The following is a 44,101-nucleotide window of genomic DNA, read 5'->3' as shown; positions in this document are numbered from 1 at the left end:
TAGGCCATATATACGGAAAGTTTTTCGTAACTTTGCATGTAATGCCGCGTGCGTGGGGTTGCTAATTGTGGCATAACGCGCATTGGCATCATTATTGCAAGGAAAAGATAAAAACGAAATATGACAATGGAAAAAGAAAACAACAAGTTTATCGCCGTGGCTTATAAGCTTTATTCGCTGGCCGACGGCAAGGAAACGCTTATCGAGGAGGCACCTGCCGACCGCCCTTTTGTGTTTATTACGGGCTTTGGCATCACCCTCGACGCTTTTGAAAACGGTGTGGAAGACTTGCCTAAGGGCGAGCAGTTTACGCTGAACATTGAATGCGAAGAGGCTTATGGCGAACGTCTTGACGAGCGTGTTCTTGACTTGAACAAGGAGATATTCACCATCAATGGCCACTTCGACCACGACAACATCTACAAAGATGCCGTTGTTCCGCTGCAAAACGAAGACGGAAACCGCTTTATGGGTCGTGTGCTTGATGTGACGGAAGACACCGTGAAGATGGACTTGAACCACCCGCTTGCAGGGCTTGACTTGCTGTTTAAGGGCGAAATAGTTGAGAACCGCGAGGCTACGAACGAGGAAGTGCAGCAAATGCTGAACCATATCAGTGGCGAAGGCGGCTGTGGAGGTTGTGGTTGCGGGCACAATCATGGAGATGAAGAAGGCGGTGGCCATGAACATGGCGGCTGTTGCGGGCACGAACATCATGGCGATGGCCACGAACATGGTCATCATGGCGGCTGTTGCAGTCATGGTAATGGCCATCATGGCGGTGGCTGTGGACACCATTAATCCTTTTGTTGTGTAGATCACACAGATATTATATATACAATGGCGAACACATCATAACTGCGTTTGGCGCGGTTGTGTGTTCGCCATTATTGCTTTAACTGTTTATCCCTCACAATTATGCGCAACACATTTGGAAACCTTTTCGCCCTTACCACCTTTGGCGAAAGTCATGGGCCAGCCATCGGAGGCGTGGTAGACGGCATGCCAGCAGGCATTGACATCGACTTAGACTTTATCCAGTCGGAGCTTAATAGGCGTAGGCCTGGCCAGAGCAAGCTTACCACGAGCCGCAACGAGGCCGACCAAGTGGAATTGCTTAGTGGTGTGTTCGAGGGAAAAAGCACTGGCACGCCCATTGGCTTTGTCGTGCGAAACGCTAATCAGCACTCGAAAGATTACGACAATATGCGTGGACTTTTCCGGCCGTCGCATGCTGACTACACCTATTATAATAAGTACGGATTGCGCGACCATCGTGGCGGTGGACGCTCGTCGGCTCGCATTACTTTGGCTCGTGTGGTGGGCGGAGCATTGGCAAAGCTGGCTCTTAGGCAGATGGGTATAACCATTTCGGCCTACGTGTCGCAGGTGGGCGACATCGTTTTGAACAAGGATTATCGCCTGTATAACCTCGCGAACACAGAAAACAACGACGTGCGATGCCCCGATGAGGAGGTGGCCAAGCGCATGGCGCAACTTATTTTGGATACGAAGAACGCGGGCGACACCATTGGCGGCGTGGTTACATGCGTGATGAAGGGTTGTCCTGTGGGGGTTGGCGAGCCCGAATTTGACAAACTTCACGCCCGATTGGGTTATGCCATGCTGAGTATTAACGCCGCAAAGGGTTTTGAAATTGGCGATGGTTTCGACTTGGTTAGGTGTAAAGGCAGTGAGGTTAACGATGTTTTCGTGGCCGAAGAAGGTCAGGTTTCTACGCTTACCAACCATAGCGGAGGCATCCAAGGGGGCATAAGCAATGGGCAAGACATCTTTTTTCGTGTGGCGTTTAAGCCTGTTGCCACCGTGCTGATGGAGCAAGACACCATTGAACTAGACGGAACGCCCACCACTTTTGCGGCTCGTGGGCGTCATGATTCGTGCGTTGTTCCGCGTGCCGTGCCCATTGTCGAGGCGATGGCTGCGATGGTGTTGATGGATAATTTGGCCATGGCAGGGGTCAAGTTTGGCGTTGATGCCGAATAAAAACGGGTTGGCAAGGCTGTATGTTACCTTGTCAACCCGTATGCTTGGGGAATGTTGGCTCGCCAACTCGTCCACTCGTTAACTTTCCACTCGTTAACTCGTAAACTTGTTCACTCGCAGCTTGTCTACTCATCAACTCGTTAACTTGTCTACTTGTTAACTCGTCAACTCATTATCACTTACGTCTTTAAGTTCGGATATTTTTCTTCTAATGCTTTAAAGAATTCCTTGCCAGCAGCATAAGCCAACACGCGTTGGAGCTTGTTGTAATTGAAGAACTGCTCTGTGGGAGTATAGACCACGGTGCAGATTTTTATTTCGCGTACCTGGTCCTCGCATGGAACTTGTAGATTATAAAACTTAGCACAGTCGACCAACAGCTTTGGAGCTTGCTCGTCGGGTAAAGGTGTTAGTGTAGCGTTCTCTAATCTTGAGTTATTGAACATCAAATGCCGTTTCACCTTTCCTTCAACGCTGAGGTCAAAGATGTGTAATCCATCAGCGGTGAGTAATAATGGTGTGGGCGTTTCCACAGTTGTATACTTCACGGTGCCAAGTGTCATTGCGCTTCTCAGCAAATCTTTGCCTGCACTCTTAAAGTATTCCTTCATGCTAGGGGTGTAGTAAACGTAGTTTACCCCTAACACCCTTTTGTCGTCAAGATGTTCGATGCACATTCCAAACTTATCGTTTATGAACGTGTTTAGTTCGTTCTCGCCAAGTCTTTGTGATTCGCTTTCTACTTCTGCAAAGTTTAACGGCTTATTGTTAGCTGAGATGAAGAATACCAAAGCGACAACTATGCCAATTGTCATAATAATGGCGAAGATGATAAATGGAGTTATTCCCATGGCATCTTAGTTATAATTCAGTAGGCTCTATCTTCTCTTCTTTTTTGCGCGAAGGAATCTGTCCCCATATCATTAAGGCCACGATAGCCAACAAAACAGCCTTTCCGCCGTAGCGTGTATAGAAACCTAGTTTCAACATACTGGCCTCATCGAGTTTCTTTTCTTTCATATACTCTTTCAGAAATGCCTGCGATTTTTCGGTTGTCATTTCGTAATAGGTTTCCGATGGGGCATCGTATAGCACAAGTTTAGGTTCTTCAGTCACCCATAGGGGCAGGATGTAGGCAATGTTGAACTCCTTGTGCATACGTGCCAAGTTCACCTGTTTGCCGTCGATAATGATACTGTCCGATGCAGGGATGTTGTAAACGATGTCGATAACATCGCGTGTCCCGACAGGAATCCTAGCTCTTGCGTGTGCAATTTGTGGCATGGTTAACAACAAAACTAAGCCTGCGATCAGTGCTTTTCCGATGGAGTTAAGTCTATTCATAGTTTATTTAATTTTATGGATGAATAATATTTCTGTGTTCAAAATTAGTAATTATATGTCATAATCTTTACAAAAATGAGTTTTTTCTTACGGTCTTTCACTTTTGTTTTCACTTGTTTTGTTAAATTAAATGAAGTGACGGGTGATAGCTTTGTTAGAGCGATAGCGCGGGTTGGTAGGTTGCTGTGGCCTAATGCTTGCGTGAGGTGAGTATGTTGCTCTGTAAAGTGGCAAATTGTAAGTTATACAGGTGATAGCTTTCCCTTTTGATATGCTTGGGTAGTTAAGGTGAAAGTGGTTGTAATATGAAATAACAAAGCCTCTCAATGATTGAAAATGCTTACTTTATCTGTGCATATTTTGTTGTTTTTTTGCAACAAAATACAAACTCTCGCTCATGCTAAAAACTCAAAATTCAATTATTCTCACAATTATTTTGCAGTTTGACAAATATTGTCTAACTTTGGAAACACAATCAATATACCACAAAGATGTTCGAATACCTCAATTCAAATCAATGGCTATTTTGGCTACTAATAAGCCTATTATGCCTAATAATAGAAATGGCCTCTGGCACGTTCTACATCCTTTGTTTCGCCATTGGCGCCCTTTCGTCGATGGTAGGCTGCTGGCTTGGTTTCCCGTTTTGGGGCCAAGTGGTTTGTTTCGCCTTCTTCTCAATCTTATCCATCTTTGCCGTTAGGCCTGTGGTGATGAAATATCTGCACCGCGATGAGGAGGAACGAAAAAGCAATGCCGACGCGCTTGAAGGGCGTGTGGGCGTGGTGATAGAAGATGTGCAGCCACAACACAGCGGCTATGTAAAGGTAGACGGCGACGAATGGCGCGCTGTTTCGGCCGACGGGTCGCTTATTAAGATAGGAGAAAGGGTGCGCATCGTTAAGATGGAAAGCATCATCGCCACGGTTGAACGTGTCTGAAAAACAATCTTTGGCCGTTATGTGTAGCTATGGGCGCATGTGTTAAGCGGGTGCTCAAATGTTTTTGCAGGCCAAGGCTGTGGCTAATTTCTTCGTTGTAATCGTGCCCAGGACGATGTCTTAGGCTTAGATTATCCGTAGTAAACACCTAATTTGAATAACACCAAAAACAATAATCAATAATGGAATATCTAGGAACTTATTTAATTATCGCCGCAATATTGCTGGCCTTTGTCTTTGTTAAGAAGTCGCTTGTAATTATTCCCCAGTCGGAAACGAAAATCATCGAACGCTTGGGTAAGTTTCGAGCAATCCTCAAACCAGGTGTCAACATCATCATACCCTTTGTGGATAAAGCGAAAAACATCGTAAGAATGACCAATCGCCGCTACTCGTATTCAAACACAATCGACCTTCGCGAGCAAGTGTACGACTTCGACAAGCAGAACGTTATCACCAAAGATAACATCCAAATGCAAATCAATGCCTTGCTCTACTTCCAGATTGTGGACCCCTTCAAGGCCGTTTACGAGATTGACAACTTGCCCAACGCCATTGAGAAACTTACTCAAACCACGCTGCGTAACATCATCGGTGAAATGGAATTGGACCAAACGCTCACCTCGCGCGACACCATCAACACCAAACTTCGCTCGGTGTTAGACGATGCAACCAACAAGTGGGGTATCAAGGTGAACCGCGTTGAGCTGCAAGACATCATCCCGCCATCGAGCGTTTTGCAGGCGATGGAGAAACAGATGCAAGCCGAACGTAACAAGCGCGCCACCATTCTTACCAGTGAGGGTGAGAAACAAGCCGTGATTTTGCAGTCGGAAGGTGAGAAGACTTCTACCATCAACCGCGCTGAGGCTGTCAAACAGCAGGCCATTCTCTATGCCGAAGGTGAGGCGCAAGCACGCATTCGCAAGGCCGAGGCCGAGGCAATAGCCATTCAAAAAATTACCGATGCTGTTGGACAGAGCACCAATCCGGCCAATTATCTGCTTGCACAAAAGTACATCGCCATGATGCAAGAGTTGGCACAAGGCGACCAAACCAAGATGGTTTACCTGCCTTACGAGGCTACAAACCTACTGGGTAGCCTAGGAGGAATAAAAGAACTCTTCAAGATACACTAAGGGTTTGAACCTTTGAATTGCTGAGTTTGTGAGGTTATAAGTTTGTGAGGTCGTAAGTTGGTGAGGTTGTAAGTTCATGAGCTAATGAGTTAATGGGTTTGTGAAATCATGAATTAGTAGGTTCATGAGTTTTTGAACTCATGCGTTTAAAAGCTTATGAGTTTATCAACTTACGACCTCACTACTTTATATCCCCACCAACTTACGGCCTCACGGCTTTACAGCCTCACAAGCTTATAACCGCATCACCTTATAAAACTTACCACCTTACAAACTCTCAAGCTTATAAACTCTCATCATCAGAAAGTTTTTTTGTCTAGTTTTCGGTTGGAATTTTAACATTATGAGTGCCCTTTTCTTCCACCAATCGCCAACCTTGCCGCAAAAAATCGATTCTCGCGAAAGTTGGTTTTGATGCAAAAAGGGGTTAGTTGTAAATGCAGACAAAATGAATTTTTATTAAAAACAAACGCCCTCTGCACTGGTTTTTGGGTCATTTGCAGCAAAATGCGGTGCAATTTGATGCTAAACGCAGTGCAATATGCCGCTAAACGCAGTGCGTTTTGGTGCAAAACGCGAGGTAAAATGGTGCTAAACGCAGTGCGTTTTGATGCTAAATGCAGTGCAAAATGCCGCTAAATGCAAGATAAAAAGCATAAATATCCACTGTAATGGTATAGACAAACCCTTTTAGATCCATGAAACACATGGCTGAAAAGGGCAAAACACCTGTTAAAAAGTGGGATTTTAGGGGCTAAAAGTGGGTAATTGGGCGTAGAAAATAATGAGCTGGCAACCAAACTAGAAAGGTAAAATGGTGCAAAATGGCGGTTTTGTTCTTAAAAATAGACAAAGCAAAAGGCGTGAAAGGCTAAAAATAGTGGCTATTTACCCACTTTTTGACCTAAATTTTCCCTAGAACGGAGGGAAAATTAGAGTGGTGTTGTAAAATAAAAAATAAGAATTTAGGTTTTAAGTAGCTGAGTTGCTTAGTTGGCGAATTAACAACTTAACGGGTTGGCAAGAGTGGTGAGTCGGCAAGGGTGGCGAGTTGGTGAGTTTGATGAGTTGGTGGCTTGATGAGATTATAAGTAGATGAGTTTTTGAGTTTGTAAGTTGATGAGCCTATAAGTTGATGAGTTGACTCGTTCGGGATTTGTTGTTTTTTCGTGAGCTTATAAGCCAGTGAATTGATTTGTCCTACACTTCGTATATGAGAAGGATGTTTATCTTGTGCTGGTATCACAAAGGTAACAGATTACTCTCAATTTATAGAAACATTAAATCAAGGCGGTTTCGGTTTCCGAAATTTGCGAATGTGTAAGTTCCACCGTTTCTTTTTTTATTGGTTTTAAACACAAATGTAGGAAAAGGGGATTACACATTTTAAGGACACTACCAGAAATAGCGTAGAGGAAATAAAAAGTAATATTATGGATACAAAGGGATTGATTCTAAATACTGCATATAACGACTTTATTCTCGATTCAGATATTTCAAATTATTTATATAAACGCCACACAAAAGCGGTTTACAATGAATCGACATTTACAAATAGTTCATATTATTTTTATGATGATGAAATAGACATTTGGTGCGATGATGATGGAAAGATCAATGTGATTCGATGTGCTTCTTCTTGCTTTTATCAGGGAGTAGAGTTAATCGGCTTGCCGTTTCAAGAATTATTATCCGCTATCCGCATCCTTCCCAATAATCATGAGCGAATATATTTATTAGTTAATGGAAAGGGACAAAATCAACATGTTTATGATTTTGAAACAATAGGATTACAAATTTGGGTATGGAGACAAAAAATCAAGACTGTGTTAATATATAAAGTGGTTGAGGAAGAGTTATGAAGAGAGAAAACTGCAAAAACTTGATAGGCTCTCTGCCGCCTATCCCAATGTCTTGCAGAATGGGAAATGCTGGTTCTATGTGGAAAAGCGGTTGGTACGTACATCATGGGGGCGTAAACTATTCCCCTGCGTAAAACATGTGGGTGACACGTTGGGGAATCGTGCATTCATGCTAATTTTCTCACGAAGAAAAGAAAGAGAGAAAAGTCATGAACTACCTATTGTATCTTGCGAGTGGCTCTTTTAATTATCCATTGGGTGTGTGGATTATCAGACGTTTTCCATCGTTCAATGAGAGGTAGAACCCCTTCTCTGTTCACTTTGAGCCAATCGGTAAGATGGTTGGCAACCGACCTCTTCACGAAAAGAATTTCGTCTTCTTTTAGAAACTCCAATATTTTGAACACAGGTGCGGGGTTTTCTATAAATGTTTCCAGCTTACTTGCCCAAGGCAATTTAGGGCGGAGCCCTTCGCTAGCCAGTCTGCGCAAGTGGAAGTTGGGCGATTTTGCCCATTGCTCGATGATTTTGAGCGAGGTTTCTGGATATTTTCTGATGTATGGCCTAACGGCATACTCGCCCGTATTCCGCTTGGTTATTTCTTCAATGGCTTTCATTGAGCGGTCGAAATGCTCGATGCCGTACTCCTGCACAAACTTCCCGATGGGCAAAATCCAATAATAGTGGGTAAACATCCCAGTTTCGTTGGGGTTTTCTTCGCCCAAGATTGCCATCAGGATAGGTAAAGCTTTCTTGTAGTCTGCTGGGAGATAGATTTTTAATAGTTCGGCAAGCGTAGCCACTCGCTGTGTGTAGCTTTGCCCGATGGTTTTGTTGGCGGTGTCTTGTATAAAGTGGACAGTGTCGAACTCATGGTAGACCTTGCAGATTTTCTCGGCTAGCAATTCGGCGAGGTTAGCGCCGAATTGTTCGGTGATGCTGTAATTGGTTCCCATCTTTTGTTGTTTTGAGAAAAAGTAATTGAAACATTCTCATTGCTGTCTGATAAAAGAAACACACTGTGTTTGGGAAATAACTTTTATCAGACAGCAATGTAAAACAGCTTATAATAGTTGGCGTGCGACCAAAGCGCCTATCGCACCAACTGCTATACCCTAGCTAACGCAACGGATGTGTTTCGTTGTATATGGACGAAAGCCTGTTGCTTGTTTATATAAGGGTGGGCGCGCGTTAAGGTGCAGGCAATTACCGTTGCTTTATAAGCAGCATTTAAAGCTGAAACGGAAACTTCAATGCGCCCATAAAACCGTTTATCCAACCGCCCCAACAATCTCTTTAATGTCTTTAACACCATGATTGTCTAGCCATTGGTTTATGCCATCGCGTACCTTAATGGTAACGGTAGGGTCGAGGAAGTTGGCGGTGCCAATCTGAATGGCCGATGCGCCAGCCATGATAAACTCGATGGCATCGGTGGCATTGCATATTCCGCCCAACCCGATGACCGGTATCTTCACCGCCTTTGCCACCTGCCACACCATGCGCAAGGCAACGGGCTTAACGGCAGGGCCACTTAAACCACCCGTGTTGATGCTTAAAACCGACTGCCGCCGTTCGATGTCGATAGCCATACCCATAAGCGTGTTGATGAGCGAAACGCTGTCGGCGCCCTCTGCCTCTACTGCTCGTGCAATCTCCGTTACGTCGGTAACGTTGGGCGAAAGTTTCACGATAAGCGTCTTGCCGTAGCGTGCACGTACCGCGCGCACCACGCTAGCAGCCCCAGCACAAGTTGTTCCGAAGGCCATTCCCCCCTCTTTCACGTTGGGACACGAAATGTTCAGCTCAATGGCAGGTATGTTTTCGAGTGCATCTATACGTGTGGCACACTCTGCATAGTCTTCGGGTGTGTTGCCACTCACGTTCACAATCATGCGTGTGTCAATGTCCTTGATTTTGGGATAGATGTGTTCGGCGAAGTAGTCAACGCCTTTGTTCTGCAATCCCACACAGTTTAGCATGCCTTGTGGCGTTTCGGCCATGCGCGGATAGTCGTTACCTTGTCGTGGATGCAAGGTTGTTCCTTTTACAATAATGCCGCCGATGCCGTCAAGCGGCACAAAGTCTTCGAACTCCAAGCCATAACCGAAGGTGCCAGAGGCAGTCATCACGGGGTTTTTCATCGACAAATTGCCGATATTCGTTTTGAGAATGGCCATTACCAAAGCAGTTTTTGAATGTTAAACACAGGTCCTTCTTTGCATGCGCAGAGATTTCCGTCTACTGTTTTCTCCACACAACAGAGGCATGCGCCAATGCCGCAAGCCATTAAGTTTTCGAGCGACACCTCGCAAGCCGTTCCTTTTTCGCGCGCATAACGTGCAACGGCCATCATCATGGGTTTGGGCCCGCAGGTGGAAATCATGTCGAACGTCTCGTTTTGCAGTACCGAGTGGTTGGTAACGAAACCTTTTTCGCCAGCCGACCCGTCTTCGGTGGTAACGAGTACGCGCCCCGTACGTTCAAAGAGGTCCATTTCCAGCAAGTCGGCTGCCGTGCGTGCGCCTAGCAAAAATGTGGGTTGTGCGCCCATTTCCTTGATTTTTTGCCCCAGGAAGAGCATCGGTGCTACGCCCACGCCGCCGCCAACGAGCAAGAAACGCTCATCGGGCGATGTGGGAAGTGTGAAAGGATTGCCCAAGGGAAACACGCAATTAAGCGTGTCGCCAGTCTTTAACAAGGCCATTTGGCGTGTGCCGTGCCCCACTGTGGCCACCAACAGCCCCATCTCGTTGCGCTGTATGTCTACGTAGTTGATGGAGATGGGACGTCGCAGAAAGGTTTGTGGCGAGTGGTCTACCCGCACTTCAACAAATTGCCCAGGTTTCATCAGGGGCAAAGGTTGGGCGCGGGAGAGCCTGATAAGCACGTAGCGGGCATTCAGCCGCTCAACGGCCACGACGTCGAGGTCGAGGCAAAACTTCTTCATTTCTTCGTTCGGCATGTTCTTTTTGTTACGCTATTTGCGCTTAGAGTTTCGATATAAGCCAGAGGCCGACACGCCTTTCGAACCCTTGTTCTTGTTGGTGGGTTGGGTGTTGGCTGGCTTTGTGCTCGTTGTTGCAGGGGCGTTGGCGTGCGCGTTGCCAGAGGCTTTGTAGTAACTCATGGCCTCGGGCAGCAGCTTTTGTATGGCGGCGATGCGTTTCGCATCCGAGGGGTGGTCGCTAAACATGTCGGAAGTGTTTCCGCCACCCGACTTTGCCGCCATGCGTTGCCAAAAGGCCACAGCCACCGAGGGGTCGTAACCGGCCATAGCCGCGAAGATAAGTCCCATGTGGTCGGCCTCCGACTCGTTGTCGCGCGAGTATTTCAAGTTTCTAAACGAGAAGTATTGCCCTGCCGCCACCTGCGCCAGTCCGCCCACAGTTTCGCCACCGATGGCGCCAAGTATGCTGCCGCCAATCTGTGTGCCGTAGGCTTGGCGTATCTTTTTGGACATTTGTTCGGCCGAATGTTTGGCAACGGCGTGTGCAATTTCGTGGCCCAGCACGATGGCCAACGAGGCTTCGTTTTGGGTTACAGGCAGCAAGCCCTCGTAAACCACGATCTTTCCGCCAGGCATACAGAAGGCATTTACATGATTGTCGGCCACGAGGTTGAACTCCCATTCAAAGTTCTTAATCTCGTCTTGGTAGCCGTTGTTCATCAGATAGGTTTCCACAGCACGTGCCAATCGTTGGCCAACACGTTTCACCATGGCCGTATTGGCGGCGTTAGACGATAGGCGGGCGCTGCTTAGAAACTTGGCATATTCTTGCTTGCTGAGGCTAAGTATTTGTGCATCGGATACGAGCAGCGAGTGTTTTCGCCCCGTAATGGGCACTTGGCTAGTAGTTCCACAGGCCAACATCATGGCGGCCAATGCACCGATAAGAAGATGGTTTAAACGCTTCATATTTCTCATTGTTTATCTTTTTCTTTCAGGCAAAGTTAGTTATTTAATTACGAAAACGTGCCGCAACATCCATATTATTCGTTAAAGGCATAAAAACGAGGAAGTAAAGTTTTGCTTTTCAGAGATATTTTTTTACTTTTGCATTAGTTGCGCGAACTTGGAAAGGGCATGGCCAAGTTATGTTTGCACATCGGAGAGTTGCACACCCTTGCGTCCGAACTTAATAAACCTCGCCTTAAAACATAACGATAGCGTATGAGAAAAGCTGTTTTATTGGCATTATCCTTATTAATAATGGTATGCCAGACTGTTTTTGCCGACAATTACGACGCATTGTGGAAACAATACAGTGTGGCAAGGAAGAAAGACTTGCCACGGACGGCTATGGACGTTTTGCAGCAGATTGAAAAGAAGGCAAAGGCCGAAAGGCAATATGGGTCGATGCTTAAAGCCGTTTTTTGCAAAGGACAGGTGATGGTGAGCATCTCCCCCGACTCGCTCGAAGGCGAGGTAAAGCGAATAGAGGCGGCTGAACTGGCCGTGCGAGATAAAATGCCTGTGTTGGCAGCTGTGTACCAGTCGGCCTTGGGGCAGCTATATAATGTGTACGACGAACTAAAAGATGGTGACGGCAGTAAGTCCAGAACCTATTTCAGTTTGTCGGTTAAACATCCCGAACTATTGGCCAAGACATCGGCCAAAGGTTACGAACCACTGCTGGTTCCTGGCATGGATAGTCATGTCTTTCATAACGACCTGCTGCATGTGCTAGGGCTTGCAGCTGGTGAGTACGACTTGTTGTATCGCTATTACGAGAAGGTTGGAAATAGGCGAGCGGCTTGCCTGTTGGCTAGGTTGATGTTGGAAGAGACGGAAACCAACTTTGCGGATAGTGTTAACGAGGAAAATGGGGAAGAGGACACATGCAAATTTGATGAGTTGCCCATCGTTCGCAAACTCGATTCGCTGATGAACGTATATGCCGACCTGCCCGAAGTTGCCGAATTGGCCATCTATCGTTACAGCTTAATGTACGGATCGGAGAAGGTGAAAAAGAGCGAGGTTCTGAAATATATTGATTATGCCTTGTCTAAGTGGGGCTCGTGGAAACGGATGAACGTGTTGCGCAACGCTCAGAAGACGGTATCTAATCCTACATTCGATGTGGCTTCTAGGCGGCTTATCTTGCCGAAAAAGCCCCTAAAGGTACATTTCTCTAATGTGCGCAACCTCTCAAGCATCACCATGAAGGTGTGGCGACTAAACATAAACGGGCGTTTTGAAGGAGATATAAACAAACCGCAAGTGTTGCAAAGGCTTAGGAAGACGATGCAGGCGGTGCCTTCGGCCACAAGAGAATGTAAGTTTGTGGGCAAGAGTGTGTACCAGTTCTCGAACGATTCGGTACAGTTGGATGGTTTGCCCGTGGGTGCATACATGTTAGAGTTTATACCCAGCAACAAGGAAGTGGCCGTGCAACGCTCGCTGTTGTTTGTAACCAATGTTACGGCCGTGATGCAGGAACAGCCCGGATATAATGTGCGCATCGCCGTATTGAATGCTACCACGGGGCATCCCATGCCCAATGCCAAAGTGGAGGTGACCATTAAAGATCGAACGGGCTACAAGACGCGGGTTGATACTCTGGCGTGTAAAGCCAATGGCGAAGTGGTGTGTAGTTTGGAATATAATGAAGATTTAGAGGATGTTTTCCCCTATACGCCAACCGACGTGTATGCTTGCAGAGAAGGTTGGTCTGGATTTTATTTTCAAGGGAACGGGCATAGTGGCCTGCCAACATTGTTTATTTATACCGATAGGAGTATCTATCGGCCAGGGCAAGTTGTGCAAGTGGCTGGCATTTCGGCTTGTGGCGGTCCCGACTTAGAACGTAAAAGCGTAGCAGGAAAGAAAGTAACGCTAAGACTTTGTGATGCCAATGGGAAAGAAATTGGGGAGCGTGAGGCCGTTACTGATGCCTTTGGCAAAATCGCCACGCAATTTACCTTGCCCAAAGATGGGCTTACGGGTAATTTCACCATAAAGTTAAAAGGAGATTATTATACCAGCACGTCGTTCAGGGTGGAAGAGTATAAACGTCCGACGTTTGACGTGAACTTTGCCGAAGTGAAAGAAAAGTATGCTTTGGGCGACACCGTGGTTGTTAAAGGGCATGCGCAGAGTTTCGCCGGTGCGCCTGTTCAGGGGGCGAAAGTGTACTATACGATAAAGCGTAGCCCTGTATTTTGGTGCTATCAAAGCTGCGACGTCGATGAAGATGCGGGTGAGTTGGACAACGATACCACAGTTACCGACAGTGAAGGGATGTTTAGCGTGAGGGTTCCTATGGAACTTCCCTACTTTAAATGGGAATGTGCCTTTTTTTCTTTCAGGGTGACAGCCACTGTTGTAGACCAAGGCGGAGAAACGCATTCGTGTGCGATAAGCCTGCCGTTGGGGTACAAGTCCGTTTCGGTGACGTGCGATCTGCCTGACAAAATAGAGAAAGACAGCATTAAAACATTGCTGTTTAACGTAAGGAACAACACTGGTGCAGAAATCCCCGGCAACGTACGTTATTATATAGATAAGGAGAGCAACACCCAAACGGTTGTGGCCAACACGCCCATTCCATTCGATGCTGCCGCCCTGTCCTCAGGCAAACATCGCTTGGTGGCCATTTGTGAAAACGACACGCTCGACCGCGAGTTTGTGCTTTTCGGCTTGAACGATCGCCGTCCTGTGGTGGAGTCGAAGATATGGTCGTATCAGTCGGCATCAAGTTTTAATCTCGACAACAAGCCCGTGTATGTGCAAGTGGGCACATCGTTGAAAGATACATACGTGCTTTACGCCATCTACTCGGGCAATAAGGTTCTTGAAGAGGGTACAACCATAATCAGCGACTCGCTCATCACCATCCCCTACACCTACAAACCCGAATACGGCGACGGCATAACGATTAGCTATGTTTGGGTGAAAGACGATGAATGCTACGACTGCAACATCTCGATAGTAAGAGCTACACCCGACAAACGGCTGATGGCCGAATGGAAGACGTTTAGAGACAGGCTTACGCCAGGGCAAACAGAAGAGTGGACCCTAAGCCTGAAACATCCCAATGGCGAGCCTGCCAACGCCCAACTGATGGCCACACTCTATGATAAGTCGCTCGAAAGAATAAAGGAACACCATTGGGGGCTTGATTTGGGATATAATTTCAATGCGCCTTCTGTTAATTGGCAATGGATTTGGAATCCCGCCTCAGTAGAACTTTCGGGTTCTCGGCCAGTGCGTCTGCTACCCACTCCCTCGTTTAGGTTCTACCGTTTTTCAAAAGCTTGTTTCCGGTATGATGACCCCTTTGACTATCTAGACGGACTAAGTTATGCTGAGGAACTGTACGAAGATGAGTCGGTGGGTAATGGAAACGTGAAATTTACTGCGCCTGTTTTGAAACGCGATGATGAAATAAAGCGCATTGCTGTTTTATCCTCTATGGCAGACGATTGTGTGGAAGACGAAAGACTTGAAGTTATGGAGGCAGGCAAGGACAAAGGTTATGCTGACAATACTGATAAGGAGGTAGTAGCGGGTAATGGCGAAAAACCTACCATTAGAGAGAACCTGAACGAGACGGCTTTCTTCTATCCTGCCCTCACTTCCGATGCCAATGGCGACGTGGCCATCAAGTTTACGCTGCCCGAAAGTGTCACCACCTGGCGCTTTATGTGCTTGGCCACCGACAAGGACATGAACAACGTGCTGGTGGAAAACGAGGCCGTGGCCACCAAGAAGATGATGGTGCAGCCCAATATGCCGCGCTTTATGCGATTGGGCGACAAGGGTTGGATAACCGCCCGCGTAATCAACACCTCCGAGAAGGCGTTGACGGGAACGGCCTTGATTGAGATTGTAGACCCCGAAACGGACAAGACGTTCTATACCGACACGAAGACCTGCACGGTGAGTGCCGGCCAAACCACGAACGTGAGCTTTCTGCTCGACCTGCAAGAAGGCTCCAAGTTCTACACTGCCGGCGTAAAAGTTTGGGTATGTCGCATATCGGTAACGGGCAAAGGGTTTAGCGACGGCGAACAACATTACCTGCCGCTGCTGGGCGATACCGAGCTTGTCACCAACTCGAAGGCCTTTACGCTGCATCGCCCGGGCAAGCTGAACATCGACCTGCGCAAGCTTTTCGCCGTGAACAGAGCCGACAACCGACTCACCATCGAATACGCCAACAACCCCGCTTGGATGATGGTACAGACTTTGCCGTATATGGGTAGTGCCAACGAAAGCGATGCCATATCCCTAGCCACCTCGTTCTACGTAAACAGCTTGGCCAACCACATGCTCAAACAAGTTCCCGCAATAAAGCGCACTATCGAACTGTGGAAACAGGAAAACAACGGTGAAGGCTCGATGGTAAGCGAACTTGAAAAGAACGAGGAGCTGAAAACGCTGGTGCTGAACGAAACGCCTTGGGTGTGGGAAGGCAATAACGAAACCCGTCAACGCCAAGAATTGGTGCATTTCTTCGACGAGAACGGCATCGCGCAACGCCTCAACACGGCCACGAACAAGCTACGCCAACTGCAAAGGTATGACGGCGGTTGGGGATGGTTTGAGGATATGAAGAGCAGTCCCTCGATAACGCTAGCCGTTGCCGAGATGATAACACGCCTGCAAACCCTAACGGGCGGGCGCACCGACATGAACCGCAGCCTGGAAAGGGCCTTCAAGTTTATGGGCACTGCGGTTAAGGAAGAAGTGACCGAGATAAAGGAACGCGAGAAGAAAGGCGAGAAAGACGTGCTCCCAAGCGAATGGGCTGTGCGCTACCTTTATGTAAGCTCGCTGGTAGACAAGGAATTTTACGAGGACGTTCAGGCCGAACGCAAGTTCCTCATCAGTCGCATGGCCAAGCAGCCTGTCGCCTTCACCATCTACGGCAAGGCCGTTGCTGCCGTTATTTTGGCCAAGAACGGCTATGCGCAGATGGGCAAAGAGTATTTGCAGAGCATTCGCGAGTACAGCGTGTTTACCGAAGAGATGGGCCGATACTACGACACCAGGAAGGCCTATTACAGCTGGTTCGACTACAAAATACCCACGCAGGTGGCCGCCATCGAGGCCATACAGGCCCTCGAACCCCACGACACGACCACCCTCGACGAGATGAAACGTTGGCTGTTGCAGCAGAAACGCACGCAGGTTTGGGACACGCCCATCAACAGCGTGAATGCCGTTTACGCCTTCCTCAACGGCAACATGCAGGTGTTGCAGGCCGTCGCCGACTCGCCCGCCAAGCTCTCTGTGGACGGCAAACGCCTCGAAACGCCCAACGCCTCGGCAGGCATGGGCTACGTAAAGACCACCATGACGGGTGCCGACCTCAACACCTTCACCGTAGACAAGACCGCCCCCGGCACCTCGTGGGGTTCTGTCTACGCCCAGTTTACGCAGCGCACCACCGACATTACCGATGCCTCGATGGGGCTAAGCGTTAAGCGCGAGCTGCTGTACGACGGCGAATTGAAGGTGGGCAGCAAGGTGAAGGTGCGCATAACTATCACTGCCGACCGCGATTACGACTTCGTTCAGGTGGTAGACAAGCGCGCCGCCTGCATGGAACCGACAAACCAACTGACGGGCTATCGCGACGGTTACTACCGTTCGCCGCGCGACAACGCCACCTATTATTATACAGACATGATGCGAAAGGGTACGCATGTGATAGAGAACACCTATTATATAGATCGCCCCGGAACATTCACAACGGGCACTTGCACCGTGCAATGCGCTTACAGCCCTGCGTATATGGCACGCACCAAGGCCCTAACCATAACGGTAAAGTAAACAACGACAATGATGTACAGTGACACATAGGTTTCTCCATGTCCCCCATTTGTGCGGTTGAGGCGTATATTTTAGCAGCAGAGTGGTTTGTTCCATTGTGATCGAACTTGATATAAACAGGTCTTAAAACAATAGAAAGACGTATGAAGAAAAATGTTTTTTGGGCATTAGCCTTATTTATAATGGTGTGTCAGTCGGCTTTTGCTGATGGATACAACGAGCTTTGGAAACAGTTTGATGTGGCAATGGTGAAAGATTTGCCTAAGACGGCCCTGGGCGTTTTACAGCAGATAGAGAGGCAAGCAAAGGCCGATAAGCAATACGGCTCGCTGCTTAAAGCCTCCGTTTGCAAGGGCGCTTTGCAGTCGGCCATCGCTCCCGACTCGCTTTTGGGCGAGGTGAAGCGGATAGAAGCGGAAGAGTTGGCGGTGAGAAACACGGAACCTGTCTTGGCTGCCGTGTACCAATCGGCTCTGGCGCAGATATATCACAACAATTACAGTTTGAGAGATAAGGACGGTAAAACGGCACAAACGTTTTTCAACTTGTCGTTGCAGCATCCCGAACTCTTGGCCAAAACGCAGGCCAAGGGTTACGAACCGATGCTGTTACCAGGCGTCGATTCCCGCATTTTCAACAACGACCTGTTGCATGTGCTGGCAATGGCCGCAGGAAACTACCGCTTATTGTACGACTTCTACGCGAAAGCGGGCAACAGACGGGCTGCTTGCATCGTTGCCAGCATGATGTTTGAAAGGGGATTTCGTTCCAATTCTGACGATGAAGGCGAAGACGAAGATGATGGGAAAGGGTTCTCGTTCTACAAGTCGCGTATCGTTCATAAGCTCGACTCTTTCATTAACATGTATGCCGACTTACCCGAAGCGGGCGAATTGGCCATCGTGCGTGCTAACATGATGCAATCGGCATCCGACGTTGGTGTTGAGAAAGAACTGGAATATATCAATTACGCCCTGTCGAAATGGGGCACTTGGCAAAACATGAACACTTTGCGCAATACTTATAATGAACGCATAAACCCCACTTTCAACATGCGCGTGCGCCACATGTTATTGCCCCAAAAGCCCCAACAGGTGTATCTTTCGAACGTACGCAACATCAAGACGATAACCATGAAGGTGTGGCGATTGAACGTGGATGGCGATTTTGAAGGGGATGTGGAAGAACCTAAGGTGTTGGCCAAGTTGCGAAGGAACATGAAAGCAGTGCCAACCGCTACCCGCGAACGCAAGTTTGTGGGCGTGCCCAACTACGTCTTCACAAACGACTCGTTGCAATTGGAGGGCTTGCCCGTAGGTATGTACATGTTGGAGATTATCCCCGACAACAAGAATGTACCCACACGCCGCGTGTTGTTGAATGTAACCAACCTCGTTCCGGTGTTGCAAGAGTTGCCGGACGACCGTGTGCGCATCGCCGTTTTGAACGCCACAACGGGGCATCCCGTACCAAATGCAAAGGTGCGACTGAGGTTTTACGATGACGAAGAAGAGAAAGAAAAGACGAAATTGTTTACTTGTGGCGTCGACGGCGAACTTGAACACGCCTTTGGTGATAACGAAATACGTGGCATTTACGTGTACACCAAAGACGATACTTATTTCAACGAAGCGGCTTATGACACCCAATACCGCTATTATGGCTCCGACAAGACAAGTCCTAGGCTGCACCTGTACACCGACCGAAGCATCTATCGCCCAGGGCAAACCGTTCATGTGGCAGGCATTTGGGTGCTTCGTGGACCCGACTTAGAACGTAAGGGCGCGGCCGGGCAAAGCTTAAAACTTAAACTTTACGATGCCAATTGGAAAGTTGTAGCCGAAAACGAGGTCGTTACAGATGCCTTTGGCAAATTGTCTACACAGTTTACGTTGCCTACCAGTGGGCTTACGGGTACATTCAGAGTTAGTGCATCGAGCAAGATAAGTGGCAACGTAACGTTCAGAGTTGAGGAATACAAACGCCCGACGTTCGAAGTTTCTTTCCCCAAGGTGAACGAGAAGTATGCCCCAGGCGACACGGTGGTGGTTATGGGGCACGCCAAGAGCTTTGCGGGCGTGCCTGTCCAGGGTGCAAAAGTTACCTATACGATTAAGCGCAACCCCGCTTTTTGGTGGTGGTGGAGTAGGGATGACGACGAGTCTCCAAACGAAATAGCCCGTGAAAGCACGGTGACCGACAACGATGGAGCTTTCCGTGTGAACATCCCCTTGACCCTTCCTAAGGGTAAGAAACGTCCAGGCTTCTACAACTTCGAGGTTACAGCCACCGTTGTAGACCAAGGCGGCGAAACCCGATTGGGTTCTATGTCGTTGCCGTTAGGTAGCAAACTCACGGTGTTGAGTTGTGATTTGCCTGAGAGAAGTGAGAAAGACAGCCTCAAAAACATTACTTTCAGTTTCAGAAACGCATCAGGTGCAGAAATTCCAGGCAATGTACGCTACTATATAGATAATGAGTTGACCACCCAAACGGTGAAAGCCAACACACCCATCGCATTCGATGTTGCGGCCTTGGCATCGGGCAAACATCGGCTGGTGGCTGTCTGCGAGAACGATACCGTTGACCAAGAGTTCGTGCTTTTCAGCATGAACGACCGCCGACCTGTGGTCGACTCGAAGATATGGGCCTACCAAACGTCCTCGAAATTCAATCTCGATGGCAGTCCCGTGTACGTGCAGGTGGGCACTTCGCTCAAAGATGCCTACGTGCTTTACGCCATATATTCGGGTGATAAGGTTCTCGAAAAAGGCACAACCGTACTCAGCGACTCGCTCATCACCATCCCCTATACCTACAAACCCGAATATGGCGAGGGCATAACCATCAGCTATGTTTGGGTGAAGGACGACCATTACTACGACCACACCCTAAGTATCAGGAGAGCGACACCCGACAAACGATTGCTGGCCGAGTGGAAAACGTTCAGAAATAAGCTCACCCCCGGACAGAAAGAAGAGTGGACTTTGACCCTGAAACATCCCGACGGCAAGCCGGCCAACGCGCAATTGATGGCTACGCTTTACGATAAGTCGCTCGACCAAATTGTAAATCATCGTTGGGGTTTCGATTTAGGCTACTCGTTCCCCGTGCCCTATGCCGTCTGGCAGTGGGCATGGAGCCTACGCTCTTACGAAGTTTATTCCCGCAATCCCTTGCGCTCGTTACCCGTAAACTCCTTAGGCTTTTATCGATTTGACACGTCATGCTTCGATTGGGCCTATTATTTCACCTCGATGTTTGGTCTCAAAGGGGATCGACTGGAAGAAGTTGTGGTTTCCGGTTACAGCAAGAAGAGCAGTCTAACAGGTTCTGTTAGGGTAAGGGGCTTATCTTCTGTTTCTGCAAAAGAAACCAGGGCATCCGCAGTTGCATACGAAGAGGTGAAGACGAAAGACGTGGAGGAAACCCCTGAGGCTAAACCAGAGTCTAGCTCTACTGATAAACCCACCATCCGCGAGAACCTGAACGAGACGGCTTTCTTCTATCCGACCCTCACTTCTGATGCCAATGGCGACGTGGCCATCAAGTTCACGCTGCCCGAAAGTGTCACCACATGGCGCTTTATGGGCTTGGCCACCGACCAGGAAATGAACAACGTGATGGTGGAAAACGAGGCTGTGGCCACCAAGAAAATGATGGTGCAGCCCAATATGCCGCGCTTTATGCGTCTGGGCGACAAGGGTTGGATAACTGCTCGCGTAATCAACACCTCCGAAAAGGCGTTGACGGGAACGGCATTGATTGAGATTGTAGACCCCGAAACGGGCAAGACCTTCCACACAGAAACGAAGACTTGCACGGTGAATGCCGGTCAAACCACCAATGTCAGCTTCCCACTCAACCTGCAAGAAGGTACTAAGTTCTATGCTGCTGGCGTACGTGTGTGGATATGTCGCATATCGGTAACGGGCAAGGGATTTAGCGACGGCGAACAACACTACCTGCCCCTGCTGGGCGATACCGAGCTTGTCACCAACTCGAAGGCCTTCACCCTGCATCGTCCGGGTACGCTCAACATCGACTTGCGTAAGCTTTTCGCCGTAAATAGGGCGGATAATCGCCTCACCGTAGAGTACACCAACAACCCCGCTTGGATGATGGTGCAGACACTTCCATATATGAGTAGTGTCGACGAAAGCGATGCCATTTCCCTAGCTACTTCGTTCTATGTAAACAGTTTGGGTAGTTATCTGCTTAAACAAGCCCCCGTAATAAAGAGTACAGTAGAACTTTGGAAACAGGAAAACAAAGGAGAAGGCTCGATGGTAAGCGAACTTGAAAAGAACGAGGAGCTGAAAACACTGGTGCTGAACGAAACGCCTTGGGTGTGGAACGGCAAGAACGAAACCCGCCAACGCCAAGAATTGGTGCGTTTCTTCGACGAGAACGGCATCACGTATCGCCTAAACCAAGCTACAAACAAGCTGCGGGCGTTGCAGCGTGGTGATGGTTCGTGGAGCTGGTTCCCTGGTATGCCAGGCAGTAGTTACGTCACTTTGACCGTGGCCGAGATGGTAACGCGCCTGCAAACCCTAACGGGCGGGCGCACCGACATGAACCGCAACCTGGAAAGGGCATTCGCTTTCATGGGTAAGCGTGTAGCAGACGAAGTCGCAGCAATGAAGAAACGCGAGCAACGAGGCGAGAAGAACGTGCGCCCTAGCGAATGGGCTGTGCGCTACCTTTATGTAAGTTCGTTGGTAGACAAGAGCTATTACGAAGATGTTAAGGCCGATCGTGCCTACCTCATCAGTCATTTGGCCAAACAACCTGCTGCGTTCACCATCTACGGCAAGGCCGTTGCAGCCGTTATCTTGGCCAAGAACGGCTACGCGCAGATGGGCAAAGAGTATTTGCAGAGCATTCGCGAATACAGCGTTTTTACCGAGGAGATGGGCCGATACTACGACACCCGAAAGGCCTATTACAGTTGGTTCGACTACAAGATACCCACGCAGGTGGCGGCAATCGAGGCCATACAAGCCCTCGAACCCCACGACACGACTACCCTCGATGAAATGAAACGCTGGCTGTTGCAGCAAAAACGCACGCAGGTTTGGGACACGCCCATCAACAGCGTTAATGCCGTGTACGCCTTCCTCAACGGCAACATGCAGGTGTTACAAGCCGCTGCCGACTCGCCTGCAAAGCTCTCAGTGGATGGCAAACGCCTCGAAACGCCCAACGCCTCGGCCGGTCTGGGCTACGTAAAGACCACCATGACGGGCATCAACCTCAACACCTTCACCGCAGAAAAGACCGCCCCTGGCACGTCGTGGGGGTCTGTCTACGCCCAGTTTACGCAACGCACCACCGACATTGCCGATGCCTCGATGGGGCTAAGCGTTAAGCGCGAACTGCTGTACGACGGCGAATTGAAGGTGGGTAGCAAGGTAAAAGTGCGCATAACCATCACTGCCGACCGCGATTACGACTTTGTTCAGGTGGTAGACAAGCGCGCCGCCTGCATGGAACCCGCAAATCAACTAACGGGCTATCGCGGCGGATTTTACTGCTCGCCACGCGACAACGCCACCTATTATTACGCCGACATGATGCCTAAGGGCACGCATGTGGTAGAGAGCACTTTTTATGTAGATCGCCCCGGAACATTCACAACGGGCACTTGTACCGTGCAATGCGCTTACAGCCCTGCGTATATGGCACGCACCAAGGCCCTAACCATAACGATAAAATAAACAATAACAATAATGAACAGTGGCATCTTGGCTAGCCTTTCGGCATCTGTGCGGCAGATGAAGGTTGCACGTGCCGTTATCGACATGGCAAAACGAATGCCCAATAAAGACAAACCATCGCAAAAAGTGAAACAATATCGTTTTTTGTAAAGAAGAACAGGTTTTGCAAAAGCAGCCATTAAGCGACCAACAACAGCATACGCAGGTCAATACAAGTAGCTTGTACTGCCGCTACAAAGATGCTTGTAGCCCCACTACAAGCAACATGGTACGGATGTGTAGCAGGCAAATTGCTTTCTAAAACCCCATTCATTTTACTATCAATAGAACATCAGCGTGGACTTAGAACATGTTTTCACATAGTTGCGCAGCTTGAATAGGGCGCGGTAGAGGTACATACCTTGATGGCAGAGCAGTGTATCTTCACCCCCGAACATCATAAACAGGTCTTAAAACAAAAGAAAGGCGTATGAGAAAAATTGCTTTTTGGGCATTAGCCTTATTCATGATGGCATGCCAGACGGCCCTCGCCGGAAATTACGACTCGCTGTGGAAACAGTACGAGGTGGCAATTAAGAAAGACTTGCCAAAGACAGCCATCGGCATATTGACCCAAATTGAGAAACGGGCAAAGGCCGATAAGCAATACGGCTCAATGCTCAAAGCCGTTATTTGCAGGGGTGCTTTGCAGTCGGCCATTGCTCCCGACTCACTGCTTGGCGAGGTAAAAGGATTGGAAGAGGCCGAGTTGGCGGTTAGAAATTCCCAACCTGTGTTGGCTGCCGTGTACCAATCGGCGTTGGCGCAGATGTATTGGGACAATCCCAATATGGGAGACAGCAAAGCCCAAAAGAGCAAGGCATATCTCGAAATGTCATTGCAGCATCCAGAATTATTGGCGAAGACATCGGCCAAAGGTTACGAACCGCTGTTGGAACCTGGCATCGACAGTCGCATTTTCAATAACGACCTGTTGCATGTTCTGGCTATGGTGTGCGAAAATTATTGCCTAATGTACGACTATTACTCGAAGGCTGGCAACCGGCGAGCGGCCTGCATCGTGGCCAGTATGATGTTTCGCAAGGGATACAACAACTTTTCGGGACGTACAATCGAGCGGGGAGGCGAAATTTCACCTTGGTCTTTCTATAAGTCGCACACCGTTCACCAACTCGATTCGCTCATTGAGATATATTCCGACCTACCCGAAGTTGCCGAATTGGCACTTGTTCGCTATAAGATGATGGAGTCGGCATACGACGTTCCTGAGAAAGACGTGATAGAGTACATTAATACAGCCTTGGCTAAGTGGGGTGGGTGGCCGCGTATGAACGTCTTGCGCAACGCATATAAAAAACGCATTAACCCCACGTTCGATGTGAAACTAAGAGAACTCACGTTGCCCAATACCCCACAGCAAGTGCATCTTACAGGCGTACGCAATATCGGGAAGGTTGCGATGAAGGTGTGGCGGTTAGATGTTGATGGGCTGTTTCAAAAGGATATAGAGAAACCTGAGGTGCTGGATAGCCTCAAACATAAGATGAGTGCCGTACCTTCGGCCAATCGCGAATGCAAGTTTGTGAGGAAGCTCCCTTACAAGTATTCAACAGATTCGGTGCTGTTGCAGGGCTTGCCCGTGGGCACGTACATGTTGGAGTTTATCTCCGACAACAAGGATGTGCCTGTTCGGCGAGTGCTCTTAGCTGTAACCAATGTTACGGCGGTGGTGCAAGCATTGCCCGCTAACCGCGTGCGCATCGTCGTGTTAAACGCCACTACGGGCTATCCCATGCCCAATGCTAAGGTAAGATTGACCCTTAAAGATAGGCGCAAGTATGAATTTAGGGTAGAACATCAAGACTGCGATGCCAACGGTGAGTTGGAATATAAAGTGCGTGCTGATGAATATCTGAGTGCCATTCATCCCTATACGCCCACTGATGTATATGCGCATGAAAATAATTATGAAAGCTATTATGGCTATTATGACAATAAAAGGCGATACGCAACGTTACATTTGTACACCGACAGGAGCATATACCGCCCAGGACAAACTGTACATTTGGCCGGCATCTGCGTTGAACGCGGAACGGACTTGGAGCGAAAGCCGATAGCGGGAGAGAAGTTGACACTGGTGCTTTACGACGCCAACTACCGAGAGGTGGCCCAAAACGATGTCGTTACAGATGCTTTCGGCAAATGTTCCACACTGTTCACCTTGCCTTCTGGCGGACTCACAGGTGCATTCGAGGTGCGTTCAAGGGGCAAGGTATATAGCAGTATACAAATTCGGGTGGAAGAATATAAGCGCCCGACATTTGAAGTTGGTTTCTCCGAAGTGAAAGAGAAGTATGCACCAGGTGACACCGTGGTGGCTAAAGGTCATGCGAAAAGCTTTGCTGGCGTACCCGTGCAAGGGGCGAAAGTGAGCTACAAGGTAAGGCGTAACCCCGCTTTTTGGTGGCACTGGCGAAATAGAAACGATGAGAGGGGCACGTTGATATCCAGCGGAACGCTCGTTACCGACGGCGATGGAACATTCAGTGTGGGCATCCCCATGATTCTACCCGATAGCAAACAAAGCTATGGATTCTATAATTTCGAGGTGATAGCCACAGTTGTAGACCAAGGTGGAGAAACCAGAGTGGGCTATATGAGCCTGCCTTTGGGTAGCAGATCCACAGTGTTAAACTGTGACCTGCCCTACAAAATAGAGAAAGACAGTCTTAAAACACTGCTCTTCAATTACAGGAATGCCTCGGGAGTGGGAATCCCCGGCACAGTTCGCTATTATATAGATAAGGAGAAAGACGTACAAACCGCCAAGGCCAATACGCCAGTGCCATTTAATGCAGCCGCCTTTTCCTCTGGCAAACACCGCTTGGTGGCCATCTGCGGGAACGACACCATTCAACAAGAGTTCATCCTTTTCAGTATGAAAGACCGTCGTCCCGTGGTTGAATCGAAGATGTGGACTTATCAAACGGCAAAGAGTTTCAACTTAGCCAACAAGCCTGTGTATGTGCAAGTGGGCACTTCGCTTAAAGACACCTATGTGCTTTACGCCATTTATTCGGGCGATAGGGTGCTCGAAAAGGGAGCAACCGTTGTAAGCGACTCGCTCATCACCATCCCCTATACCTACAAACCTGAATATGGCGATGGCATAACCATCAGTTATGTATGGGCCAAAGGCGACCATTGTTACGATACTTACATCAGCATAGCAAGGGCAATGCCCGACAAGCGCTTAGTGCCCGAATGGAAAACGTTTAGAAACAGGCTTACACCTGGGCAGAAAGAAGAGTGGACGCTGAACCTGAAATACCCCAACGGCAAGCCAGCCAACGCCCAACTGATGGCCACACTCTACGATAAGTCACTCGATCAGATATTGAACCATCGTTGGGACTTTGGTTTGGCCTATTCTTTCGGTACGCCTTCCGTTCGTTGGCAGTGGGTTTGGAACCTCCGTACCCGTTACTTAGGTGCCAGCTATCCACTAAAACTGTTGCCTGTAAACCAGTTCAACTATTATCATTTTGCCTCTGGATGTTTCCAATGGAACCACTATTTCACAAGAGCAAACGCCATGGCTGCATTAGATGTGAAGGGAAACGACATGGCTAGCCCAGAAGAAGTGATTACATCCAGAGTACAAGTAGAAAGCTATAGCGCATCTGCCAAGATCACAAGAAGTGGGGCTGCTGCCTATGCAAAAGAGGTTTCGACAGAACGCAGCAGCGATGAAGTGCTGAAAGTACGCGAAACTGGCAAAGAAGACCAAGGCCAAACGGCTGGTAAGGGCGACAAACCCACCATCCGCGAGAACCTGAACGAGACGGCTTTCTTCTATCCCGCCCTCACTTCCGATGCTAACGGTGATGTTGCCATCAAGTTTACGCTGCCCGAAAGTGTCACCACCTGGCGCTTTATGGGCTTGGCCACCGACAAGGACATGAACAACGTGCTGGTGGAAAACGAGGCCGTGGCCTCAAAAAAGATGATGGTACAGCCCAACATGCCCCGCTTTATGCGACTGGGCGACAAGGGTTGGATAACTGCCCGCGTAATCAACACCTCCGAAAAGGCGTTGACGGGAACGGCATTGCTTGAGATTGTAGACCCCGAAACAGGCAAGACCTTCCACTCAGAAACGAAGACTTGCACGGTAAATGCCGGTCAAACCACCAACGTTAGTTTCCCACTCAACTTGCAAGAAGGTACTAAGTTTTATACCGCCGGCGTACGTGTGTGGATATGTCGCATATCGGTAACGGGCAAAGGATTTAGCGATGGCGAACAGCACTACCTGCCCCTGCTGGGCGATACCGAGCTTGTCACCAACTCGAAGGCCTTCACCCAGCATCGTCCGGGTACGCTCAACATCGACCTGCGCAAGCTTTTCGCAGTAAATAGAGCGGATAATCGCCTAACGGTAGAATACACCAACAACCCTGCTTGGATGATGGTGCAGACCCTGCCCTATATGAGTAGTGTCGACGAAAGCGATGCCATTTCCCTAGCTACTTCGTTCTATGTAAACAGTTTGGGTAGTTATCTGCTTAAACAAGCCCCCGTAATAAAGAACACGGTCGAACTGTGGAAGCAGGAAAACAATGGTGAAGGCTCGATGGTAAGCGAACTTGAAAAGAACGAAGAACTGAAAACGCTGGTGCTGAACGAAACGCCTTGGGTGTGGAATGGCAAGAACGAAACCCAACAACGCCAAGAGTTAACGCGTTTCTTCGACGAGAACGGTATCACGTATCGCCTAAACCAGGCCACAAACAAGCTGCGTGCGTTGCAGCGTGGTGATGGTTCGTGGAGTTGGTTCCCAGGTATGGCAGGCAGTAGCTACGTCACTTTGACCGTAGCCGAGATGGTAACGCGCCTGCAAACCCTAACGGGCGGGCGCACCGACATGAACCGCAACCTGAAAAGGGCATTCGATTTCATGGGGAAACGGGTAACAGAAGAAGTTGCTGCAATGAAGAAACGCGAGCAACGAGGCGAGAAAAACGTGCGCCCTAGCGAATGGGCTGTGCGCTACCTTTATGTAAGTTCGCTGGTAGACAAGGAATATTACGAGGACGTTAAGGCCGATCGCGCCTACCTCATCAGGCATTTGGCCAAGCAACCTGCTGCGTTTACCATCTATGGTAAGGCCGTTGCAGCTGTTATTTTGGCCAAGAACGGCTATGCGCAGATGGGCAAAGAGTATTTGCAGAGTATTCGCGAGTACAGCGTGTTTACCGAGGAGATGGGCCGCTACTACGACACGCGGAAGGCCTATTACAGCTGGTTCGACTACAAGATACCCACGCAGGTGGCCGCCATTGAGGCCATACAGGCCCTCGAACCCCACGACACGACCACCCTCGACGAGATGAAACGTTGGCTGTTGCAGCAGAAACGCACGCAGGTTTGGGACACGCCCATCAACAGTGTCAATGCCGTTTACGCCTTCCTCAACGGCAACATGCAGGTGTTGCAGGCCGCCGCCGACTCGCCCGCCAAGCTCTCTGTGGACGGCAAACGCCTCGAAACGCCCAACGCCTCGGCTGGTTTGGGCTATGTAAAGACCACCATGACGGGTGCTAACCTCAACACCTTCACCGTAGACAAGACCGCCCCCGGCACGTCGTGGGGTTCTGTCTACGCCCAGTTTACGCAGCGCACAACCGACATTGCCGATGCCTCGATGGGCCTGAGCATTAAGCGCGAGCTGCTGTACGACGGCGAATTGAAGGTGGGCAGCAAGGTGAAGGTGCGCATAACCATCACTGCCGACCGCGACTACGACTTCGTTCAGGTGGTAGACAAGCGCGCCGCCTGCATGGAACCCGTAAATCAACTTACGGGCTATCGCGGCGGATTTTACTGCTCGCCACGAGACAATGCTACCTATTATTATGCCGACATGATGCCAAAGGGCACGCATGTAGTAGAGAGTACCTTTTATATAGATCGCCCCGGAACATTCACAACGGGCACTTGCACCGTGCAATGCGCTTACAGCCCTGCGTATATGGCACGCACCAAGGCCCTAACCATAACGATTAAATAAACAATAACAATAATGAACAACAGTATTTTGGCGGCCATGTTCCTCTCTATGGCCAGCCTTTCGGCCTCGGCACAGCGTATGGAAGCTGTACGCGCGGCCATTGATTGTGGGCAAGTGCTGTATCGCACGCCCGTAACCGCAGTATTCGAAGTAAAAAACAAGGGTGGAAAACCGCTGCGCATCATCGATGTTCGGAAGAGTTGCGGATGCACAGAGGTTAGCTATCCCAAGACCGAAATACCTGCCGGGCAGGTGTTTAAGGTGCAAGCCACCTACGATGCCGCCCAAATGGGGCACTTCAACAAACAAGTTGGCCTCTATGGGCCATCGGGAAAAGACCCCCTTGTGCTAACGCTGAAAGGCGTTGTGGTTGAAGAAGTGGTAGACTTTTCAGGCACTTACCCCTTCACCCTTGGCGATGTGATGGTAGAAAAGAACAACATCGAGTTCGACGACGTGAATCGCGGCGACCGTCCCGTGCAGAAAATACACATCATGAACAATTCGGGCAAGCCCGTACAGCCTGTATTGATGCACCTGCCGCCGTACCTCCAAGCCGATGTTTCGCCCTCAACCATCATGTCGGGGCGTGGTGGTGTGGCCACTATTACGCTCGATTCGCGTTCGCTCCGCAACTTCGGACTAACCCAAACCAACATCTATCTGGGCATGTTCCCCGGCGATAAGGTGTCGGCCGACAAGGAAATAAGCGTGTCGGCAGTTCTTTTGCCGGGCTTTAACGAGTTGTCAACGAAAGCCCTTCACAACGCGCCACAGATAAAACTCTCGGCAACGAAGGTAGACCTTGGCGCTATTTCAGGAAAAAAAGTGAAGAAAGCCGAGATAGATATTGCTAATGTTGGCCATAGCACGCTAGACATTAGCTCGCTGCAAATGTTCACCGCAGGGCTTAAACTATCGCTCAACAAAACGCACATCGTGCCAGGCGATATGGCCAAGCTTAAAATAACGGCCGACGAAAAGCAGCTTAAAAACGTGAAGGCTGCACCGCGTGTGCTGATGATTACCAACGACCCCAAGCAGCCCAAGGTTGTGATAACCATTAATGTGAAATGATACAGGTAGAGATAGACAACGGTAGTGGCTTTTGTTTCGGCGTTACAACGGCCATCAAAAAGGCCGAAGAAGAGTTGGCGGCAGGCAAAAAGATGTATTGTCTAGGCGATATTGTGCACAATGGCATGGAAGTGGAACGCCTAACGGCTATGGGTATGACCACCATCAACCACGAACAGCTACGTGAATTGCACGATGTGAAAGTGTTGTTGCGTGCACATGGCGAGCCACCCGAAACCTACGAACTTGCCCGTCGCAACAACATCGAGATTATTGATGCCACTTGTCCTGTGGTATTGCAGCTGCAAAAGCGCATCAAGAAACAGTTCGATGCCAACCCCGACGCGCAAATCGTAATCTTTGGAAAGAACGGACACGCCGAAGTGCTCGGTCTTGTGGGGCAGACGCGCAGCGAAGCCATCGTGATAGAGCATTTCGACGAGGTGTCAAAGTTGGATTTCAATCGCGACATCTACCTCTATTCGCAAACCACGAAGAGCTTAGACGAGTTCCACCGCATCATCGAGTACATCCAATCGCACATCAGTTCCACGGCCACCTTCCGCAGTTTCGACACCATTTGCCGACAAGTGGCCAACCGCATGCCCAACATTGCACGCTTTGCAACCCAACATGACGTGATAATCTTTGTGAGCGGACGGAAAAGCAGCAACGGAAAGGTGCTTTTTAACGAGTGCAAGGCCGTAAATCCAAGGAGTTATCATGTGGAGAATGCCAGCGAGATAAACCTCGATTGGTTTGCCGATGCCCAAACGGTGGGCATTTGTGGAGCAACCAGCACCCCCAAATGGTTGATGGAAGAATGTCGCGACCATATTCTGGATGCACATAAGCAGCCATAGTCTGCGCGCAAGTGGCCTCGCCCACAGCGGTATGCTTGGTTGTAACTAACTAACAAACAAACTCACCTCTGAGTCCTCTTACAAGAGCATGTCTTAGGGGTGAGTTGTTGTTTGCTAGCTGTCGCGCACTTCTTTGTTATGCGCTGCTGGCCCATGTAAAGTTGTTTGGCTCTTACTTAGAACTCAAAGCCAAACTGTATCTTGATGGCCGATGTGGGCGTTCCATCGAAATCCACGTTATAGTAATACTCATTACTTTGGCCATAATTATAGGTTTCGCTGAGATATACATCGTATAACAGGGCATAGCCAATGGCTGCGTGCAGGGCTAACTTGTTGGTAAGGCCGAAACGACAGCCCAACATGGGGTTGAAATAAAAGCCTTGAATGTCTCTGCCGAATGCATAACCAAACTTAGTGCCTACGAAGGGCGAGATGGGGCCATTGATAAAGTTGGTACGTATGTCGAGATAAATGGGGACGGTAACCGTATTGGGCTTGCCAAAATACTCAAAGCCGATGCCACCACCCACAAAAAGTTGCGGAAGAATTTGGCTACCAAGGCTAACGCTTAATCCTTCTCTATGATAACTGCTGCCGTCTAAACTGGCCGAAAAGCTACCTTCCACAAAGCCTTTAAAGCCTCTGGCTATTTTTTTTAGGCCATTGAAAGTCGGCTCGTCTTCGCTCTTCTTTTCTTTCTTTGCAATCTCGGCATTCTCTATACGTGCAACATCGTTCGTGTTGTAAACAAACAAGCTGCCGTCTGCTGTTTTTATCTTTACCTGCTTATTGGGTATTATTTCTACCAGCTGACCACGTATTACGTTGCCGTCTTTAAGATAAACCACGTCTTTCGTTGTTTGTGCAAAGGTTGTTACCGATGCAACAAGCATCAGTGTCAAAGTTAGTAATGCTTTCTTCATGTCGCTTTTGTTTTCTTTTTGTAAAGGTAGTAAGGGTTGCGGGTTTCCTTTATGTTGTTTCGCGATAAAGCACATGGGGCACAATGCCTGATGCGCCTTATCGCTTTTTTATTTTAGAATTCAAAGCCAAATTGTATTTTAATTGCCGAGATGGTAGAAATACTTCGCCTGAATGTGGTTGTGCCGTATGGGCTGTAGTAGCGTTCCTCGTGTGTATAATCAGCGTTTTGCAGGGCATAGCCAATGGCGGTGTGCAGGGCCAACTTGTTGGTAAGCCCGAAACGGCATCCAATCATGGGGTTGAGATAGAAACCTTCGAAGTCGCCAAGAGCCGTATAACCCACCTTCACGCCAAGGAAAGGACTGATAGGGCCATTGATAAAGTTAACGCGTACATCGGCGAATACAGGTACCGTAAGCACTTCCGGCTCGTTGTAATATTCAAGTCCAAGTCCTGCGCCAACAAACAGCTGTGGTAAGATTTGGCTACCCAAGCTAACGCTAAGTCCGCCCCTGTTAAAGTCGCTACCATTCATGCTTGCCGAGTACGAGTCGTCGATAAATCCCTTAAAACCCGTGGCAATCTTGCGCGTTCTGAACGACGACTTGCGTTCGCTGCGCTGCTCTTTCACTTCTTTCTCCGCTTTTGCAATGCGGTCTACTTCACTTGTGTTGTAAACAAACACACTTCCATCTGCTGTTTTTATCTTCACCTGTTTCTCTGGCACCATTTCTATGAGCTGTCCATAGATAACGCTACCGTTTTTGAGGTACAACACATCCTTTGTCGATTGGGCAAAGGTTGCGGTGGATGCACCTAGCATCAGGGCCAATATCAATAGTACTTTTTTCATGTTGAGTTTGTTAGTATGCGCAAATATAGCAAATATTATTAATACTTGTTCCGTTTTGTGGCATAAATTATGTATTTAGTTGGAGAGTTTTTAAGTTTATGAGTTGAGTATGTGATTTCCTGAGTATGTGAGTATGTGAGTTTGAGCTTATGAGTTAGTTTTGAGTTTATGAGTTTGGGCTTATAGGTTTGTGAATTTTTAAGGTTATGAGTTTTTGTGTTTGAGCTTATGGGTTGGAGAGTTTTTAAGTTTATGGTTTTTTGAGTCTGAGCATATGGATTGGTGAGTTTTTAAGTTGATGAGTTTTTGAGTTTGAGCTTATGGATTGGTGAGTTTTTAAGTTGATGAGTTTTTAAGTTTGAGCTTATGGCTTGGTGAGATTTTAAGTTGATGAGTTTTTAGGTTTGAGCTCATGAGTTAGTTTTTGAGTTTATGAGTTTGAACTTATAAGTTAAGGTCGTCATGCCTTTTAGTGCAAGCTCTGTACCCGCTCGCCTTGGCGAACGTAAGTGTATGTGTTTTCCATGTCGTTGCCCATGCGTGTGTATGTGGATGACTTGATTTTGTCTGGTTTTTAGTCGGAAATTTAACATTGTGAGTGCCTTTTTGCCCACCAATCGCTCGCCTTGCCGCAAATAATCGATTCTCGCGAAGGTTTGTTTTGATGCAAAAAGGGGGTAACCTGCTAATGCGGCAAAATGAATTTTTATTTAAAGTAACCGCCATTTGCACCCGTTTCTTTGCTATTTGCTGCTACATTCAGTGCAATATGCCGCAAAACGCAGTGCATTTTGGTGCTAAACGCAGTGCGTTTTGATGCTAAATGCCTTGCGATTTGCTGCTAAACGCAAGGTGAAATGGTGCTAAATGCGCTGAAAAATGGTGCTAAACGCATGATGAAAAGCATAAAAATACGTTGCAATGGTATAAATACAACCCTCTCGAACCATTAGGCACATGGCTCAGAAGGGCAAATTAACCATGAAAAAGTGGGGTTTTGGGTGCTAAAAGCGGGTAATTGGGCATAAAAAATAATGAGTCCGCAACCAATCTAGTAAGGCTAAATGGTGCAAAATGCAGGCCTTTTTCTTAAAAAAGGACATATTGGAAGACGTGAAAGGTTATAAAAAGTGGGAATTTATCCACTTTTTGGCCTGTATTTCGCTAGAACGGAGTGAAAATTAGAACGATATTGTAAAATAAAAAACAGTATTTTAAGGTTTTGAGTTGGGGAGTTTATGAGTTTTTGAATTGGTAGGTTTATGAGTTAATGAGTTTATAAGTTGGTGAGTTTGCAGGTCGGTGAGATTATAAGTTGGTGAGTTTATGAGTTAATGTGTTTATATGTTGGTGGGTTTATGAGTTAATGAGTTTATAAGTTGATGAGTTTGCAAGTTGGTGATTCTTTGCGCCGATAAGTTTAATTCACCACCTCACCACCTCAAAAAATCATTAACTCCCCTCCTCAACAGCTTATAACCTCAAAAACTCCCTAACTTGTTAACTCAAAAACTCAAAAACTCATCACCTCATTTTTGCACCTATTCCGCCAAATTGTTGTACCTTTGTGCTAATCAATAAACACGAAAATGAACATCTGTATCGTAGCGGGTGCGCGCCCAAACTTCATGAAGGTGGCACCCATTGTACATTCAATAGAGAAAGCGAAAGAGCAGGGTAGGGACTTGAACTACCAACTAGTGTATGCAGGACGTGAAGACGACCCCACGCTAGAAGGCTCGCTCTTCAACGATTTGCAGCTTGCAAGGCCGCAAGTGTTCCTCGGTGTAGACTGCGAGAACCTGAACGAGCTGACAGGACAAGTAGTGTCGGCCTTTGATAAGTACCTGAGGAATCACCCCACAGACGTGGTTCTTGTGGTAGACGACCTCGCATCTACCCTCGCCGTTGCCATTGTTACCAAGAAAAAGGGAATTTTGTTGGCCCATTTGGTGGCAGGTACGCGTAGTTTCGACATCGATATGCCCAAGGAAATTAACCGATTGGTTACAGACATGCTTAGCGATTTGCTTTTTACAGCAGGCATGCAGAGCAACAGCATCGCCACGCGCGAAGGGGCGGAACTATCTAAAATATATATGGTGGGCAACATCCTGATGGACACCATGCGCTTTAATCACAATAGGTTGGTGCGCCCTGCGTTGCTCACCGACTTGCAACTTAACGATGGCGGGTATCTCGTTTTCACGCTTAATCGTAAGGCGCTCATCGCCAATACGCCCAATCTTTTGGCTATGGTTAGGCAGATTGCAGCGGCATCAGTGCATGTGCCCGTGGTTGCTCCCTTGCGCGGAGCGGCAGCCAAGGCCGTTAACGAGTGCTTGGAGCAGTTGGGGTGCCCTGCCAATGTGCATGTGGTAGAGCCGCTTTCGTACTTGGAGTTCGGCTATCTTACGGCCCATGCTAAGGGTATCATTACCGATTCGGGTAACGTGGCCGAAGAGGCGACGTTCAATGGCGTGCCTTGCATCACGCTGAACAGCTATACCGAACATGCCGAAACGGTGAAACAGGGTACGAATGTGTTGGTGGGCGAAGACCCTGAGGCTCTTGCCGCTGCCCTAAACACACTGCAAGCAGGACAATGGAAACACGCTTCAATACCCGACCGATGGGACGGACGCAGTGCAGACCGCATTGTTAGTATCTTGTTGGAACAGAGAAAGGGATGAGGAGTTAAGGAGTATGTATAGGTGGTGTCAGGTTAATAGAACAAGTCGGACTGGTCTGACTTGTCAGGAAGTTAAAATGAACTAGAAATCTAGAAACCGCTAGATAACTTTAAAGGGCGCAGCCATTTTTTCACCCTTTCACCTTTTCACCCTTTCACCTTTTCACCTTTTCACCCTTTTACCTTTTCCCTCCCTCCTTGGAGAGGATTAGGTGGTGAGGCCTTTTTTATCAACAAACAATTTTATCAACAAACAATGGAAAAACGAACAATACCCGTGGTGGGCATGGCTTGTTCTGCCTGTTCTGCCAATGTAGAAAAGAAACTTAATTCGTTGCCAGGCATAAAGAGTGCGGCAGTGAATTTGCCTGGTCGTACGGCTTTGGTGGAGTATAATCCCGAGGAGGTAAGTCTCGAAAAGATGAAAAGCGAAATCAATGCCATTGGCTACGATCTCGTGATAGAGACCAATCGTTCGGCAGAGGCCATAGAACGTCGCGAGCTGCAACGGCTAAAACGGCGCACGCTGCTTTCGTGGGGCTTTGCCCTATTGTGCATGTGCGTGTCTATGGGATGGCTTAACTTGGGCGGAAAAAGCATGAACAACCAGGCGGCTTTGCTCTTGGCCTTGGCCAACTTCGTGGTTTGTGGCGGCGAATTTTTCTCGCGTGCTTGGCGTCAACTGCGTCATGGGTCGGCCAATATGGATTCGCTTGTGGCCCTATCCACAAGCATTGCTTTCCTTTTCAGCGCGTTCAACACCTTTTGGGGCGATGCCGTATGGGGCGCGCGAGGCATTGTTTGGCACACCTATTTCGATGCCTCGGTAATGATTATCACCTTTGTTCTTACAGGCAGACTGCTCGAAGAGCGCGCCAAAAACGAGACGGCAGGCAGCATTAGGCAGCTAATGGGACTTGCACCCAAGACCGCACGCCTTATCGACGGCGACGAAATGCGCGATGTGCCCATTGCCACTATCGCTGTGGGCGATGTGTTGGAGGTTCGTGCAGGCGAGAAAGTGCCTGTTGATGGCGTTGTTACCACGGCCGAAAGCTTTATGACGGCCGATGGCGCATATATAGACGAGAGTATGATAACGGGCGAACCAACACCCGCTTTGAAACAAAAGGGCGCGAAAGTGCTGGCTGGAACGGTGGTGTCGCAAGGCAAGTTCAGGTTTAAGGCACAGCAGATTGGCGAACATACGGCCTTGGCCCAAATCATCAAGATGGTGCAAGAGGCCCAAGGCAGCAAGGCTCCCGTGCAGCGCACGGTAGACCGTGTGGCGCGTGTTTTTGTGCCAACGGTGGCCTTGATAGCCCTTGTAACCTTCCTTTTGTGGTGGCTGTTGGGCGGAAATACAGCCCTTCCGCAAGCCATTCTCTCGGCTGTTGCCGTGCTGGTCATTGCTTGTCCCTGTGCTATGGGCTTGGCCACGCCCACTGCTTTGATGGTGGCCATTGGCAAGGCGGCACAGATGAACGTGCTGATAAAAGATGCGGCGGCACTTGAAAGCCTTAAAGGGGTGAACGCGATGGTGATAGACAAGACGGGAACGCTGACCATTCCCAACCAAAACATCGACTTTACCAAGGCCGACGACCTGCCGCTTGAAATGCGCGAGACCCTTAAACCCCATGCCGAAGAGGCCATGGCCGAATTGCAAAACATGGGCATTGAGGTGTATATGATGAGTGGCGACAAGGATGAGGCTGCGCGTTATTGGGCGCAGAAGGCCGGAATAAGGCACTATCGCAGTAGGGTTTTGCCACAAGATAAGGAGAACATGGTGCGCCAACTGCAAGCCGAGGGTAAGCGGGTGGCGATGGTTGGCGACGGCATCAACGACACGCAAGCCTTGGCTTTGGCCGATGTGGGCATTGCGATGGGGCGTGGAACGGATGTGGCAATGGATGCAGCGCAGGCCACTTTGATGGGCGACGACCTTCGCCGACTGCCCCAAGCCATACGCCTAAGCCGTAAAACAACAGCTATGATTGGGCAAAACCTGTTTTGGGCCTTTATATATAATGTGGTGTGCATACCGCTTGCGGCAGGTGTGCTCCATCTTTTCGGCATCAATTTCCAGATAACGCCCATGTGGGCCAGTGCTCTTATGGCCTTTTCTAGCGTAAGTGTGGTGCTCAACAGCTTGCGTTTGAAGTTGGCCAAATAGCTGTTCGTAGAATAACTTAACCCCCTAAATAAAGATAATATGCAGAGAAAACGTTTTGCCATTTTTAGTCGTGGGCTAGCTTTGGTGCTGCCATTGATGTTGGTTTTGTGTGTGCAGGTGGCTTTCGCTGACCGGCCTTTGAAGTTGCTGGCCATCGGGAACAGCTTTTCGGAAGATGCCATCGAGCAGAATCTTTTTGAGTTGGCGGGTGCAGCAGGCCACCAAATGGTTATCGGCAACATGTATATTGGCGGTTGTTCGCTAGAAAGACATTGGGGAAATGCGCAGAGCAACAAACCCGATTATAATTATCGCAAGATAGAAGTGGACGGAAAAATGACTCGTACGGCCAACTATACGCTCGACAAGGCTTTGCGCGACGAGCAGTGGGATTACGTAAGTTTGCAGCAGGTTAGTCAGCTTTCGGGCATGTACAGCAGTTTTCAGCCCCATTTGGATAGTCTTATCGCCTATGTTCGTGCGCGTGTTCCAGCCACCACTAAGCTGATATGGCACGTTACTTGGGCATACGCGCAGAACTCAACGCATGGCGGATTTGCCAACTACGACCGCGATCAAGGCAAGATGTATCGTGCCATCGTTGAGGGCGCACAACGCTTGAAGAAAGAAAACGCACAGTTTAGCCTCTTTGTTCCCGTGGGCACGGCCATTCAAAACGCCCGTACTTCGTTTGTTGGCGACCATCTTAACCGCGACGGTTTCCATCTCGACCTCGTGTTGGGGCGTTATATCGCGGCTTGCACATGGTTCGAATGCCTGTTCGGGACGAATGTTGTTGGCAACAGATATGCGCCAAAGGGATTGGATAAGGCCCAGAGAGAGGTGGCGCAATGGGCGGCGCACCTCGCCGTTGAACGGCCTTTCGAATGTTCGCCAATAGATATTGTCGACATCGACACAAAGGTTTCGGCAAGCGAACAGGGTGAAAAGAAATAGAATGAAAGCAGGCGTGAAATACCTTTAAGGTACATCACGCCTGATTTTTGTTTAGCCCAAACGGGCGAAGTGGACGTTTTGCTTGCATGGTAAGCACGTGGCTACCATGTTTAGAAGTGGTGCTGGGCGTGTAGGTTCGTAAACATGTACGTTACAATCTAACGCATTTTATTCGTCAAATTCAGCCTTATGGCCTACTGCTTAACCTCAATAAGCGTGGTTTGGTTGCCGTTTACAAACAACGCCTGCTGGTTGGTGATGGGTTTTAACCCCAGCTTGGCATATTTGACAAGCATTTTTTCGGTAACTTCTTCGAAAGGAAAACTTTTGTAATGGGGGAGCGGATAGAAGTCTACCAGCCCCAAACCTTCGAACGATTTTAATTGCGGTGCAGCCTTTTTGGCTTCGTCCATGTCTTTTGCATACGAAGTGTTGGGGGCTAAAATGATTGAACCGGCCGACTCGCCAATGTAGGGTTTGCCCCCTTTCACTTGTTCGAGTATGATGGTTTTTGCACCACTCTTTTCCAATTCTTGTAGTAGGTAAAACGTGTTTCCGCCCGAAACATAAATCAAGTCGCAACGTTGCAGTGTGCGTTCGATTAAATCCTTGGGCGCGCTACTCACGTCCAACACTTCAATATTTAATCCCAAATTCTCGAAAGCCTCTTTGGCTTCGTCAACGTAGTCGGTATATTCTTCGAACAAACTTGCGGTAGGGATGAACGCCAACTTCTTACCTTTCAAGTCGCCACCTACAAATTGGGGCGTGAAAGACGAAACAGCGGCAAAATAGGAGCATAAGAATAGTTTAACCATCATTGAATGTTATTTGTGAATAGATAGGTGGGATGTTGGCCTCTGTGGGGCTTTCCCGTCTTTATGTAGGTGTTTAAACCGTCTGTTGGTTAAGCCGTTAATGCGTGGCAAAATAAACTTGTCAAGCTGTTCAACGACTTCCAAAATTAATAAAAACCAGCGAACAAGCAAAAGAAGCGCGAAAAAAGTAGTACCTTTGCAGACGAAAAAAATGTATAGAGTGCTTGGTAAACCTCTTTAAAAACAAGAATTATGAACAACAAGGATAATAAAGTGAGTGTGCTGTTCATGCTTTTCAGCATACTCTTTTGCGTTTGCTTGATAGCGGCAAACGTGTTGGAAACAAAGCAAATAGCGTTTGGTTCAATCAGTTTGACGGGTGGTTTGATTGTATTCCCTGTGTCGTATATCATCAACGACTGCGTATGCGAGGTGTGGGGCTACAAGAAAACGCGCATGTTGATATGGACGGGCTTTGCCATGAACTTCTTCTTCGTGATGTTGGGTGCCATTTGCGACATGATACCCGGTGCGCCTTATTGGACCAACGACGAGGGTTTCCATGCCGTTTTCGGCTTGGCACCCCGCATAGCGTTTGCGTCTTTCTTGGCTTTCATTTGTGGTTCGTTTGTAAATGCCTATGTCATGAGCAAGATGAAATTGTCTTCGGGCGGCAAAAACTTCTCGTTGCGCGCTGTGGTTAGTACCATTTTCGGCGAGTCGGTAGACTCGATTATCTTCTTTCCACTGGCGTTGTGGGGCGTAGTTCCCACCGAAGAACTGCCTTGGTTGATGCTTTGGCAGGTGTTTTTGAAGACCGCTTACGAGGTAGTTGTGCTGCCGTTGACCATCCGCATAGTGCGTTATGTGAAACGACACGAGCAGGTTGACACCTACGACAACGACGTGAATTACAGCATTTGGCGCGTGTTTAGCATTTAGTTTATAAGCTCACCACCTCACCAAACTAACTTTACTGATAACAAAAATGGATAAGAACAGAGAAACCGAGGGCTTGAAATCATTGGGAAACAACACGAAATATAGCATGGATTATGCGCCCGAAGTGTTGGAAACGTTTGAGAACAAGCATCCTGAGAGCGATTATTGGGTAAGGTTTAATTGCCCCGAATTTACCTCGTTGTGCCCCATTACAGGGCAACCCGACTTTGCTGAGATACGTATATCGTACGTGCCTAACGTGCGAATGGTGGAGAGCAAGAGCTTAAAGCTATATCTTTTCAGCTTTCGCAACCACGGCGACTTCCACGAAGACTGCGTGAACATCATCATGAAAGACCTCATTAAGCTGATGAATCCAAAGTATATTGAGGTTGTTGGGCTGTTCACTCCTCGTGGCGGCATCAGCATTCATCCTTTCGCCAACTACGGAATGCCCAATACGAAGTATGCAGAAATGGCCGAACGGCGTTTCGCGGAGTACGGAGGATGAGGGAAATTTGTGAGTAAATACGTTGACGAATAGGCAAGTTTGCTGGTTGACGAGTAGTTAAGCTCACAAGTTAATGTGCGGATACTAAGGCGGATAGACAGGTTAACCGGTCTACCCGCCTTATTGTTTGCACCCACCTAGCCTGCAAACATCACCATCAGTCCACCAATAATAATGTACAAGGCGGCATAGGGTAGGGCCGAACGGAGTATCTCGCCATCCTTGCCTTGCATGTCGCAAGCGGCCGTTGCGATGGCTATACTCTGTGGCGAAATCATCTTTCCGCCTGTTGCACCTGTGGTGTTGGAGGCCACAATCCAATTGGGATCGGCATGATGGAGTTGTGTTGCCACGTTAGCTTGCAGCTTGGCGAAGAGTATGTTCGACGAAGTGTCGCTGCCTGTAACGAAAGTTCCAATGGCACCGATTAACGGAGCGAACAGCGGATAGGCCTTACCCGTAATGTTGGCCAGCGTATCCGCGATGACAAGTATCATGCCCGCATAGTTCATGATGGCTGCCAAGGCCACAAGCGAGATGATGGTAACGGTGGTTTTGCGCAGGTTTACCACCGTTCGAGCCAGCGAAACGAGCAGTCTGCGGGGTGAAACGCCTTGCACCAAGCCGCCTAACACCGTGCCTAAGAACAGCATTAGGCCGGCATTGCCTATCCATGCGAACGAGAAAGCCGTGCCTGGGGCGTGTATGGGCAAGGCTATGCGCGACACCAAGGTAGACTTTAAGAAGGCATTGATGGGTGGAAAGAGTGGTCCCGAAAGCAAAATAAACAATAAGATGAAGGCGTACACCGCCCAAGCCCTAAGCGTTTGGCTGGCGGTGTATGCCTTTTCGTTTTCCTCTTTTTTCTTCGGCGCAAACAGTTTGGCGTAAATAACGATGGCCACGATAGCTGCCAACGAGCCGATAATGGCCGGTGTTTCGGCTCCCAAATAACGTGCCACGAGGTATTGCGTGCCTAACGACACGGCACCCACCCACACTGCCAACCGCACATTTTTAAGTATTGCGCCCTTACTGTGATTGGTTAGCGTAAGGATGATAAAGGGCAGAACGAAGTAAAGCACGGATAATTGCATCACGGCATATACCGAAAGCTGCGAGATAAGTTCTTGCGAGGCAGCTCCACCAGGTGCAATTTCGTTGGCCAAGGTTATCACGGGCACGCCCACAGCACCGAAACCAGTGGGTACGGTGTTGGCGATGAGCGACACTAATGCACTGAAAAGCGGTTTGTAACCCAACGAAATAAGTATGGCTGCGGGAATGGCAACGGCCGTTCCGAAACCTGCCATGCCTTCAAGCAGTCCGCCAAAGCCCCAAACGAGCATCAATACCGTTACGCCATCATCGTCGGAAAAGGATGTGAATTGTGCCTTGATAACGTCTATCTGCTTGCTTTCCACCAACACATTATAGCTAAACAAGGCCATCAAAATGATGATGAGGATGGGAAAGACGGCTTTGAGTGTGCCCTCGACAAAGGCCCATGCCACGCCCGATTGTGTGAAACCATCGGGGGCGAAGTTCATGGTTGGTGCGAGAAACACGGCTATTGCCGCCGTGGTGAGCAAGCTGATAAAGGCACTGCGGTGGCCTGCCATCTTGAAACCAAGCATCAAGACGAAGAGCAGAACGATGGGAAGGATTGAAACGAGTGCGGCCATAAGGTGCTGTTTTGTTGGGTTATAGGTTGGTATCTGTGTGCGCGGCGTTGGCGATAGGTTGCTTTCGCCGGCATTGTATTGGGCAAATATAGCAAAAAATGCTGGATGTGCCGCTCTTTTAAGGGTATAAAATGTTGAAGGGCGAACGCTCTCTTGCAGGACATTCGCCCCATATTGGGTTTTGCTAGTGGCGCGTTTGGGATGTAGCCAAGTTAATTTCTAGCTTGGATGTATCTTTTAGCCAGTTTGCGTTTGTGCGCTGTTATGGCGTGTTGCTTGGTCTTTTAGTCGTTATAGTCGGCCACAATCTCGCAAATCTTAATGATAACGTTCATGGCTTTTTCCATTACTTGCACCGAAACAAACTCGTAAGGCCCGTGGAAGTTTACGCCTCCTGCGAATATATTGGGGCAAGGCAGCCCCTTGTAGCTTAGCTGTGCGCCGTCGGTTCCTCCGCGTATGGGTTTCACTTTGGGCGAAACGCCGCTTTGCATCATGGCTTGCAGAACGATGTCTATTACGTGCATGTTGGGGTCTATCTTCTCCTTCATGTTGTAATATTGGTCGTTTAGCAGCACTTTAACCGTTCCTTCGCCGTATTTTTCGTTCATGGCGCGAGCACATTTCTCGAAAAACGCCTTGCGATCTTCGAACTTATCGCGGTCGTGGTCGCGTATGATGAAGTTCAGTTTGGCCGCCTCGGTGCTGGTTTGCATACCAATGAGGTGGTAAAAGCCCTCATATCCTTCGGTCGTTTCGGGCGTTTGGTTGTCTGGTAGCATGTTGCAGAACTCGCAAGCCAGTCGGTTTGCGTTAATCATCTTGCCCTTAGCATAACCCGGATGCACGCTAACCCCCTTGATGATGACCTTTGCGCCGGCGGCATTAAAGTTCTCGTACTCCAATTCTCCGAGGTCTCCGCCGTCTATTGTGTACGCCCATTCGCAGCCAAACTTCTCTACATCGAAGTGGTGTGCGCCCTTTCCAATCTCTTCGTCGGGGTTAAAGGCCACGCGAATGTCGCCGTGTTTCACCTCGTTATGGTCGCGCAGCCAGCACATGGCCTGCATAATCTCGGCAATACCAGCCTTGTCGTCGGCTCCAAGTAGTGTGGTTCCATCAGTTACGATGAGGTCTTCGCCCACATGACTTTTTAGTTCGGGGAACTTCGTTGGCGATGAAACGATGCCTGGCGACAATTCGATGTCGCCTCCATCGTAATTCTTCACGATGCGTGCCTTTACGTCTTTGCCGCTGCTGTCGGGGCTAGTGTCGTAGTGCGAGATAAAACCGATGGTTGGAATTTTCTTCTTGCAGTTGGCTTTCAGCGTGCCATAGAGATAGCCCATGTCGTCCATCTCTACGTCGCTTAAACCCTCTCGTTCCATCTCCTTCTTTAAGTATTCGGCGAAGACGAGCTGTTTCGGGGTGCTCGGAACCGACTCCGAGTTGTCGTCCGACTGTGTGTCGAACTTGGTATAATTAATAAATCTTTCTGTTATTTCCATGTTTGGTTTTAAGTTTGAACGAGCCGCGCGGGCTTAGTCTTGGCTTAGTCTGCGTGGTTTGGCGTGTGCGTTGGCGTTCCTTTCTTGTTGGGGGAGGGTGGACAATGTGGCTGCCCTTTGCCCAATTTGTTGTTTAGAATAACCGTACGCGTTGCTTAGCCGTTCGTATGGGTTTATGTTTTTGTTATTGTTAATGTAAAATTGACTTTTGTTTTT

Annotated in this window: 28 protein-coding genes; 16 read left to right on the top strand and 12 right to left on the bottom strand. The window is 48.7% G+C overall.

Going from position 1 to position 44,101, the window contains the following annotated elements:
• Positions 1-126: 126 nt before the first annotated feature.
• Complete coding sequence (locus HMPREF0670_RS06630) at positions 127-801, top strand: peptidylprolyl isomerase (RefSeq protein WP_009230382.1); 675 nt, start codon at positions 127-129, stop codon at positions 799-801.
• A 117-nt stretch (positions 802-918) separates the two neighbouring features.
• Complete coding sequence (aroC, locus tag HMPREF0670_RS06625) at positions 919-2,007, top strand: chorismate synthase (RefSeq protein ID WP_009230381.1); 1,089 nt, start codon at positions 919-921, stop codon at positions 2,005-2,007.
• A gap of 179 nt (positions 2,008-2,186) precedes the next feature.
• Here aroC and HMPREF0670_RS06620 read toward each other — a convergent pair whose 3' ends face one another.
• Positions 2,187-2,858 carry a hypothetical protein gene (locus HMPREF0670_RS06620; RefSeq protein ID WP_009230380.1) on the bottom strand — a complete coding sequence of 224 codons (672 nt, stop codon included), beginning with the start codon at positions 2,856-2,858 and terminating at the stop codon, positions 2,187-2,189.
• A 10-nt stretch (positions 2,859-2,868) separates the two neighbouring features.
• The gene (locus HMPREF0670_RS06615) at positions 2,869-3,351 is read right to left on the bottom strand and encodes a hypothetical protein (protein WP_009230379.1); all 483 of its coding nucleotides are present in this window, start codon (positions 3,349-3,351) and stop codon (positions 2,869-2,871) included.
• A 491-nt stretch (positions 3,352-3,842) separates the two neighbouring features.
• Here HMPREF0670_RS06615 and HMPREF0670_RS06610 point away from each other — a divergent pair, with 491 nt between their 5' ends.
• The 3 genes from HMPREF0670_RS06610 (at position 3,843) to HMPREF0670_RS06600 (ending at position 7,293) form a co-directional block, all read left to right on the top strand.
• On the top strand, positions 3,843-4,292 hold the full coding sequence (locus HMPREF0670_RS06610) for an NfeD family protein (protein WP_009230378.1): 450 nt from the start codon (positions 3,843-3,845) through the stop codon (positions 4,290-4,292).
• Positions 4,293-4,474: 182 nt separating this feature from the next.
• A complete protein-coding gene (locus tag HMPREF0670_RS06605) occupies positions 4,475-5,431 on the top strand; it encodes an SPFH domain-containing protein (RefSeq protein WP_009230377.1) in 957 nt (318 codons plus the stop codon).
• Positions 5,432-6,864: 1,433 nt separating this feature from the next.
• Entirely contained in the window at positions 6,865-7,293 is a 429-nt protein-coding gene (locus HMPREF0670_RS06600; protein ID WP_009230376.1) for a hypothetical protein, read from the top strand.
• A 218-nt stretch (positions 7,294-7,511) separates the two neighbouring features.
• On the opposite strand, the gene HMPREF0670_RS06595 is transcribed toward HMPREF0670_RS06600, so the two are convergent.
• The 4 genes from HMPREF0670_RS06595 to HMPREF0670_RS06580 all read right to left on the bottom strand — a co-directional run bounded on the left by HMPREF0670_RS06595 (position 7,512) and on the right by HMPREF0670_RS06580 (position 11,212).
• Complete coding sequence (locus HMPREF0670_RS06595; protein ID WP_009230375.1) at positions 7,512-8,249, bottom strand: DNA alkylation repair protein; 738 nt, start codon at positions 8,247-8,249, stop codon at positions 7,512-7,514.
• A gap of 315 nt (positions 8,250-8,564) precedes the next feature.
• A complete protein-coding gene (locus HMPREF0670_RS06590) occupies positions 8,565-9,473 on the bottom strand; it encodes a dihydroorotate dehydrogenase (protein ID WP_009230374.1) in 909 nt (302 codons plus the stop codon).
• Entirely contained in the window at positions 9,473-10,243 is a 771-nt protein-coding gene (locus tag HMPREF0670_RS06585) for a dihydroorotate dehydrogenase electron transfer subunit (protein ID WP_044077902.1), read from the bottom strand. The genes HMPREF0670_RS06590 and HMPREF0670_RS06585 overlap by 1 nt, the downstream gene beginning before the upstream one ends.
• Positions 10,244-10,273: 30 nt before the next feature.
• A complete protein-coding gene (locus tag HMPREF0670_RS06580; protein WP_083786794.1) occupies positions 10,274-11,212 on the bottom strand; it encodes a M48 family metallopeptidase in 939 nt (312 codons plus the stop codon).
• Positions 11,213-11,467: 255 nt separating this feature from the next.
• Here HMPREF0670_RS06580 and HMPREF0670_RS06575 point away from each other — a divergent pair, with 255 nt between their 5' ends.
• The 6 genes from HMPREF0670_RS06575 (at position 11,468) to HMPREF0670_RS06555 (ending at position 30,813) form a co-directional block, all read left to right on the top strand.
• A complete protein-coding gene (locus HMPREF0670_RS06575; RefSeq protein WP_009230371.1) occupies positions 11,468-17,077 on the top strand; it encodes an MG2 domain-containing protein in 5,610 nt (1,869 codons plus the stop codon).
• 143 nt (positions 17,078-17,220) lie between these two features.
• Positions 17,221-22,800, top strand: coding sequence for an MG2 domain-containing protein (locus HMPREF0670_RS06570; RefSeq protein WP_009230370.1), 5,580 nt, complete (start codon positions 17,221-17,223; stop codon positions 22,798-22,800).
• 12 nt (positions 22,801-22,812) lie between these two features.
• Positions 22,813-22,950 carry a hypothetical protein gene (locus HMPREF0670_RS16270; RefSeq protein ID WP_157579554.1) on the top strand — a complete coding sequence of 46 codons (138 nt, stop codon included), beginning with the start codon at positions 22,813-22,815 and terminating at the stop codon, positions 22,948-22,950.
• Positions 22,951-23,269: 319 nt separating this feature from the next.
• A complete protein-coding gene (locus tag HMPREF0670_RS06565) occupies positions 23,270-28,873 on the top strand; it encodes an alpha-2-macroglobulin family protein (protein ID WP_009230368.1) in 5,604 nt (1,867 codons plus the stop codon).
• Positions 28,874-28,885: 12 nt separating this feature from the next.
• Positions 28,886-29,950 (top strand): DUF1573 domain-containing protein, encoded by a 1,065-nt coding sequence (locus tag HMPREF0670_RS06560; protein WP_009230367.1) that lies wholly within the window; start codon positions 28,886-28,888, stop codon positions 29,948-29,950.
• Complete coding sequence (locus HMPREF0670_RS06555; protein WP_009230366.1) at positions 29,947-30,813, top strand: 4-hydroxy-3-methylbut-2-enyl diphosphate reductase; 867 nt, start codon at positions 29,947-29,949, stop codon at positions 30,811-30,813. Before HMPREF0670_RS06560 ends, HMPREF0670_RS06555 begins: the two co-directional genes overlap by 4 nt.
• A 176-nt stretch (positions 30,814-30,989) precedes the next feature.
• Here the strand turns inward: HMPREF0670_RS06555 and HMPREF0670_RS06550 are convergent, their stop codons facing one another.
• Both HMPREF0670_RS06550 and HMPREF0670_RS06545 read right to left on the bottom strand, forming a co-directional pair.
• Complete coding sequence (locus HMPREF0670_RS06550; protein ID WP_044077901.1) at positions 30,990-31,739, bottom strand: hypothetical protein; 750 nt, start codon at positions 31,737-31,739, stop codon at positions 30,990-30,992.
• 113 nt (positions 31,740-31,852) lie between these two features.
• Positions 31,853-32,593 (bottom strand): hypothetical protein, encoded by a 741-nt coding sequence (locus tag HMPREF0670_RS06545; RefSeq protein WP_009230364.1) that lies wholly within the window; start codon positions 32,591-32,593, stop codon positions 31,853-31,855.
• Between the two features lie 1,589 nt (positions 32,594-34,182).
• Between HMPREF0670_RS06545 and HMPREF0670_RS06540 the strand changes: the two genes are divergently transcribed.
• The 3 genes from HMPREF0670_RS06540 to HMPREF0670_RS06530 all read left to right on the top strand — a co-directional run bounded on the left by HMPREF0670_RS06540 (position 34,183) and on the right by HMPREF0670_RS06530 (position 38,421).
• Positions 34,183-35,286 carry a UDP-N-acetyl glucosamine 2-epimerase gene (locus tag HMPREF0670_RS06540; protein WP_009230363.1) on the top strand — a complete coding sequence of 368 codons (1,104 nt, stop codon included), beginning with the start codon at positions 34,183-34,185 and terminating at the stop codon, positions 35,284-35,286.
• Positions 35,287-35,541: 255 nt separating this feature from the next.
• On the top strand, positions 35,542-37,464 hold the full coding sequence (locus HMPREF0670_RS06535) for a heavy metal translocating P-type ATPase (protein WP_009230362.1): 1,923 nt from the start codon (positions 35,542-35,544) through the stop codon (positions 37,462-37,464).
• 39 nt (positions 37,465-37,503) lie between these two features.
• Positions 37,504-38,421, top strand: coding sequence for a DUF4886 domain-containing protein (locus HMPREF0670_RS06530; protein WP_044077781.1), 918 nt, complete (start codon positions 37,504-37,506; stop codon positions 38,419-38,421).
• A gap of 194 nt (positions 38,422-38,615) precedes the next feature.
• On the opposite strand, the gene HMPREF0670_RS06525 is transcribed toward HMPREF0670_RS06530, so the two are convergent.
• A complete protein-coding gene (locus HMPREF0670_RS06525) occupies positions 38,616-39,242 on the bottom strand; it encodes a Type 1 glutamine amidotransferase-like domain-containing protein (protein ID WP_044077780.1) in 627 nt (208 codons plus the stop codon).
• A 249-nt stretch (positions 39,243-39,491) separates the two neighbouring features.
• Here HMPREF0670_RS06525 and HMPREF0670_RS06520 point away from each other — a divergent pair, with 249 nt between their 5' ends.
• Together HMPREF0670_RS06520 and queF are read left to right on the top strand one after the other, a co-directional pair.
• Positions 39,492-40,181, top strand: coding sequence for a queuosine precursor transporter (locus HMPREF0670_RS06520; RefSeq protein ID WP_009230359.1), 690 nt, complete (start codon positions 39,492-39,494; stop codon positions 40,179-40,181).
• Positions 40,182-40,227: 46 nt separating this feature from the next.
• Positions 40,228-40,692 (top strand): preQ(1) synthase, encoded by a 465-nt coding sequence (gene queF, locus HMPREF0670_RS06515; RefSeq protein ID WP_009230358.1) that lies wholly within the window; start codon positions 40,228-40,230, stop codon positions 40,690-40,692.
• Positions 40,693-40,829: 137 nt separating this feature from the next.
• Here the strand turns inward: queF and HMPREF0670_RS06510 are convergent, their stop codons facing one another.
• From HMPREF0670_RS06510 to HMPREF0670_RS17045, 3 genes are all read right to left on the bottom strand, one after another.
• The gene (locus tag HMPREF0670_RS06510; protein ID WP_009230357.1) at positions 40,830-42,377 is read right to left on the bottom strand and encodes an L-lactate permease; all 1,548 of its coding nucleotides are present in this window, start codon (positions 42,375-42,377) and stop codon (positions 40,830-40,832) included.
• Positions 42,378-42,661: 284 nt separating this feature from the next.
• Positions 42,662-43,885 (bottom strand): peptidase T, encoded by a 1,224-nt coding sequence (gene pepT / locus HMPREF0670_RS06505; RefSeq protein ID WP_009230356.1) that lies wholly within the window; start codon positions 43,883-43,885, stop codon positions 42,662-42,664.
• Positions 43,886-43,918: 33 nt separating this feature from the next.
• On the bottom strand, positions 43,919-44,101 hold a 183-nt coding region (locus tag HMPREF0670_RS17045; protein ID WP_044077779.1), incomplete at its 5' end, for a hypothetical protein.

Origin of the sequence: Prevotella sp. oral taxon 317 str. F0108, from assembly GCF_000162415.1 — a bacterium.
In the GTDB taxonomy this organism is placed as follows: Bacteria; Bacteroidota; Bacteroidia; order Bacteroidales; family Bacteroidaceae; genus Prevotella; species Prevotella conceptionensis.
The sequence above is the reverse complement of the archived record's forward strand: the minus strand, read 5'-3'. Positions and strand labels throughout refer to the sequence as shown.

What these genes read in the sequence shown, in the direction of transcription:
- HMPREF0670_RS06630 (WP_009230382.1), top strand. Translation starts at nt 127, where the DNA reads ATGGAAAAAGAAAACAACAAGTTTATCGCCGTGGCTTATAAGCTTTAT.
- aroC (WP_009230381.1), top strand. Translation starts at nt 919, where the DNA reads ATGCGCAACACATTTGGAAACCTTTTCGCCCTTACCACCTTTGGCGAA.
- HMPREF0670_RS06620 (WP_009230380.1), bottom strand. Translation starts at nt 2,858, where the DNA reads ATGGGAATAACTCCATTTATCATCTTCGCCATTATTATGACAATTGGC.
- HMPREF0670_RS06615 (WP_009230379.1), bottom strand. Translation starts at nt 3,351, where the DNA reads ATGAATAGACTTAACTCCATCGGAAAAGCACTGATCGCAGGCTTAGTT.
- HMPREF0670_RS06610 (WP_009230378.1), top strand. Translation starts at nt 3,843, where the DNA reads ATGTTCGAATACCTCAATTCAAATCAATGGCTATTTTGGCTACTAATA.
- HMPREF0670_RS06605 (WP_009230377.1), top strand. Translation starts at nt 4,475, where the DNA reads ATGGAATATCTAGGAACTTATTTAATTATCGCCGCAATATTGCTGGCC.
- HMPREF0670_RS06600 (WP_009230376.1), top strand. Translation starts at nt 6,865, where the DNA reads ATGGATACAAAGGGATTGATTCTAAATACTGCATATAACGACTTTATT.
- HMPREF0670_RS06595 (WP_009230375.1), bottom strand. Translation starts at nt 8,249, where the DNA reads ATGGGAACCAATTACAGCATCACCGAACAATTCGGCGCTAACCTCGCC.
- HMPREF0670_RS06590 (WP_009230374.1), bottom strand. Translation starts at nt 9,473, where the DNA reads ATGGCCATTCTCAAAACGAATATCGGCAATTTGTCGATGAAAAACCCC.
- HMPREF0670_RS06585 (WP_044077902.1), bottom strand. Translation starts at nt 10,243, where the DNA reads ATGAAGAAGTTTTGCCTCGACCTCGACGTCGTGGCCGTTGAGCGGCTG.
- HMPREF0670_RS06580 (WP_083786794.1), bottom strand. Translation starts at nt 11,212, where the DNA reads ATGAAGCGTTTAAACCATCTTCTTATCGGTGCATTGGCCGCCATGATG.
- HMPREF0670_RS06575 (WP_009230371.1), top strand. Translation starts at nt 11,468, where the DNA reads ATGAGAAAAGCTGTTTTATTGGCATTATCCTTATTAATAATGGTATGC.
- HMPREF0670_RS06570 (WP_009230370.1), top strand. Translation starts at nt 17,221, where the DNA reads ATGAAGAAAAATGTTTTTTGGGCATTAGCCTTATTTATAATGGTGTGT.
- HMPREF0670_RS16270 (WP_157579554.1), top strand. Translation starts at nt 22,813, where the DNA reads ATGAACAGTGGCATCTTGGCTAGCCTTTCGGCATCTGTGCGGCAGATG.
- HMPREF0670_RS06565 (WP_009230368.1), top strand. Translation starts at nt 23,270, where the DNA reads ATGAGAAAAATTGCTTTTTGGGCATTAGCCTTATTCATGATGGCATGC.
- HMPREF0670_RS06560 (WP_009230367.1), top strand. Translation starts at nt 28,886, where the DNA reads ATGAACAACAGTATTTTGGCGGCCATGTTCCTCTCTATGGCCAGCCTT.
- HMPREF0670_RS06555 (WP_009230366.1), top strand. Translation starts at nt 29,947, where the DNA reads ATGATACAGGTAGAGATAGACAACGGTAGTGGCTTTTGTTTCGGCGTT.
- HMPREF0670_RS06550 (WP_044077901.1), bottom strand. Translation starts at nt 31,739, where the DNA reads ATGAAGAAAGCATTACTAACTTTGACACTGATGCTTGTTGCATCGGTA.
- HMPREF0670_RS06545 (WP_009230364.1), bottom strand. Translation starts at nt 32,593, where the DNA reads ATGAAAAAAGTACTATTGATATTGGCCCTGATGCTAGGTGCATCCACC.
- HMPREF0670_RS06540 (WP_009230363.1), top strand. Translation starts at nt 34,183, where the DNA reads ATGAACATCTGTATCGTAGCGGGTGCGCGCCCAAACTTCATGAAGGTG.
- HMPREF0670_RS06535 (WP_009230362.1), top strand. Translation starts at nt 35,542, where the DNA reads ATGGAAAAACGAACAATACCCGTGGTGGGCATGGCTTGTTCTGCCTGT.
- HMPREF0670_RS06530 (WP_044077781.1), top strand. Translation starts at nt 37,504, where the DNA reads ATGCAGAGAAAACGTTTTGCCATTTTTAGTCGTGGGCTAGCTTTGGTG.
- HMPREF0670_RS06525 (WP_044077780.1), bottom strand. Translation starts at nt 39,242, where the DNA reads ATGATGGTTAAACTATTCTTATGCTCCTATTTTGCCGCTGTTTCGTCT.
- HMPREF0670_RS06520 (WP_009230359.1), top strand. Translation starts at nt 39,492, where the DNA reads ATGAACAACAAGGATAATAAAGTGAGTGTGCTGTTCATGCTTTTCAGC.
- queF (WP_009230358.1), top strand. Translation starts at nt 40,228, where the DNA reads ATGGATAAGAACAGAGAAACCGAGGGCTTGAAATCATTGGGAAACAAC.
- HMPREF0670_RS06510 (WP_009230357.1), bottom strand. Translation starts at nt 42,377, where the DNA reads ATGGCCGCACTCGTTTCAATCCTTCCCATCGTTCTGCTCTTCGTCTTG.
- pepT (WP_009230356.1), bottom strand. Translation starts at nt 43,885, where the DNA reads ATGGAAATAACAGAAAGATTTATTAATTATACCAAGTTCGACACACAG.